Origin of the sequence: Bradyrhizobium sp. BRP56 (assembly GCF_020194035.1) — a bacterium.
GTDB classification, from domain to species: domain Bacteria; phylum Pseudomonadota; class Alphaproteobacteria; order Rhizobiales; family Xanthobacteraceae; genus Bradyrhizobium; species Bradyrhizobium australafricanum.
Genome location: NZ_JADYVV010000002.1, coordinates 277,190 through 334,331 on the forward strand (window position 1 = coordinate 277,190; position 57,142 = coordinate 334,331).

The 57,142-nt window shown below is 65.4% G+C and carries 49 protein-coding genes, 3 pseudogenes and 1 riboswitch (1 of these 53 only partly in view); of the genes and pseudogenes, 31 read left to right on the forward strand and 21 right to left on the reverse strand.

Annotated features, from left to right (window positions below):
* Together I6F38_RS03060 and I6F38_RS03065 are read left to right on the forward strand one after the other, a co-directional pair.
* Positions 1–565, forward strand: partial view of a lipoprotein-releasing ABC transporter permease subunit gene (locus tag I6F38_RS03060; RefSeq protein ID WP_028339647.1) — the final stretch only. It extends 716 nt beyond the left edge of the window; 565 of the gene's 1,281 nt are visible here — the last part of the coding sequence; the start codon falls outside the window, past its left edge; its stop codon occupies positions 563–565.
* A 9-nt stretch (positions 566–574) separates the two neighbouring features.
* Positions 575–1,273 (forward strand): ABC transporter ATP-binding protein, encoded by a 699-nt coding sequence (locus tag I6F38_RS03065; RefSeq protein WP_016840545.1) that lies wholly within the window; start codon positions 575–577, stop codon positions 1,271–1,273.
* Positions 1,274–1,384: 111 nt separating this feature from the next.
* Here I6F38_RS03065 and I6F38_RS03070 read toward each other — a convergent pair whose 3' ends face one another.
* Together I6F38_RS03070 and I6F38_RS03075 are read right to left on the reverse strand one after the other, a co-directional pair.
* Positions 1,385–1,657, reverse strand: a complete 273-nt coding sequence (locus tag I6F38_RS03070) for a DUF3551 domain-containing protein (RefSeq protein ID WP_225159005.1) — start codon at positions 1,655–1,657, stop codon at positions 1,385–1,387.
* 115 nt (positions 1,658–1,772) lie between these two features.
* Entirely contained in the window at positions 1,773–2,123 is a 351-nt protein-coding gene (locus tag I6F38_RS03075) for a DUF3551 domain-containing protein (protein ID WP_225159006.1), read from the reverse strand.
* A 237-nt stretch (positions 2,124–2,360) separates the two neighbouring features.
* Between I6F38_RS03075 and I6F38_RS03080 the strand changes: the two genes are divergently transcribed.
* From I6F38_RS03080 to fabZ, 14 genes are all read left to right on the forward strand, one after another.
* A complete protein-coding gene (locus I6F38_RS03080; protein ID WP_057016491.1) occupies positions 2,361–3,095 on the forward strand; it encodes an outer membrane beta-barrel protein in 735 nt (244 codons plus the stop codon).
* A gap of 185 nt (positions 3,096–3,280) precedes the next feature.
* Positions 3,281–3,493 carry a GDCCVxC domain-containing (seleno)protein gene (locus I6F38_RS03085; protein ID WP_225159007.1) on the forward strand — a complete coding sequence of 71 codons (213 nt, stop codon included), beginning with the start codon at positions 3,281–3,283 and terminating at the stop codon, positions 3,491–3,493.
* A 476-nt stretch (positions 3,494–3,969) separates the two neighbouring features.
* Positions 3,970–7,494 carry a DNA polymerase III subunit alpha gene (dnaE, locus tag I6F38_RS03090; RefSeq protein WP_225159008.1) on the forward strand — a complete coding sequence of 1,175 codons (3,525 nt, stop codon included), beginning with the start codon at positions 3,970–3,972 and terminating at the stop codon, positions 7,492–7,494.
* A 218-nt stretch (positions 7,495–7,712) separates the two neighbouring features.
* Complete coding sequence (locus I6F38_RS03095) at positions 7,713–8,705, forward strand: 30S ribosomal protein S2 (RefSeq protein ID WP_057016493.1); 993 nt, start codon at positions 7,713–7,715, stop codon at positions 8,703–8,705.
* Between the two features lie 127 nt (positions 8,706–8,832).
* Complete coding sequence (gene tsf / locus I6F38_RS03100; protein ID WP_225159009.1) at positions 8,833–9,756, forward strand: translation elongation factor Ts; 924 nt, start codon at positions 8,833–8,835, stop codon at positions 9,754–9,756.
* A gap of 71 nt (positions 9,757–9,827) precedes the next feature.
* Complete coding sequence (gene pyrH / locus I6F38_RS03105; protein WP_028334006.1) at positions 9,828–10,544, forward strand: UMP kinase; 717 nt, start codon at positions 9,828–9,830, stop codon at positions 10,542–10,544.
* A gap of 74 nt (positions 10,545–10,618) precedes the next feature.
* Positions 10,619–11,182, forward strand: coding sequence for a ribosome recycling factor (frr, locus tag I6F38_RS03110; RefSeq protein WP_028334007.1), 564 nt, complete (start codon positions 10,619–10,621; stop codon positions 11,180–11,182).
* 21 nt (positions 11,183–11,203) lie between these two features.
* Positions 11,204–11,962, forward strand: coding sequence for an isoprenyl transferase (locus tag I6F38_RS03115; protein WP_225159010.1), 759 nt, complete (start codon positions 11,204–11,206; stop codon positions 11,960–11,962).
* Entirely contained in the window at positions 11,959–12,807 is an 849-nt protein-coding gene (locus tag I6F38_RS03120; RefSeq protein ID WP_225159011.1) for a phosphatidate cytidylyltransferase, read from the forward strand. The genes I6F38_RS03115 and I6F38_RS03120 overlap by 4 nt, the downstream gene beginning before the upstream one ends.
* A 4-nt stretch (positions 12,808–12,811) precedes the next feature.
* Positions 12,812–14,038 carry a 1-deoxy-D-xylulose-5-phosphate reductoisomerase gene (dxr, locus tag I6F38_RS03125; RefSeq protein ID WP_225159012.1) on the forward strand — a complete coding sequence of 409 codons (1,227 nt, stop codon included), beginning with the start codon at positions 12,812–12,814 and terminating at the stop codon, positions 14,036–14,038.
* Between the two features lie 44 nt (positions 14,039–14,082).
* Positions 14,083–15,234, forward strand: a complete 1,152-nt coding sequence (gene rseP / locus I6F38_RS03130; protein WP_028339659.1) for an RIP metalloprotease RseP — start codon at positions 14,083–14,085, stop codon at positions 15,232–15,234.
* Between the two features lie 175 nt (positions 15,235–15,409).
* The gene (gene bamA / locus I6F38_RS03135) at positions 15,410–17,950 is read left to right on the forward strand and encodes an outer membrane protein assembly factor BamA (RefSeq protein ID WP_225159013.1); all 2,541 of its coding nucleotides are present in this window, start codon (positions 15,410–15,412) and stop codon (positions 17,948–17,950) included.
* A gap of 32 nt (positions 17,951–17,982) precedes the next feature.
* Entirely contained in the window at positions 17,983–19,044 is a 1,062-nt protein-coding gene (gene lpxD, locus I6F38_RS03140) for a UDP-3-O-(3-hydroxymyristoyl)glucosamine N-acyltransferase (protein ID WP_225159014.1), read from the forward strand.
* The gene (gene fabZ, locus I6F38_RS03145) at positions 19,044–19,502 is read left to right on the forward strand and encodes a 3-hydroxyacyl-ACP dehydratase FabZ (protein WP_016841580.1); all 459 of its coding nucleotides are present in this window, start codon (positions 19,044–19,046) and stop codon (positions 19,500–19,502) included. The genes lpxD and fabZ overlap by 1 nt, the downstream gene beginning before the upstream one ends.
* Before the next feature lie 12 nt (positions 19,503–19,514).
* On the opposite strand, the gene I6F38_RS03150 is transcribed toward fabZ, so the two are convergent.
* On the reverse strand, positions 19,515–19,838 hold the full coding sequence (locus I6F38_RS03150; RefSeq protein WP_076825388.1) for a KTSC domain-containing protein: 324 nt from the start codon (positions 19,836–19,838) through the stop codon (positions 19,515–19,517).
* Positions 19,839–19,985: 147 nt separating this feature from the next.
* Here I6F38_RS03150 and lpxA point away from each other — a divergent pair, with 147 nt between their 5' ends.
* From lpxA to I6F38_RS03175, 5 genes are all read left to right on the forward strand, one after another.
* Positions 19,986–20,780 carry an acyl-ACP--UDP-N-acetylglucosamine O-acyltransferase gene (gene lpxA / locus I6F38_RS03155; protein WP_225159015.1) on the forward strand — a complete coding sequence of 265 codons (795 nt, stop codon included), beginning with the start codon at positions 19,986–19,988 and terminating at the stop codon, positions 20,778–20,780.
* A gap of 19 nt (positions 20,781–20,799) precedes the next feature.
* Positions 20,800–21,657, forward strand: coding sequence for a UDP-2,3-diacylglucosamine diphosphatase LpxI (gene lpxI, locus I6F38_RS03160; RefSeq protein ID WP_038377445.1), 858 nt, complete (start codon positions 20,800–20,802; stop codon positions 21,655–21,657).
* On the forward strand, positions 21,657–22,835 hold the full coding sequence (lpxB, locus tag I6F38_RS03165; protein WP_225159016.1) for a lipid-A-disaccharide synthase: 1,179 nt from the start codon (positions 21,657–21,659) through the stop codon (positions 22,833–22,835). Before lpxI ends, lpxB begins: the two co-directional genes overlap by 1 nt.
* A gap of 114 nt (positions 22,836–22,949) precedes the next feature.
* Positions 22,950–23,609, forward strand: a complete 660-nt coding sequence (locus tag I6F38_RS03170) for an SRPBCC family protein (protein WP_225159017.1) — start codon at positions 22,950–22,952, stop codon at positions 23,607–23,609.
* A 93-nt stretch (positions 23,610–23,702) separates the two neighbouring features.
* Positions 23,703–24,071 carry a metalloregulator ArsR/SmtB family transcription factor gene (locus I6F38_RS03175; RefSeq protein ID WP_225159018.1) on the forward strand — a complete coding sequence of 123 codons (369 nt, stop codon included), beginning with the start codon at positions 23,703–23,705 and terminating at the stop codon, positions 24,069–24,071.
* A gap of 34 nt (positions 24,072–24,105) precedes the next feature.
* Here I6F38_RS03175 and gltA read toward each other — a convergent pair whose 3' ends face one another.
* Positions 24,106–25,407, reverse strand: coding sequence for a citrate synthase (gene gltA, locus I6F38_RS03180; RefSeq protein WP_092077397.1), 1,302 nt, complete (start codon positions 25,405–25,407; stop codon positions 24,106–24,108).
* Between the two features lie 160 nt (positions 25,408–25,567).
* A complete protein-coding gene (gene gltX / locus I6F38_RS03185) occupies positions 25,568–26,989 on the reverse strand; it encodes a glutamate--tRNA ligase (protein WP_225159019.1) in 1,422 nt (473 codons plus the stop codon).
* 189 nt (positions 26,990–27,178) lie between these two features.
* Between gltX and I6F38_RS03190 the strand changes: the two genes are divergently transcribed.
* The 3 genes from I6F38_RS03190 (at position 27,179) to I6F38_RS03200 (ending at position 29,941) form a co-directional block, all read left to right on the forward strand.
* On the forward strand, positions 27,179–28,858 hold the full coding sequence (locus tag I6F38_RS03190; protein WP_225159020.1) for a glutamine--tRNA ligase/YqeY domain fusion protein: 1,680 nt from the start codon (positions 27,179–27,181) through the stop codon (positions 28,856–28,858).
* A 45-nt stretch (positions 28,859–28,903) separates the two neighbouring features.
* On the forward strand, positions 28,904–29,290 hold the full coding sequence (locus I6F38_RS03195; RefSeq protein WP_225159021.1) for a nuclear transport factor 2 family protein: 387 nt from the start codon (positions 28,904–28,906) through the stop codon (positions 29,288–29,290).
* A gap of 288 nt (positions 29,291–29,578) precedes the next feature.
* Entirely contained in the window at positions 29,579–29,941 is a 363-nt protein-coding gene (locus I6F38_RS03200; protein ID WP_076825399.1) for an SPW repeat protein, read from the forward strand.
* 316 nt (positions 29,942–30,257) lie between these two features.
* Here I6F38_RS03200 and I6F38_RS03205 read toward each other — a convergent pair whose 3' ends face one another.
* A complete protein-coding gene (locus tag I6F38_RS03205) occupies positions 30,258–31,586 on the reverse strand; it encodes an MFS transporter (RefSeq protein WP_225159022.1) in 1,329 nt (442 codons plus the stop codon).
* Positions 31,587–32,018: 432 nt separating this feature from the next.
* Here I6F38_RS03205 and I6F38_RS03210 point away from each other — a divergent pair.
* Positions 32,019–34,303, forward strand: a pseudogene (locus I6F38_RS03210) (ComEC/Rec2 family competence protein).
* Here I6F38_RS03210 and I6F38_RS03215 read toward each other — a convergent pair.
* The 9 genes from I6F38_RS03215 to I6F38_RS03255 all read right to left on the reverse strand — a co-directional run bounded on the left by I6F38_RS03215 (position 34,300) and on the right by I6F38_RS03255 (position 42,426).
* On the reverse strand, positions 34,300–34,527 hold the full coding sequence (locus I6F38_RS03215) for a hypothetical protein (protein WP_092077331.1): 228 nt from the start codon (positions 34,525–34,527) through the stop codon (positions 34,300–34,302). The pseudogene I6F38_RS03210 and the gene I6F38_RS03215 sit on opposite strands and share 4 nt — an antisense overlap.
* Before the next feature lie 145 nt (positions 34,528–34,672).
* Positions 34,673–35,101 (reverse strand): hypothetical protein, encoded by a 429-nt coding sequence (locus I6F38_RS03220; protein ID WP_026192810.1) that lies wholly within the window; start codon positions 35,099–35,101, stop codon positions 34,673–34,675.
* A gap of 256 nt (positions 35,102–35,357) precedes the next feature.
* Entirely contained in the window at positions 35,358–36,062 is a 705-nt protein-coding gene (gene lexA, locus I6F38_RS03225; protein WP_016841600.1) for a transcriptional repressor LexA, read from the reverse strand.
* A gap of 243 nt (positions 36,063–36,305) precedes the next feature.
* The gene (gene glp, locus I6F38_RS03230; protein WP_225159023.1) at positions 36,306–37,517 is read right to left on the reverse strand and encodes a gephyrin-like molybdotransferase Glp; all 1,212 of its coding nucleotides are present in this window, start codon (positions 37,515–37,517) and stop codon (positions 36,306–36,308) included.
* 26 nt (positions 37,518–37,543) lie between these two features.
* The gene (locus I6F38_RS03235; RefSeq protein WP_225159024.1) at positions 37,544–38,170 is read right to left on the reverse strand and encodes an HAD family phosphatase; all 627 of its coding nucleotides are present in this window, start codon (positions 38,168–38,170) and stop codon (positions 37,544–37,546) included.
* Positions 38,171–38,602: 432 nt separating this feature from the next.
* Positions 38,603–38,749 (reverse strand): hypothetical protein, encoded by a 147-nt coding sequence (locus I6F38_RS03240; protein ID WP_225159025.1) that lies wholly within the window; start codon positions 38,747–38,749, stop codon positions 38,603–38,605.
* 117 nt (positions 38,750–38,866) lie between these two features.
* Positions 38,867–40,138 carry a serine hydroxymethyltransferase gene (glyA, locus tag I6F38_RS03245; protein ID WP_225159026.1) on the reverse strand — a complete coding sequence of 424 codons (1,272 nt, stop codon included), beginning with the start codon at positions 40,136–40,138 and terminating at the stop codon, positions 38,867–38,869.
* Positions 40,139–40,174: 36 nt separating this feature from the next.
* Positions 40,175–40,260, reverse strand: a riboswitch (ZMP/ZTP riboswitch).
* Positions 40,261–40,345: 85 nt separating this feature from the next.
* The gene (locus I6F38_RS03250; protein ID WP_038385131.1) at positions 40,346–41,008 is read right to left on the reverse strand and encodes a response regulator transcription factor; all 663 of its coding nucleotides are present in this window, start codon (positions 41,006–41,008) and stop codon (positions 40,346–40,348) included.
* Positions 41,005–42,426 (reverse strand): histidine kinase, encoded by a 1,422-nt coding sequence (locus I6F38_RS03255; protein ID WP_225159027.1) that lies wholly within the window; start codon positions 42,424–42,426, stop codon positions 41,005–41,007. The genes I6F38_RS03250 and I6F38_RS03255 overlap by 4 nt, the downstream gene beginning before the upstream one ends.
* Before the next feature lie 237 nt (positions 42,427–42,663).
* On the opposite strand from I6F38_RS03255, the gene I6F38_RS03260 reads away from it, so the two are divergent.
* The 3 genes from I6F38_RS03260 (at position 42,664) to I6F38_RS03270 (ending at position 45,211) form a co-directional block, all read left to right on the forward strand.
* Positions 42,664–43,599, forward strand: coding sequence for a DUF3280 domain-containing protein (locus I6F38_RS03260; protein WP_225159028.1), 936 nt, complete (start codon positions 42,664–42,666; stop codon positions 43,597–43,599).
* A 136-nt stretch (positions 43,600–43,735) separates the two neighbouring features.
* On the forward strand, positions 43,736–44,647 hold the full coding sequence (locus I6F38_RS03265) for an amino acid ABC transporter substrate-binding protein (RefSeq protein WP_225159029.1): 912 nt from the start codon (positions 43,736–43,738) through the stop codon (positions 44,645–44,647).
* Positions 44,648–45,061: 414 nt separating this feature from the next.
* Complete coding sequence (locus I6F38_RS03270) at positions 45,062–45,211, forward strand: hypothetical protein (protein WP_018271828.1); 150 nt, start codon at positions 45,062–45,064, stop codon at positions 45,209–45,211.
* A gap of 53 nt (positions 45,212–45,264) precedes the next feature.
* Here I6F38_RS03270 and I6F38_RS03275 read toward each other — a convergent pair.
* Positions 45,265–45,450: pseudogene (locus tag I6F38_RS03275) on the reverse strand (hypothetical protein); the annotation flags it as partial.
* A gap of 449 nt (positions 45,451–45,899) precedes the next feature.
* On the opposite strand from I6F38_RS03275, the gene I6F38_RS03280 reads away from it, so the two are divergent.
* Both I6F38_RS03280 and I6F38_RS03285 read left to right on the forward strand, forming a co-directional pair.
* Positions 45,900–47,093, forward strand: coding sequence for an NADH:flavin oxidoreductase/NADH oxidase (locus I6F38_RS03280; RefSeq protein WP_225159030.1), 1,194 nt, complete (start codon positions 45,900–45,902; stop codon positions 47,091–47,093).
* Positions 47,094–47,246: 153 nt separating this feature from the next.
* A complete protein-coding gene (locus tag I6F38_RS03285; RefSeq protein ID WP_225159031.1) occupies positions 47,247–48,605 on the forward strand; it encodes a S41 family peptidase in 1,359 nt (452 codons plus the stop codon).
* A 183-nt stretch (positions 48,606–48,788) separates the two neighbouring features.
* Here the strand turns inward: I6F38_RS03285 and I6F38_RS03290 are convergent.
* The 5 genes and pseudogenes from I6F38_RS03290 to I6F38_RS03310 all read right to left on the reverse strand — a co-directional run bounded on the left by I6F38_RS03290 (position 48,789) and on the right by I6F38_RS03310 (position 56,028).
* Positions 48,789–51,520: pseudogene (locus tag I6F38_RS03290) on the reverse strand (EAL domain-containing protein).
* Positions 51,521–51,677: 157 nt separating this feature from the next.
* Entirely contained in the window at positions 51,678–52,205 is a 528-nt protein-coding gene (gene moaC, locus I6F38_RS03295; protein ID WP_225159032.1) for a cyclic pyranopterin monophosphate synthase MoaC, read from the reverse strand.
* A 4-nt stretch (positions 52,206–52,209) separates the two neighbouring features.
* On the reverse strand, positions 52,210–53,031 hold the full coding sequence (trpC, locus tag I6F38_RS03300; RefSeq protein WP_225159033.1) for an indole-3-glycerol phosphate synthase TrpC: 822 nt from the start codon (positions 53,029–53,031) through the stop codon (positions 52,210–52,212).
* Positions 53,032–53,042: 11 nt separating this feature from the next.
* Positions 53,043–54,056 carry an anthranilate phosphoribosyltransferase gene (trpD, locus tag I6F38_RS03305; protein WP_028334043.1) on the reverse strand — a complete coding sequence of 338 codons (1,014 nt, stop codon included), beginning with the start codon at positions 54,054–54,056 and terminating at the stop codon, positions 53,043–53,045.
* A gap of 70 nt (positions 54,057–54,126) precedes the next feature.
* A complete protein-coding gene (locus I6F38_RS03310; RefSeq protein ID WP_225159034.1) occupies positions 54,127–56,028 on the reverse strand; it encodes a peptidylprolyl isomerase in 1,902 nt (633 codons plus the stop codon).
* A gap of 241 nt (positions 56,029–56,269) precedes the next feature.
* On the opposite strand from I6F38_RS03310, the gene tpiA reads away from it, so the two are divergent.
* The gene (tpiA, locus tag I6F38_RS03315; RefSeq protein WP_225159035.1) at positions 56,270–57,022 is read left to right on the forward strand and encodes a triose-phosphate isomerase; all 753 of its coding nucleotides are present in this window, start codon (positions 56,270–56,272) and stop codon (positions 57,020–57,022) included.
* Positions 57,023–57,142 lie beyond the last annotated feature (120 nt).

Sequence of the window (57,142 nt, forward strand, 5' to 3'; positions counted from 1 at the left end):
CACCACCAATCCGGACAAGATCGAAACCTATCGCAAGCTGGTGACCGAGGCGGCCGGCCGGCCGGTGTTCCTGGTCGACTGGCGGCAGCGCAATTCGACCTTCTTCAACGCCCTTCAGGTCGAACGCAACGTGATGTTCCTGATCCTGACCATGATCGTGCTGGTCGCGGCGCTCAACATCGTCTCGGGACTGATCATGCTGGTGAAGGACAAGGGCCAGGACATCGCGATCCTGCGGACCATGGGCGCCTCGCAGGGTTCGATCATGCGGATATTCCTGATCACCGGCGCATCGATCGGCGTCGTCGGCACGCTGGTCGGTCTGCTGGTCGGCTTGCTGATCTGCTTCAACATCGAAACCATCAGGCAATTCCTGTCGTGGCTCACCAACACGGAATTGTTCGATCCGACGCTGTATTTCCTGTCGAAGCTGCCTGCTGAAATCGATTTTGGCGAGACGCTCGCCGTCGTGATCATGGCGCTGACGCTGTCCTTCCTTGCGACGCTCTACCCGTCGTGGCGCGCCGCGCGCCTCGATCCGGTCGACGCGCTCCGGTACGAATAAGGAGCGCACATGGCGGAGGGGGCGGAAGACACACCGGTCGTCTATCTTCATGACATCAAGCGGGAATACCGGCAGGGCGAAGCGACGCTGACGGTCCTGAACGGCGCCAATCTCGCGCTGTGGCCCGGTCAATCGGTGGCGCTGGTGGCGCCGTCGGGATCCGGCAAGTCGACATTGCTGCACATCGCGGGCCTGCTGGAGACCCCTGATGACGGCGAAGTCTATGTCGCGGGCACGCCGACCTCGCAGATGTCCGACGTCGACCGCACCCAGATTCGCCGTTCCGATATCGGCTTCGTCTATCAATCGCACCGGCTGCTGCCGGAGTTCTCGGCGCTCGAGAACGTCATGCTGCCGCAGATGATTCGTGGCCTCAAACGCTCCGAAACCGTGAAACGGTCGACCGAGATTCTCTCCTATCTCGGGCTCGGCGATCGCATCACCCATCGTCCGGCCGAGCTCTCGGGTGGCGAGCAGCAGCGTGTCGCGATCGCGCGCGCGGTTGCCAACGCGCCCCGGGTGCTGTTCGCGGACGAGCCGACCGGCAATCTCGATCCCGGCACGGCCGACCACGTCTTCAACGCGCTGATGCAACTCGTGAAGGCGACCCGGGTCGCGATGCTGATCGCGACTCACAATCTGGATCTCGCCGCGCGAATGGATCGCCGGGTGTCGCTGTCGAACGGACAGGTTGTCGAGCTCGAATAGTGCGCCGTCGCGTGAACTGGCTAGCGGTGCGCGTGAAGAAGCCGCGCTAAGACGAGAGAATCCGGAGCCTTTTTCCGTGTCGCTTCGATCGGAACGAAATGCTTCTGGCTCTCAATAAGCGGGGCGAGGCCGTCTGCCGGATGCTCTCGGCTGCCTGTCGATCGGCGGCCCGGCATAATAGGGGTTGTTGATGCAGATCGCCGCGAGGCCGGACGCCGAAGCCTGGCACTGCGCGATCGACGTGTAGCCGCAGTCGGTATCCTCACCGCCCCATCGGTAATTGGTTTTGCAGACCGGCGAGGTCGAATCGTATTTCTGGGCGCTGGCGGGCGCGGCCGCCAAGGCCAGGAGTGCCGGCAAGAGTGCCAGAATCAGACTGCGCATCAGAAATCTCCTCGTCGGCGCCGGCAATGCTGATGCCGAGCGCGCGCGAATAGGCACCTGTGCGCAGCGCCGGATCAACTCACATTCCCGCGCCGGGGTTGCCGGACCGAGCGTATCAGTGGATGAACAGGTCGAAGAAATTGCCCTCACGGCGGTCCCGCGGGGACACGTGAAGATACGAGCGCGGGTCGTTGTCGCCGGCATAATAGGGGTTGGCGATGCAGTTCTGCCCGATGCCCGAAGCGGTGGCCAGGCACGCCTCATACGACGGATAGGAGCAGTTGCTCAGGCCGGGATAGCGGTCGCCTTGAATGCAGAACGGGTAACGCACGCCGACGGCATGCGCGGGCGCAGTCCCCAGCGTTGCGAATGCGACCACAGACGCCGCAGCAGCAAGAATCATCGTCCGCATCTGCATTCCCTTTGCTGCGAAGATTCGACCTTGGCGACGATCCAAATCGGACAAGCCGGTTCCGGTCAACGATCTTGCGCGCAGCTGCGCACGCAGATCCGAATTGTGAAGATTGTGCGGCAACTATGTGGCAAAAGCTCCAGGAAGTGCCCGTAATACAGTATTAACTTCAAATTTGAGCGAAGTCGTTTGGCCCTGCCTGTTGCCGCGAAGTTACAGCAATTCCGCCGGGGGCTGCTATGACGGTGTCTCGCGGCCTTGGGGGCCTGTAGAAAAAGTTGGAACGGGAAAATGAAAAAGATTTTGCTTGTCACCGCCAGCATGCTCGCGCTCAGCGCGACTGCTGCCTCCGCGGCTGACCTCGCGGCTCGCCCTTACACCAAGGCTCCGCCGCCCATGGTTGCCGCTGTTTATGATTGGACTGGCTTCTACATCGGTATCAACGGTGGTTGGGGCCAGAGCCACGACAACCGTTCGGTCGACGGCTTCGGCGGCGTCGGAAGCTACGACGCCAACGGCGGCACCGTCGGTGGCCAGATCGGCTACCGCTGGCAGGCTGGCGGCTGGGTGTTCGGTCTGGAAGCTCAGGGCAACTGGGCTGACTTCTCCGGCAGCACCGGCAACCTGGTCGTCCCGGGCGGCATCGTTCGCTCGAAGACCGATGCGTTCGGCCTGTTCACCGGTCAGATCGGCTACGCCTGGAACAACGTCCTGCTGTACGCCAAGGGCGGTGCTGCGGTCACCGATCGCAACTTCCAGTTCCTCAACGCGGCCGGCAATCTGGCGTCCGAGACCGGCTTCGACACCCGTTGGAGCCCGACGGTCGGCGTTGGCCTCGAATTCGCCTTCTCGCAGGGCTGGTCGCTCGGCGTCGAGTACAACCACATCTTCGAAGACACCCATGGCGCGACCTTCGTGACCCCGGCTGGTGTTGCCGTGACCGGCTTCCACACCGGTGGCGACACCGACATGGTCCTCGGCCGTCTGAACTACAAGTTCGGTGGCCCGGTCATCGCGAAGTACTGATCGCTCGCTTAATTCAAGCGGCATCGAAAACCCCGGGCTTCGGCCCGGGGTTTTTTGTTGGCCTGGCGGCGCCGCCCGTCGGCCAGGAGCACGGGACGGGCTTTGCCCGTCCGCTCCGGGATTCGGGTCAGGTTTGATTGGAGGAGGCCCTTCCAACCGAACGGTCATCACCGCATATTCGCGGCATGACGGACCTACAGCTGATCTCCCAACTGACGTGCCCATCCTGCGGCCATGTCTCCATCGAGACGATGCCGACCGACGCCTGCCGGTTCTTCTACGACTGCAAGGGGTGCGGCACTCGCCTGAAACCGAAAGCAGGAGATTGCTGCGTGTTTTGCTCATACGGAACGGTCCCGTGCCCGCCCAAGCAGGCGGGGGGATGTTGTGGTAGCTAGCTCCCCGGAGCCTCAAGACACGCTCGTCATCGGATCATTGATGGCGCCGAGACGTCGGCCGGCCGGGAATTAACCACGGAGGTCACTTCTCGAACCGGGTCGCCGGCGTTGCTTGACTCCTAGAACAAAAAAGGAACAATGTTCTGTATACGTTCCGGTTCAGGGAGAGCGGCCATGTTGAAGATTTTCGTGCAAGAAGCTGCAGCGCTGGCATCGATCACGCTGTTCGTCGGGATGATCGCGGTGTGGGCCCAGCTGATCACCCAATTCTGAAAATTCGCCCGCGGGGACCGGGGCATCGCCGGCGGCATGGTCTGCCCCTGGGGAAAAGCGGGAGGACTTGCCGCCACGCCGCGTTCGGCGTGGACTTGGCGGGGGTCAGGCCCCACCATGGGATTGCGAGTCGGGTCTGACACTTTCGAGTTCCGGCCCTGGCGCTCGCTCCATCCCTGACTCAAGAGATTCCGTAAGCAGCCATGCCGAATGCCGGATTCGTTCACCTTCACGTTCATTCCGCCTATTCGCTGCTGAAGGGCTCGATCAAGATCGCCAAGCTGGGCGAGCTCGCGAAGGCCGACCGCCAGCCGGCGCTGGCGCTGACTGATACCGACAACATGTTCGGCGCGCTGGAATTCTCGGACAAGATGGCCGGCTACGGCATCCAGCCGATCGTCGGCTGCGAGCTGGCGGTGGATTTCGGCGACGTCGATCCGAATACGCGGAGCATCCTTGCGACGACGGGCCCGGCGCGAATCGTGCTGCTGGCGGCGCGCGAGCGCGGCTACCGCAGCCTGATGCGGCTGAACTCGCGGGCGTTCCTGGAGACGCCGGTCAACCAGACCCCGCACATCAAGTTCGATTGGCTCACCGACGACGCCGAAGACCTGATTGCGCTGACCGGCGGCCCGGACGGGCCGATCGCGCTGGCGCTGCGAGCAGAACAGGCGGCGCTGGCGACCACCCGCTGCGAACGCCTGGCCGGCCTGTTCGGCGATCGCCTCTACATCGAATTGCAGCGCCACGGGGCCGACAAGGAACGCCGCACCGAGGGCGGCCTGATCGATCTCGCCTACAGCAAGGGCCTGCCGCTGGTCGCGACCAACGAGCCGTATTTCGCCAGCAATGACGACTACGAATCGCATGACGCGCTGCTCTGCATCGCCGGCGGCCATCTGATTGCCGAGACCAACCGCGAGCAACTGACCCCGGATCACCGCTTCAAGACCCGCGCGGAAATGGCGGTGCTGTTCGCCGACATCCCGGAGGCGCTGGCCTCGACGGTGGAGATCGCCGAGCGCTGCTCGTTCCGGCCGAAGACCCGCAAGCCGATCCTGCCGTTCTTTACGGTAGGCGCGGCCGCCAGCGCCGATGCCGCCGCCGACGAGGCCGCCGAGCTGAAGCGCCAGGCCGAGGAGGGGCTCGCGAATCGCCTGCGGGTGCACGGTCTCTCGCCGGGAATGACCGAAGAGGACTACAGCAAGCGGCTTGCCTTCGAGCTCGACGTCATCACCCGCATGAAATACGCGGGCTACTTCCTGATCGTCTCCGACTTCATCAAATGGGCGAAGGCGCAGGGCATTCCGGTCGGACCGGGCCGCGGCTCCGGCGCGGGCTCGCTGGTCGCCTGGGTGCTCACCATCACCGACCTCGATCCGATGCGGTTTGCGCTGCTGTTCGAGCGCTTCCTCAATCCTGAACGCGTCTCGATGCCGGACTTCGACATCGACTTCTGCCAGGACCGCCGCGGCGAGGTGATCCAGTACGTGCAGGAGCGCTACGGCCGCGACCAGGTGGCGCAGATCATCACCTTCGGTACGCTGCAGGCGCGCGGCGTGCTGCGCGACGTCGGGCGCGTGTTGCAGATGCCCTATGGGCAGGTGGATAAGCTGACCAAGCTGGTGCCGCAGAATCCCGCAGCGCCGGTGACGCTGGCGCAGGCGATCGAGGGCGAGCCCAAGCTGCAGGCGTTCCGCGACGAGGATCCGGTGGTGGCGCGTGCGTTCGATATCGCGCAGCGCCTCGAAGGCCTGACGCGCCATGCCTCGACGCATGCCGCCGGTATCGTGATCGGCGACCGGCCGCTGAGCGAGCTGGTGCCGCTCTACCGCGATCCGAAATCCGACATGCCGGTCACCCAATTCAACATGAAATGGGTCGAGCCGGCGGGCCTCGTGAAATTCGACTTCCTCGGCCTGAAGACGCTGACCGTGCTGGACGTCGCGGTGAAGCTGCTCAAGCAGCGCAACGTTCATGTCGATCTCGCGACGCTGCCGATCGACGATGAGCCGAGCTATCAGATGCTGGCGCGGGGCGATGTCGTCGGCGTGTTCCAGGTGGAAAGCCAGGGCATGCGGCGCGCGCTGATCGACATGCGGCCGGACCGCTTCGAGGACATCATCGCGCTGGTGGCGCTGTATCGCCCGGGCCCGATGGCGAACATCCCGACCTATTGCGCGCGCAAGCACGGCGACGAGGAATCGGAATATCTGCATCCGATCCTGGAGCCGATCCTGAAGGAGACCTTCGGCGTCATCATCTATCAGGAACAGGTGATGCAGATTGCGCAGCAGATGGCGGGCTACTCGCTCGGCCAGGCCGACCTGCTGCGCCGCGCGATGGGCAAGAAGATCCGCGCCGAGATGGACAAGCAGCGCGACATCTTCGTCGACGGTGCGATGAAGAACGGCGTGGCGAAGGGCCAGGCCGAGACGATCTTCGAGCTGCTCGCCAAGTTTGCCGACTACGGCTTCAACAAGAGCCACGCGGCCGCCTATGCGCTGGTGTCGTACCACACCGCCTATATGAAGGCGCATTACCCGGTCGAGTTTTTGGCGGCGTCGATGACGCTCGAACTCAACAACACCGACAAGCTCTCCGAATTTCGTTCCGAGGCGCAGCGGCTCGGCATCAAGGTCGAGGCGCCCAACATCAATCGCTCCGGCGCGACCTTCGAGGTCAGCGACAACACGATCTACTACGCGCTCGCCGCGCTGAAGGGCGTCGGCATCCAGGCGGTCGAGCAGATCATCGAGGAGCGCAACAAGAAGGGCGCCTTCACCTCGCTCGCCGATTTCGCCGCGCGGGTGAGCCCGCGCGCCGTCAACAAGCGGATCATCGAGAGCCTTGCGGCGGCCGGCGCCTTCGACACGCTGGAGCCGAACCGCGCGCGCGTCTTCGCCGGCGCCGATGCGATCCTCGCCGCCTGCCAGCGCAGCCATGAGGCGGCGACCTCGGGCCAGAACGACATGTTCGGCGGCGCGGCGGATGCGCCGAGCATCATGCTGCCGCAGATCGAGCCGTGGCTCCCCGCCGACCGGCTGCGGCGCGAATATGATGCGATCGGCTTCTTCCTGTCGGGCCATCCGCTCGACGACTACGCGACCGCGCTGAAGCGGCTGCGCGTGCAGTCCTGGGCGGAGTTCTCGCGCGCGGTGAAGACCGGCGCCACGGCGGGCAAGGTCGCGGCAACCGTGGTGTCGCGCATGGAACGGCGGACCAAGACCGGCAACAAGATGGGCATCATGGGCCTGTCGGACCCGACCGGCCATTTCGAAGCGGTGCTGTTCTCGGAGGGCCTTGCGCAATACCGCGACGTGCTCGAGCCGGGCGCGGCCGTGCTGTTGCAACTCGGCGCCGAATTGCAGGGCGAGGACGTGCGGGCGAGGGTGCTGCACGCCGAGCCGCTGGATCACGCCGCGGCCAAGACGCAGAAGGGCCTGCGCATCTTCGTCCGCGACACCAAGCCGCTGGAGTCGATCGCCCGCCGCCTCAACATGCCGGAAGCCGCGCCCGCCCCGGGCGGCGCCGCAAAGGCACCGGCCGTGAAGCCGGCCGCCGCGCCGCCACCGGCGGCGGGGGCCGATGGCGACGTCTCGCTGGTGATGATGCTGGACCTCGAAACCGAGGTGGAGATGAAGCTGCCCGGCCGCTACAAGGTCTCGCCGCAGATCGCCGGCGCGATCAAGGCGGTGGCGGGCGTGGTCGACGTGCAGACCCTGTAAACTGGGGACTCCGGGCGCCAAACAGGGCCGTTTCGGCACGATTTGGGCCCGGCCGGCCGGTGTAACCGGCCGTATTTCCTTGCTTCTGGCGCAAATCGCGCTATATAGCGCGCCATCTCACACGGAAACATGGCTCTCAAGGCCGTCCGGTGGCAACCGGGCCATTCAGGCGCGTTTGCTCACACGTTTCCGGAGGAACCAACCGGAGAATTATCACTATGTCGCTACCCGATTTTTCTATGCGTCAGTTGCTTGAAGCTGGCGTTCACTTTGGCCACCAGGCCCACCGCTGGAATCCGAAGATGCAGGATTACATCTTCGGCGCCCGCAACAACATCCACATCATCGACCTCGCGCAGACCGTGCCGATGCTGCACCGTGCCCTGCAGGCGGTCAGCGATACCGTCGCCAAGGGCGGCCGCATCCTGTTCGTCGGCACCAAGCGCTCGGCCCAGGACGGCGTTGCCGACGCTGCCAAGCGTTCGGCGCAGTACTTCGTCAACTCGCGCTGGCTCGGCGGCACGCTGACCAACTGGAAGACGATCTCGGCCTCGATCAAGCGTCTGCGTCATCTCGACGACGTGCTGTCGTCGGGCGAAGCCAACTCCTACACCAAGAAGGAGCGGCTGACGCTGCAGCGCGAGCGCGACAAGCTCGACCGTTCGCTCGGCGGCATCAAGGACATGGGCGGTCTTCCCGACATGATCTTCGTGATCGACACCAACAAGGAAGACATCGCGATCCAGGAAGCCCAGCGGCTCAACATCCCGGTCGCCGCGATCGTCGACACCAATTCGGACCCGAAGGGCATCACCTATGTGGTGCCGGGCAATGACGACGCCGGCCGCGCGATCTCGCTGTATTGCGATCTCGTGGCGCGCGCCGCCATCGATGGCATCTCGCGCGCTCAGGGCGATTCCGGAATCGACATCGGCGCGTCGGCGACGCCCGTGCAGGAAGACCTTCCGGCGGCTGCGCCGTCCGGCTTCCAGGGCCTTGCCGGCCCGCGCGGCACCGCCGACAACCTCAAGAAGCTCACTGGCGTGTCCGGTGCGATCGAGAAGAAGCTCAACGACCTCGGCATCTTCCACTACTGGCAGCTCGCCGAGCTCGACCACGACACCGCACACAAGATCGGCGAAGAAGTCGGTCTGCCGAGCCGTGCCGACGCCTGGGTCGCCCAGGCCAAGACGCTCGCCGAAGCGGAATAAAAGTTGCGCGGCGTGGCCGGGTCTCGCCCGGCCGCCGCTTCTATTCCACGAACAACGATCTCCCTGTCGCAGACAGCGGCGCCATCGGGCGCCGCAGTTTCTTTACAGGCAAGAAGGGCATTGAACGATGGCAACGATCACAGCAGCGATGGTCAAGGAGCTCCGCGAATCGACTGGCGCGGGCATGATGGATTGCAAGGCGGCGCTGACCGAGAACAACGGCGACATGCAGGAAGCGCAGGATTGGCTGCGCAAGAAGGGCCTCTCCAAGGCCGCCAAGAAGGCCGGCCGCGTCGCGGCCGAGGGCCTGATCGGCGCGCTGACCTCCGGCACCAAGGGCGTGCTGGTCGAGGTCAACTCGGAGACCGACTTCGTTGCGCGCAATGAGCAGTTCCAGGGCCTGGTCAAGATGATCGCCCAGGTCGCGCTGCACAACGGCGCTGACGTCGAGAAGATCAAGGCGGCCAAGGTCGGCGACGTCACCGTCGAGACCGCGATCTCCGACGCAATCGCGACCATCGGCGAGAACATGACGCTGCGCCGCGCCGCTTCGCTCGATGTGAGCAAGGGCGTGGTGTCGAGCTATGTCCACAACGCGGTCGTCGAAGGCGCCGGCAAGATCGGCGTGATCGTGGCGCTGGAGTCCACCGGCAAGACCGACGAGCTCGCGGTGCTCGGCCGCCAGCTCGCCATGCACGTGGCGGCGGCCAAGCCGCTGGCGCTCGACCCGGCCGGGCTCGATCCGGAGACCGTCAAGCGCGAGAAGGACGTGCTGGCCGACAAGTACCGCCAGCAGGGCAAGCCGGAGAACGTCATCGAGAAGATCGTCGATTCCGGCCTGAAGACCTACTACAAGGAGGTCTGCCTGCTCGATCAGGCCTTCATCCACGACAGCGGCAAGTCGGTTGCCCAGGCGGTGAAGGAAGCTGAGGGTAAGGTCGGCGGGCCGATCAAAATCGCTGGCTTTGTGAACTATGCTCTCGGTGAGGGAATCGAGAAGCAGGAAAGCGACTTCGCCGCCGAAGTCGCGGCCGCCAGCGGCAAGAAGTAACCGCTGACACCAAGGCGTCCGGCGCTCTGCGCCGGAGGCCTGCCTGCGCGGGATAAGAAAGCGATCGCATCATGGCTGAGCCGATCTATCGTCGCGTGGTGATCAAGCTGTCCGGCGAATATCTGGCCGGCTCCCACGGGTTCGGTATCGATCAACCGACGGTCGATCGTATCGCCGACGACCTGATCGCAGCCCGCAAGCTCGGTATCGAGGTCGCCGTCGTGATCGGCGGCGGCAACATCGTCCGCGGCGTCGAGGTGTCCTCGCGCGGCGTCTCCCGGCCGACCGGCGACACCATGGGCATGCTTGCCACCATGATGAACTGCCTCGCGCTGGAGGCGGCGATCGAGCGCAAGGGAACCCCGGCGCGGACCTTGTCGGCATTCGTGATGCCGGAGATTTCCGAGCTGTTCACCCGTAGTGCAACGCACAAATATCTCGCCGAGGGACGCATCGTCCTGCTCGGCGGTGGAACCGGCAACCCGTTCTTCACGACCGACACCACTGCTGTGCTCCGCGCGGCCGAAATCGGTGCGCAGGCGGTGCTGAAGGCCACCAATGTCGACGGCGTCTACAGCGCCGATCCGAAGAAGGACCCCAAAGCCAAGCGCTTCGACCGCCTGACCCATTCGCAGGCGATCGAGGGCGGTTACAAGGTCATGGACGCGACCGCTTTCGCACTTGCCCGCGAGACGTCGCTGCCTATCATCGTGTTCTCTATCGCGGAGCCCGGTTCGATCGGTGCGATTCTGCGCGGTACCGGACACGGCACCGTCGTCGCCGGCTGATTGCCGCGCCTCCGGGTCCAGATTTTGGACCCGAGGGCGTCGACAGCCGGTTTCTAGTGAAAGGGAGAAACGTCATGGCCGCAGCTGGTTTTGACATCAACGACGTGAAGCGCCGCATGCAGGGCGCCACGCAATCGCTCAAGCACGAGCTCGGCGGCCTGCGCACCGGCCGTGCCGCGGCCTCCATGTTGGAGCCGGTCCAGGTCGAGGCTTACGGCTCGCATATGCCGCTCAACCAGGTTGCCACCATCAGCGTGCCCGAGCCGCGCCTGCTCTCGGTGCAGGTCTGGGACAAGACGATGGTCAAGGCCGTGGAGAAGGCAATCGTCGACTCCAACCTCGGCCTGTCGCCGGCGACCGAAGGACAGGTGCTGCGCTTGCGGATTCCCGAACTCAACGAGGAGCGCCGCAAGGAACTCGTCAAGGTCGCGCACAAATACGCGGAAGCGGCCAAGGTCGCGGTACGCCACGTGCGCCGCGACGGCCTCGACGTGATCAAGAAGCTCGAGAAGAATCACGAGATCTCCGAGGACGATCAAGAGCGCCTGTCGAACGAGGTGCAGAAGGCGACCGACGGCGTGATCGCCGAAGTCGATCAGCTGCTTGCCGCCAAGGAAAAGGAAATCCTGACGGTCTGAAGGCGCTACGGGAACGAGCCGATGTCGAACGCCGCCGCCCCAGCAACTGACGGACCGGATCGCTCCGGCAGTCCGTTGCATGTGGCCATCATCATGGACGGCAACGGGCGCTGGGCCGCTTCGCGCGGCCTGCCGCGCGTCGAGGGCCATCGCCGCGGCGTCGAAGCGCTGCGCCGCGTGGTGCGTGCGGCCCATGAACTCGGCATCGTCTATCTCACCATTTTTTCTTTCAGCTCGGAAAACTGGTCGCGGCCCGCGAGCGAGATCGGCGATCTGTTCGGCCTGTTGCGCCGCTTCATCCGCAACGATCTGGCGACGCTGCATCGTGACGGGGTGCGGGTGCGCGTGATCGGCGAGCGTGACGGGCTTGACGCCGACATCTGCGCGCTGCTCAACGAGGCAGAGGAGCTGACGAAGAACAACGTCAAGCTCAGCCTTGTGGTCGCCTTCAACTATGGTTCGCGGGCGGAGATCGCCGCCGCGGCGCGGCGCCTCGCGCGCGAGGTCGCCGAAGGCAAGCGCGACGCCAACTCCATCGATGCCGACACGCTCGGGCAATATCTCGATGCGCCCGACATTCCGGATCCGGATCTGATTATCCGCACCAGCGGCGAGCAGCGTCTGTCCAACTTCCTGATGTGGCAGGCCGCCTATAGCGAACTCGTGTTCGTGCCGATTCACTGGCCGGATTTCGACAAGGCGGCGCTCGAAGGCGCGATTGCGGAATACGGCAAGCGCGAGCGCCGGTTCGGCGGGCTCGCTGCGAAAACCGGATCGTGACCGAGGGCGAGGCCGCGCCGGCGGCAGCAAACGAGCGGGGGTCGCGCAATCTCGCGATGCGCGTGATTGCGGCGCTGGTGCTGGCGCCGGTTGCGATCGCGCTGGCCTATATGGGTGGCGTCGCCTGGTCGCTCCTCGTGACATTGGCGGCGGCCGGATTGTTCGCGGAATGGCTTGGTGTCACCGGACTCGGACGCGAACTCCGTGTCGTGGTGCCCGGCGTGGTCGCGTTGCTGCTCGCCGGACTGTGCCTGATGGCCGGCCGTATCGATGCGGCCCTGATCGTACTCGCCGCCGGTGCGGTTGTTGTGGCGCTGACGTCCGGCGCGCGGCGCAACTGGGCCATTGCCGGATTGCTCTATGCGGCAGGGGCCGAGATCGCATCGGTCCTGCTGCGCCTCGACACGGCGAAGGGCTTTGCCGCGCTGATGTTCGTGTTGCTGATCGTGTGGGTCACCGATATCGGCGGCTACTTCGCGGGCCGCAGCATCGGCGGGCCGAAGCTCTGGGTGCGGGTCAGCCCGAAGAAGACGTGGGCGGGCGCGGTTGGCGGCTTCGTGGCGAGCCTGCTGGTCGCTGCCGGCTTTGCCGCCTTTGAGATCGGCTCGACCGGTCCGCTCTTGATGCTCGGCGCCGTGTTGTCGGTGGTCTCGCAACTTGGCGATCTCTTCGAATCCGCGGTGAAGCGGCGGTTCGGCGTAAAGGATTCGAGTCACATCATTCCCGGTCATGGCGGCCTCCTGGACCGCCTGGACGGATTTGTCGCGGCCGTCATTGTGGCGGCGATTTTCGGCTTTCTCCGTGGTGGCGCCGATGGCGTCGGGCGCGGTCTTATGGTTTGGTGATGAGATGAGCGCAGTTCCGTTGCGTAACAACAAGGCAGCGGCGGCATCCGCCCTGCGGACCGTAACCGTCCTCGGTGCTACCGGCTCGATCGGCGACAGCACCATGGATCTGCTGCGCGGCGCGCGCGACCGCTACCGGGTCGAGGCGCTGACCGCGAACAGCAATGTCGAGGGCCTCGCCAAGCTGGCCAAGGAATTCGGCGCGCGGTTCGCCGCCATTGCCGATCCGGCGAAGCTTTCGGAACTGAAGGACGCGCTGGCCGGAACCCGGACCGAATGCGGGGCCGGGGAGAGCGCGATTATCGAAGCGGCCGCGCGGCCGGCCGATTGGGTGATGGCGGCGGTCAGCGGCGCGGCCGGGCTGAAGCCCGCGCTTGCCGCGGTCGATCGTGGCGCCACCGTCGCGCTGGCCAACAAGGAATGTTTGGTCTGCGCCGGCGATATCTTCATGGAGCGGGCCAGGAAGGCCGGCGCCTGCATCCTGCCGGCGGACTCCGAGCACAATGCGCTGTTCCAGGCGCTGGCTTCCGGCAATCGCGAGGAACTGACGCGGGTGATCATCACCGCGTCCGGCGGCCCGTTCCGTACCTGGGCGCCCGCCGACATCGAGCAGGCGACGCTGGAACAGGCGCTGAAGCATCCCAATTGGAGCATGGGGCAGAAGATCACGATCGATTCCGCGTCGATGATGAACAAGGGTCTCGAGGTGATCGAGGCGTCCTATCTGTTCGCGCTGACGCCCGATGAAATCGACGTGCTGGTGCACCCGCAGTCGATTATCCACGGCATGGTCGAGTTCTCCGATCGCTCGGTGGTCGCCCAGCTCGGCACGCCCGATATGCGGATCCCGATCGCGCATTGCCTCGGCTGGCCCGACCGCGTCGTCGGCCCGTCCGCCAAGCTCGACCTCGCCAAGATCGGACAGCTCACCTTCGAGGCGCCGGATTTTGAGCGCTTCCCGGGGCTGCGGCTGGCCTACGAGGCGCTGAGGATGGGGCACGGCGCGACGACGGTCTACAACGCCGCGAACGAGATCGCGGTCGCCGCGTTTATCGCCGGCAAGATCAAGTTCGGCGCGATCGCCCGGCTGGTCGAGGCGACGATGAACGATTGGATCAAGTCAGGGAATCAGCCACCACTGCACTCGGCGGATGATGCGATTTCCGTTGACCATATCGCGCGAAATAAAGCTGCCGCCCTATTGCCTCAAATTGCCTTAAAGGCAACCTAGAGGGTTGGGGACGGAGCCTTTGGCTCTTGTCGAGGGAAAATCGAATGCCCGAGTATTTTATTCATAGTATCAATGCGTTGAGTCATGGGCTTCTCGGTACCATCGTTCCCTTCCTCTTCGTCCTGACCATCGTCGTCTTCTTCCATGAGCTCGGCCACTTCCTGGTCGCGCGCTGGGCCGGCGTGAAGGTGTTGACGTTCTCGCTGGGCTTCGGTCCGGAGCTCGCCGGCTTCAACGACCGGCATGGCACGCGCTGGAAGATCTCGGCGATTCCGCTCGGCGGCTACGTCAAATTCTTCGGCGACGACAGCGAGGCTTCGACGCCGTCCACCGAGACGCTCGCCGCCATGACGGCGGAAGAGCGTGAAGGCAGCTTCCATCACAAATCGGTCGGAAAGCGCACCGCCATCGTTGCGGCCGGCCCGGTGGCGAACTTCATTCTCGGCGCCCTGATTTTCGCGGGCATGGCGCTCTACTACGGCAAGCCGAGCACGATTGCCCGGGTCGACGGCCTGGTGGCCGAAAGCGTCGCCGCGAATGCAGGCTTCAAGGTCGGCGATGTCGTCGTGGATATCGACGGCAGCGCGATCCAGAGCTTCGCCGACATGCAGCGGATTGTAGCTTCGAATGCAGGTTCAGAGCTTGGGTTCAAGGTGAAGCGCGATGGCGCGATCGTCGCGCTCAAGGCGACGCCGGCGCTCAGGGAGGTCAAGGATCCCTTCGGCAATGCCCACCGAATCGGCGTGCTCGGAATCGAGCACAAGGCTCAGGTCGGCGAAGCGACCAGCGCCTCGGTCGGCGTGCTGGAGGCCCTGAAGATCGGCGTCGAGCAGGTTTGGTACATCATTTCCAGCACGTTCAAGTTCCTGGGCTCGCTGTTCGTTGGAACCGGCAATCCGGCCGAGGTGAGCGGCGTCATTGGAATCGCGAAGCTGTCGGGGCAGGCCGCGAGCGCCGGGTTCCAGTTCGTGATCAATCTTTGCGCCATCCTGTCGGTCTCGATCGGCCTGCTGAATCTGTTTCCGATCCCGCTTTTGGATGGCGGACACCTGCTTTTCTACAGCGCGGAGGCGCTGCGGGGACGCCCGCTGTCGGAGCGGACGCAGGAGGTGGGTTTCCGAATCGGGCTGGGTCTGGTCCTGATGCTGATGGTGTTTGCGACGTATAACGACATCCTCAGGATCGCCGGGTCCTGAAACGGGCTTTTTTGTGGCGTTGCCAATGGGCAACGTCTTGGAACGAAAATGGAAATGTTCAGCTCTAGTAAGTTTGCCCCCTTGGCAAATTTGGTTACAAGCTGAGCGGCAGGTTGGGAATCTGTCGGGTCGTTGGGGAACGATCTGGCATCGTTAAGATAAGGGCGCATTGCGCATGATGTTTGGAATGCGAGTGAGGGGGGGGCTGTTCGCCGCCTTGGTCATGTTCGCCGCGCCGGTGGTTGCCACCTTGGCGACCGTAGCTGTGTCTGTGCCTGCGTCGGCGCAGACCGTCGATTCGATCACGGTGGAGGGGAACCGCCGTGTCGAGCTTGAAACCATCCGCTCCTACTTCCATCCCGGACCGGGCGGTCGGCTGGCCCAGGCCCAGATCGACGACGGTCTGAAGGCGCTGATCGAGACCGGCCTGTTTCAGGACGTCCATATCGACCAGCGGGGCGGGCGCCTCGTCGTGGTCGTGGTCGAGAACCCGGTGATCGGCCGCGTTGCCTTCGAGGGCAACAAGAAGATCAAGGACGAACAGCTCACCGCTGAAGTTCAGTCCAAGCCGCGCGGCACGTTCTCGCGCCCGATGGTCCAGTCGGACGCCCTGCGCATCGCCGAAATCTACCGTCGGTCCGGCCGCTACGACGTGCGGGTCAATCCGCAGATCATCGAGCAGCCGAACAATCGCGTCGACCTGATCTTCGAGGTCAATGAAGGCGTGAAGACCGGCGTCCGGTCGATCGAGTTCATCGGCAACAGCGCCTATTCGGCGTCCCGCCTGCGCGACGTCATCAAGACCCGCGAATCGAACATCCTGAGCTTCCTCGGCGGCAACGACGTCTACGATCCCGACCGGGTCGAGGCCGATCGCGACCTGCTGCGTCGCTTCTATCTCAAGAACGGCTATGCCGACGTCCAGGTCGTGGCCGCGCTGACCGAATACGATCCCGACAAGAAGGGCTTTTTGGTTACCTTCAAGATCGAGGAAGGCCAGCAGTACCGCGTCGCGTCCGTCAACTATACGTCGTCGATCGCAACGCTCGACCCGAACGCGCTGCGCACCTACTCGCGCGTCAACGTCGGCTCGCTCTACAACGCCGAGGCGCTGGAGAAGTCGGTCGAGGAGATGCAGATCGAGGCATCGCGCCGCGGCTACGCATTCGCGGTGGTCCGGCCGCGCGGCGATCGCAACTTCGACAATCACACGGTGTCGATCACCTTCGCGATCGACGAAGGTCCGCGCACCTATATCGAGCGCATCAACATCCGCGGCAACAGCCGTACCCGCGACTACGTGATCCGCCGCGAGTTCGATATCTCGGAAGGCGACGCCTACAACCGTGCGCTGGTCGACCGTGCCGAGCGCCGGCTGAAGAACCTCGACTTCTTCAAGACGGTGAAGATCACCACCGAGCCGGGCTCCTCCAGCGATCGCGTCATCCTGATCGTCGATCTCGAGGAGAAATCGACCGGCGACTTCTCGGTGTCGGGCGGCTACTCGACCACCGACGGCGCGCTGGCCGAAGTCAGCGTCTCCGAGCGCAACCTGCTCGGCCGCGGCCTGTACGCGAAGGCGTCGGTGACCTACGGCCAGTATGCCCGTGGCTACTCGCTGTCGTTCGTCGAGCCCTATCTGCTCGACTACCGCGTCGCGCTCGGCCTCGACCTCTATCAGCGCCAGCAGCTGTCCAACAGCTACATCGCGTACGGCACCAAGACGCTGGGCTTCAGCCCGCGGCTCGGCTTCAGCCTGCGGGAAGATCTCTCGCTGCAGCTGCGCTACTCGATCTACCAGCAGGAAATCACCCTGCCGTCGACGCTGAACAACTGTAACAACGTGCCGACCCTGCCGGATGGAACGCCCAACCCCGCGTTCAATCCGAGCCCGGCCTATGCGAACCTGAACGGGATCAGCTTGGTGTCGACCAATGGTCTCGGCTGCTTCTTTGACGGCGAAGCCTCGTTGCCGGTCCGCAAGGAGCTGGCGGGCGGCAAGACCCTCACGTCGGCGCTGGGTTACACGCTCAACTACAACACGCTCGACAACAACAAGAACCCGACCGACGGTCTGATCGTCGACTTCAAGCAGGACTTCGCCGGTGTTGGCGGTGACGTCAGCTACATCAAGACCGCGATCGACGCGAAGTACTACACCCCGCTGGTCTCCGACATCGTCGGCGTGATCCACGCCCAGGGCGGCATCCTGAACAAGCTCGGGACCTCGGACCTGCGCATGCTCGATCACTTCCAGATGGGCCCGAACCTGGTCCGCGGCTTTGCGCCGAACGGTATCGGTCCGCGTGACATCAACCCGTACGGCACCATGGACGCCATCGGCGGCACCAAGTACTGGGGCGTGTCGGCGGAACTGCAGATGCCGTTCTGGTTCCTGCCGAAGGAAGTCGGGCTCAAGGGCGCGGTCTATGCCGACGCCGGCGGCCTGTACGACTACCAGGGCCCGACCTCGTGGGCGGCGACCGGCGAAGTCAACGTGCCTGGCTGTGTCAGGCCGACGAACAATCCGCCGTCTCCGGGTACGTGCCTTGGCCTGAGTTACGACGACAGCAAGGTTGTCCGTACCTCGGTCGGTGTCGGCCTGATCTGGCAGTCACCGTTCGGCCCGCTGCGCTTCGACTACGCGGTGCCGCTGACCAAGGGTGCGTTTGACCGCACGCAAGAATTCCGGTTTGGCGGCGGTACGACGTTCTAAGACCGATTGCCAACCGGACTGCGACGGATGGAATGGCGCAGCCGATCTTCTACAAGAGTCCTCCTTCGTCATCGCTGGCTGAAATAGCCGCGCTGACGAAGGCGCAACTGGTCGACCCCGAAAGGGGCGCGCTTCAGATCAGGGGGCTGGCCTCGCTCGACGAGGCCGGTCCGATGCATCTCGCCTTTTTCGACAATCTGAAATACGCCGACCAGCTTGCCGCGACCAAGGCCGGGGCGTGTCTGGTCAGCCCGCGCTTCGAGGCGCAGGTGCCGAAGGGCACTGCCGTGCTGCGGGCGGCGAAGCCGTTCCAGGCGTTCGTCGAGCTCGCCCGCGAATGGCACGCCGATGCCCTGCGGCCGCAATCCTGGTTCGACACCGAGGGCATCGCGCCGTCGGCGATCATCGATCCCACCGCGCGCCTCGAGGACGGCGTCATCGTCGATCCGCTGGTCGTGATCGGCCCGCGGGTCGAGATCGGCTCGGGCACCATCATCGGCGCCGGCGCGGTGATCGGGGCCGACGTCAAGATCGGCCGCGACTGCAATGTCGGCGCCAAGACCACCATTCAGTTCGCGCTGATCGGCAACAACGTCCTGATCCATCCCGGCTGCAATATCGGCCAGGACGGCTACGGCTTCATCTTCTTCGGGCCGGCCGGCCATGTGAAGGTGCCGCAGACCGGCCGCGTGGTGATCCAGAACAACGTCGAGGTCGGCGCCGCCTCGACCATCGACCGCGGTTCCCTGCGCGACACCGTGATCGGCGAGGGCACCAAAATCGACAATCAGGTCCAGATCGGCCACAATGTGACGATCGGCCGGCACTGCCTGCTGGCGGCCCAGATCGGGCTCGCCGGCAGCCTGACCATCGGCGACAATGTCGCGCTCGGCGCCAAGGTGGGCATCAACAACCACCTCAAGATCGGCGACGGCGCCCAGGTGACGGCGATGAGCGCGGTCAAGGACGACATCCCGGCCAACGGTCGGTGGGGCGGGCATTTCGCCAAGCCGACCAAGCAGTGGTTCAGGGAAATTATCGCAGTGGAGCGTCTGGTGCGCGACAACGAAGCCAAAGGTGAGGGGCAGGAGTGATGGAGGAGGCACCGGTCAAATTCGAGTTGGTGGATATCAACGATATCCTAAAGACGCTCCCGCATCGCTTTCCGATGTTGCTGATCGACCGGGTGATCAAGATCCGCACCGACTACAGCGGCATCGGCATCAAGAACGTCACCTTCAACGAGCCGCCGTTCCAGGGCCACTTCCCGGACCGCCCGGTCTACCCCGGTGTGATGATGATCGAGGCGATGGCCCAGACCGCCGGCGTCATCGGCATCAAGTCGGTCGAGGGCACCGAGAAGCCGCGCGCGGTGTATTTCCTCACCATCGACAAGTGCAAGTTCAGGAAGCCGGTGATGCCCGGCGACACCATCGAGTATCACATGCGCTCGCTCGGTCGGCGCAAGACGATGTGGTGGTTTCACGGTGATGCCAAGGTCAACGGCCAGGTCGTCGCCGAGGCCGATGTCGGTGCGATGCTGACGGATTAGTCCGCGCCGGGCTCACGACGTTGTGCAGGTGTAGCGGCCGTCCGCGCCCGCGATCCGCAGGACGCGATTGAGGAAGATGCCCATCGACGGTGCGTTCATCAGCGCGTCGTAGGTTTCGGCAGGGACGCCGCAATAGTGCTGGTAGCTGCCTCTGACCGCCACCAGCAGCGCGCGCTGATCCGTGCTGTAGCAGACCCGCTGGACGATCGTGCTGCGGTTGATGTCGCGGCATTCGAAGCTCGAGAGGTCGACCGCCGTGCTGTTGCCGAGATCGACCGTCTCCGGGCCGATTGGCGCAGAGAGCAGGCTGAGGATCAGCGCGGCGGCCCGGACCATGGTTCGGTTGCGACCTTCTCTTGCAACAGGCCGTCATCATACGTCACTGGACAGGGCGGGCAAAGTCGCGCTAACGACCGCCCCAATCGACAGCCTGGCGCCTCGATAGCACCTTGGCGCCATTAACGAATTCCGGACCGAAATTTCATGAGCATGATCGACCCGACCGCGCGGATTGCCGATGGCGCTGTGATCGGGGCCGGCACCGAGATCGGTCCGTACTGCATCATCGGCCCCAATGTCGTGCTCGGTGAGAACTGCAAGCTGATCGCGCATGTCACGATCAGCGGGCATACCAGGATCGGCGCCGGCTGCATCATATCGCCATTCGCAGCGCTCGGCGGGCCGCCGCAGGATCTCAGCTATCGCGGCGAGCCGACCCGCCTCGAAGTCGGCGAAGCCTGCACCATCCGCGAGGGCGTGACGATGAATGTCGGCACGGTCAAGGGCGGTGGGCTCACCCGCGTCGGCGATCGCGGCTTCTTCATGAACAACAGCCATGTCGGCCATGACTGCATGGTCGGCAATGGCGTGATCTTCGCGACGTCGGCGACGCTCGGCGGCCACTGCGAGATCGGCGACTTCGTCTATATCGGCGGGCTGTCGGCTGTGCACCAGTTCACCCGCGTCGGCTCGCAGGTGATGATCGGTGGCGTCTGCGGCGTTCGCGGCGACATCATCCCGTTCGGCCTCGCCAACGGTCAGTACGCGGTTCTGGAAGGACTCAACATCATCGGCATGCGGCGCCGCCAGTTCACCAAGGCGCGGCTGGCGACGGTGCGCGCGTTCTATCAAAAGCTGTTCCACGGCCCCGGCATCTTCGCCGAGCGGCTGGCCTCGGTGCAGCCGCTGGCGGGCGAGGATCCTGCGATTGCGGAAATCCTGGCCTTCATCGAGGGCGGCAAGCTGCGCCCGCTCTGCCTTCCCGCCGATACCAATTGAGCAGGGGATGGCCGCCAGCATGACGTCAGCGGCTCCCTCGCTTTCCTCGCCGGTCGGCGTCATCGCCGGCGGCGGCGCCATGCCGTTCGCGGTCGCCGACTCCCTGGTTGCGCGCGGCATCACGCCAGTGCTGTTCGCGCTGCGCGGCGCCTGCGATCCGGCGCGCGCGCAGCGGTTTCGTCACCGCTGGATCTCGGTCGGCCAGCTCGGGCGGGCGACCCGGCTGTTCCGCGACGAAGGCTGCCGCGATCTGATCTTCATCGGCACCCTGGTGCGGCCCGCGCTGTCGGAGATCCGGCTCGACTGGGGCACGCTGCGCCTGCTCGGCCACGTCGTGCGCGCATTTCGCGGCGGCGACGATCATTTGCTGTCGAGCGTTGGCCGCATCCTCGAGCAGCAGGGCTTCCGCATGGTCGGGATCAAGGATGTCGCGCCCGATCTGTTGATGCCGGAGGGCGCCGTGACGCGCGCGGCGCCCGACAGCACGGCGCTCGCCGACATCGCGCGCGGACGCGGCGTGCTTGACGCGCTCGGCCCGTTCGACATCGGTCAGGCGGCCGTGGTGATCGACGGTCATGTGGTAGCGGTCGAGGATATCGAGGGTACCGACGGGCTGCTCGCGCGCGTCGCGCGGCTGCGCGCCGAGGGTCGCATTCGCGCCAAGGCCGGCCGCGGCGTGCTGGTGAAGGCTCCGAAGAGCCGGCAGGATCTGCGCTTCGATCTGCCGACGATCGGCCCGCGGACGGTCGAGGGCGCGGCAGCAGCGGGTATCGCCGGCATCGCCGTGATTGCCGGCAACACGCTGGCCGCCGAGCCGCAGGCCCTGGTCGAGGCCGCCGACGCCAGGGGGCTGTTTGTCATCGGGCTGGCGGGCTGATGCAGGTGCGCAGCCCCAGCACCGCTCGCAAGATCTTCCTCATCGCGACCGAGGAATCCGGCGACCGCCTCGGCGCGGCGCTGATGCAGGTGCTGCGCCAGCGGCTCGGCGATGCCGTGCAGTTTTCCGGCGTCGGCGGCCGGGCGATGACTGCTCAGGGTATCGCCCCGCTGTTTCCGATCGAAGAGCTCTCGATCATGGGCTTTGCCGCCGTCGTGAAGCAATTGCCGAAAATCCTGCGATTGATCCGGCGCACCGCCAATGCCGCGCTCGCCGACGCGCCTGACATGCTCGTCATCATCGACAGCCCCGATTTCACCCACCGCGTCGCCCGTCGTGTCCGCGCCCGCAATCCGAACATTCCGATCGTCGACTACGTGTCGCCGTCGGTCTGGGCCTGGCGGCCGGGCAGGGCGCGCGCGATGCGGGGGTATGTCGACCACGTGCTCGCGCTGCTGCCGTTCGAGCCGGAGGAATATCGCAAGCTGCAGGGACCGCCGTGCAGCTATGTCGGCCACCCCCTGACCGAGCAGCTCGCCACGCTGCGCCCGAACGAGGACGAGCAGAAGCGGCGCGATGCGCAGCCTCCGGTACTGCTGGTATTGCCCGGAAGCCGGCGCAGCGAGATCAGGCATCATCTGGCGCTGTTCGGCACGGCGCTGGGCCAGCTCAGCAAACAAACGCCGTTCGAGCTCGTGCTCCCCACCATGCCGCATCTCGAGGCGATGGTGCGCGAAGGCGTCGCGTCGTGGCCGGTGGTGCCGCGGCTCGCGATCGGCGAGACAGAAAAGCGCGCCGCGTTCCGCGTCGCCCGCGCTGCGCTCGCGAAGTCGGGCACGGTGACACTGGAGCTCGCGCTGTCAGGGATTCCCATGGTGACGGCCTATCGCGTCGGCGCCGCCGAGGCGTTCATCCTGCGCCGGGCGATCCGGGTGTCGTCGGTGATCCTCGCCAATCTCGTGATCGGCAGCGATATCATTCCCGAGTTCCTGCAGGAGGACTGCACGCCGGACAAGCTCGCAGCGGCGCTGGGTGACGTGCTTGCGGATACACCCGATCGTCTGCGGCAGCTCGTGGGATTCGCGACGATGGACGGGAAGATGTCCACCGGCGACCAGCCGCCGAGCGTACGCGCCGCCGACATCGTGCTGGCGGAGATGGGGCGCCGTTCGACTTAGCCAATCGATGGTGTCCTCGCTCTGTAGCGACATCCCGCCGCGACGATCCCGCTTGCGCTGAATATTTAGACCGTACTAATATTAGCGATATCTAATATAGATACAGAGCCTGCCATGAAGATCGACCCGGTCGCCTATGTCGGAGCCGTCGTTCGCGAAGTCGCCTTCCGGGAACGCGACGGCAAGCCGGCGCGGGCGGTGATCGCGACCCGCAGCTACGACACCGACATTGCCGATCTCTGGGATGTGCTGACCAACCCCGAACGCATTCCGCGCTGGTTCCTGCCGATCTCGGGCGACCTGAGGCTTGGCGGCCGCTATCAGTTCCAGGGCCACGCGGGCGGCGAGATCACGACGTGTGAGCCGCCGCGACGGCTTGCCGTCACTTGGGAGTCCATGGGCACGGTCAGCTGGGTTAGCGTCACGCTGGCCGAGAATGGCCCGGACGCCACGCGCCTGGAATTGGAACACCTCTCGGTGATCGAGGGCGACTTCTGGGACCGCTACGGGGCCGGTGCGGTAGGCGTCGGCTGGGATCTCGCGCTGCTCGGGCTCGCGCTCTATCTGGCCATGCCGCCCGGCGAGGAATTCGACCGCGCCGCCGCGTCCGCCTGGCCAGCCACCGACGACGGCAAGGAATTCATCCGCCACGCCAGCGAGGACTGGTGCAGGGCCTCGATCGCGGCGGGCACGGAGGAGGCTGCGGCGCGCAGATCGGCCGCAAACACCACGGCGGCCTATTGCGGCGAGCCGGAGCCGGGGAGCGGAGGCTAGAGCATGATCCGGAAAAGTGTGAAGCGGTTTTCCCTCGCGACAAACGCGAAGCGTTTGCGCGGAGATCATGCTCAAACAAAGAGCTAAAGCGGGATGACGATGCAGTCTCATCGCGCTTTAGCGACCTTGCACGCCTTCGACATCCTCGGCGATCCCGTCCGCCGGCGCATCCTGGAACTGCTTGCGACCGGCGAGCACAGTTCGGGCGACGTCGTTGCGGTCGTGCAGCGCGAGTTCGGCATCACCCAGTCGGCGGTGTCGCAGCAATTGCGGATCTTGCGGGACGCCGGTTTCGCGTCGGTGCGCGCCGAGGGCACGCGCCGCATCTATGCGGTCGAGCCGGTGCGGCTGCGCGAGGTCGACGACTGGCTCGACCGGTTCAGGGCGTTCTGGCTGCCGCGCCTTGACGCGATCGCGACCGAAGTCGCGCGGGGCAAACGAAAACGGCGCCATCAGGAATGATGGCGCCGTCCCGGATTCTCTTCAGCGATGCAGCTTACTTGCGCTTGTCGATCTGCACATAGTCGCGGCGTGCGACGCCGGTGTAGAGCTGGCGCGGACGGCCGATCTTCTGCTGCGGGTCCTCGATCATCTCGCTCCACTGGCTGATCCAGCCGACGGTGCGGGCGACCGCGAACAGCACGGTGAACATCGAGACCGGGAAGCCCATCGCCTTCAGCGTGATGCCCGAATAGAAGTCGACGTTCGGGTAGAGCTTGCGATCGATGAAGTAGGGATCGCTGAGCGCGATCTTCTCGAGCTCCATCGCGACCTTGAGCATCGGATCGTCGCCGTGGCCGGTCTCCTTCAGCACCGCGTGACACATCTTCTGCATGATCTTGGCGCGCGGATCGTAGTTCTTGTAGACGCGGTGGCCGAAGCCCATCAGGCGAACTTCGCTGTTCTTGTCCTTCACCTTGGCGATGAAGTCCGGAATGTTTTCGACCTTGCCGATGTCGTAGAGCATGTTGAGCGCGGCCTCGTTGGCGCCGCCATGCGCCGGGCCCCACAGGCAGGCGATGCCGGCCGCGATGCAGGCGAACGGGTTGGCGCCCGAGGAGCCGGCGATGCGCACCGTCGAGGTCGAGGCGTTCTGCTCGTGGTCGGCGTGCAGGATGAAGATCTTGTCGAGCGCGTCGGCGAGCACCGGGTTGATCTTGTAGTCCTCGCAGGGCACCGCGAAGCACATGTTGAGGAAGTTCTCGGCAAACGAGAGCGAGTTCTTCGGATAGATGAAGGGCTGACCGACGGTGTACTTGTAGGCCATCGCCGCCAGCGTCGGCACCTTCGCGATCATGCGCATCGAGGCGATCATGCGCTGACGCGGATCGTTGATGTCGGTGGAGTCGTGATAGAACGCGGCCAGTGCGCCGACGGCGGCGACCATGATCGCCATCGGATGAGCGTCGCGGCGGAAGCCCTGGAAGAACCGCGCCATCTGCTCATGCACCATCGTGTGATGGATCACGCGATGGTCGAAGTCCTTCTTCTGCGCCGGGGTCGGAAGATCCCCGTACAGCAGCAGGTAGCAGGTCTCGAGGAAGTCGCCGTGCTCGGCGAGCTGCTCGATCGGATAGCCGCGGTATTCGAGCACGCCGGCGTCGCCGTCGATGTAGGTGATCTTCGACTGGCAGCTGCCGGTCGAGGTGAAGCCGGGGTCGTAGGTGAACACCCCGGCCTGGCCGTAGAGCTTGGCGATGTCGATGACATCAGGCCCAACCGTGCCGCTCAGGATCGGGAAATCGTAGTTCTTGTTGCCGATGGTGAGTGTGGCTGTCTTGCTGGATTTTGCGTCCATCGTGATATCCCCGATGAATTCGTTGCGAAAACCGACCTTGCCCAGTCGCTAAATTGCGGCCCATGGCGGGGCGGAACGGCTTGTGGAGAAAGCGTCCAGAATTGGGTAGCTCATTGCCATGTGCGCTGCAAGATGGACCCTGGAGGGGGTCCATGCAGGATCACGCCGCCTGATCGGCGAGACGGGCAAGGCACTCCTGGCGTCCCAGGACGGCCAGCACGTCGAATATGCCCGGCGACGTCGTGCGTCCCGTCAGTGCTACCCGCAGCGGCTGGGCGACGGCGCCGAGTTTCAGGTTGTTCTGCTCGGCGAAATTCCGCATCGCGGTCTCGGTGGTTTCCGCCGTCCAGTCGTTGACGGCTTCCAGCGCGGTGCGCAGGCGGCCGATCAACGCGCGCGTTTCCGGCGTCAGCAGCGCCACCGCTTTCGGATCGAGCGCGAGCGGACGATCGGCGAAGATGAAGTAGGCGCCCGCGATCAGCTCGATCAGCGTCTTGGCGCGCTCCTTCAGGCTCGGCATCGCTCGCAGCAATTGCGCGCGGGTGGTGTCGTTGAGCTTGGCCTTCAGCGCGGCGCCCTCGGGAACATAATCCAGCACGCTCTCGAACTGGGTCACGAGGGATTGATCGTCGCTCTGCCGGATATAGTGGCCGTTGAGGTTCTCCAGCTTGGCGAAATCGAACCGTGCCGCAGAGCGGCCGATGCCCGAGAGGTCGAACGCGTCGATCATCTCCTGGGTCGAGAAGATCTCCTGATCGCCATGGCTCCAGCCGAGCCGGACGAGGTAGTTGCGCAAGGCGGCCGGCAGGTAGCCGAGCGCGCGGTAGGCGTCGACGCCGAGCGCGCCATGGCGCTTCGACAGTTTCGAGCCGTCGGGACCGTGGATCAGCGGAATGTGGGACATGCTCGGCAGTTCCCACTCCAGCGCGTCGTAGATCTGCTTCTGACGCGCGGCGTTGATCAGGTGGTCGTCGCCACGGATGATGTGAGTGACGCCCATATCGTGGTCGTCGACCACGACCGCGAGCATGTAGGTCGGGGTGCCGTCGCCGCGCAGCAGGACGAGGTCGTCGAGGTTCTCGTTCTGCCAGACCACGCGGCCCTGCACCTGGTCCTCGATCACGGTTTCGCCGGTCTGCGGCGCCTTGAGGCGGATGGTCGGCTTGATGCCGTCGGGCGCCGTGGCCGGATCGCGGTCGCGCCACATGCCGTCATAGAGGCGGGTGCGGCCCTCGGCGCGCGCCCTCTCGCGCATCGCGGTGAGCTCTTCCGGCGAGGCATAGCAGTAATAGGCGCGCCCGGCGGCGAGCAGGCTCTCGGCGACCTCGCGATGGCGGGCGGCGCGGCTGAACTGGTAGATGACCTCGCCGTCCCAATCGAGCTCGAGCCACTTCAGGCCGTCCAGGATGGCGTCGATCGCCTCCTTGGTCGAGCGTTCACGGTCGGTGTCCTCGATCCGGAGCAGCATCTTGCCGCCGAGCTTCCTGGCATAGAGCCAGTTGAACAGCGCGGTGCGGGCACCTCCGATATGGAGGAAGCCGGTCGGTGAGGGGGCGAAGCGGGTAACGACGGGTTTGGTCATGATCGAGCGAGACGTATGCTGAGACGGCGGTGGTGTATATCAGGAACCGGACATAACTAAACCCCCGGCTGACCTTTTGCCCACCAAACCAGGCCTCAAACCAGGCTTGAAACCAGGCTTGAAACCAGGCTTGGCCGGACGGCACGAATTTGGCAGAAGGTTGAGCTGACTCCTCCAGGGAACCCTTTGATGACGACTGACACGACGGCAGAGGCAGGGCGCGACTTCATCCGCGACATCGTCCAGGCCGATCTCTCCTCCCACAAGCACAACCGGATCGTGACCCGTTTCCCGCCGGAGCCGAACGGCTACCTGCATATCGGCCACGCCAAGTCGATCGCCCTGAATTTCGGCATCGCGCAGGAGTTCGGCGGCCAGTGCAATTTGCGCTTCGACGACACCAATCCGACCAAGGAGGAGCAGGAGTACATCGACTCCATCCAGGCCGACGTCCATTGGCTCGGCTACGACTGGGGAGCCAACCTGTTCTTTGCGTCGGACTATTTCGAGCGCCTGTACGATTGGGCCGAGGGCCTGATCAAGGCCGGCTATGCCTATGTCGACGATCAGTCGCAGGAGGAGATCCGCACTTCCCGCGGCACGCTGACCGAGCCCGGCAAGAACTCGCCGTTCCGCGACCGCTCGGTCGAGGAGAACCTCGACCTGTTCCGCCGCATGAAGGCCGGAGAGTTCTCGAACGGCGCCCGCGTGCTGCGCGCCAAGATCGACATGGCCGCCGGCAACATCAACCTGCGCGATCCGGTGCTCTACCGCATTCTGCACGCCCATCATCCGCGTACCGGCGACAAGTGGTCGATCTATCCGAGCTACGACTACGCGCACGGCCAGTCGGACGCGATCGAGGGCATCACCCATTCGATCTGCACGCTGGAGTTCGAGGATCACCGCCCGCTCTATGAGTGGCTGCTCGACAAGCTGCCGGTGCCTTCGAAGCCGCGCCAGTACGAAATGGCACGGCTCAACCTGACCTATACGCTGCTGTCCAAGCGCGTGCTGACCCAGCTCGTCCGTGACGGCCACGTCTCGGGCTGGGACGATCCGCGCATGCCGACCATTGCCGGCTTGAAGCGGCGCGGCGTGCCGCCGGCCGCGGTGCGCGAATTCATCAAGCGCATCGGCGTCGCCAAGGCCAACAGTGTGGTCGATGTCGGGATGCTCGAATTCTGCATCCGCGAGGAGTTGAACCGCACGGCGCTGCGCCGCATGGCAGTGCTGCGGCCGCTCAAGGTGGTGATCGAGAATTATCCGGAAGGGCAGGTCGAGGAGATCGAGGCGATCAACCATCCCGACAATCCGGAAGCCGGCACCCGCAAGATCGCGTTCGGACGCGAGCTCTATATCGAGCGCGACGACTTCATGGAGAATCCGCCGAAGAAATTCTACCGCCTCTCGCCCGGCAACGAGGTGCGGCTGCGCTACGCCTACTTCATCAAGTGCACCGGCGTGGTGAAGAACGACGCCGGCGAGATCGTCGAACTCCGCGCGACCTACGATCCCTTGACCAAGGGCGGCAATGCGCCCGACGGCCGCAAGGTCAAGGCGACGATGCACTGGTTGCCGGCAGCGCAGTCGAAGCCGGCGGAGATCCGTATCTACAACCAGCTGTTCGCCAATCCGAGCCCGAACGCGGCCGATTTCGCCGCCGACCTCAATCCGCAGTCGCTCGAAGTGCTGAAGGATGCGCGCGTCGAGCCGGCGATCGCCGAGAGCAATTCGTCCGACCCGATGCAGTTCGAGCGGCAGGGCTATTTCGTGCGCGACGCGGATTCGAAGCCGGACCGGCTGGTGTTCAACCGCACCATCGGCCTGCGCGACACCTTCGCCAAGGAAGTCGGCGGCAAGGGCTAGCCGAGAGGAAGCGCGTCCCGCGCGGACAAGCGGACGGGGGGATCGATGCCTGACGAATCCGACGAGATCGCCTCCGCCATCATCGCCAGATGGTCGGCGGGTTTCAGCAGGCTCGATGCGAATGCGTTAAGCGCGCTCTATTCGAAGAGCGCGTTCTTCTTCGGCTCGAACCCGACGCTGTATCGCGGCCGCGACGGCGTCAAAGCCTACTTTGACGGTCTGCCGCGCTGGCACGCGCCGCGCGTTCAGTTCAGCGATGTCAGGGCAGAACGGGCTAACGCCGATCTCGTCAACATGGCGGGCATCGCGTCATTCTTCCTCGACGGCGATGCGCCCTCGCTCGCCGTCAAGATCACCTGGGTGATCGCGCGCGAGGACGGCGACTGGAAGATCGTCTGCCACCACGTCTCGTCGCAGACGCCGCTGATCTAGGCTTAGCGCTGGAGCGTGACACAAAAAGTCGAGGGCCGGCGGGCCCTCGTAGTCAGGGAGGGTGCGCGGGGCCGGGCGCCTCGCGGCTGCACCCAACTCGCAGGCTATCTGGATCGCGCTGCATTGCGAGGAGGGACCAAGGTCGTAGGCTGCGGAGCGCGGCTTCTGGGCGCCCGGACGGCAGCATGGTCGTCGGCTTGCGGATCAGCAGCGGCAACACATCGCAGGTCGGACAGATGCTTTTTTGTCCGCGCCGCACCATATCTTCGGAAGAAGGAGGTGAGGATCATGCGCATTCAACACTGGCAGGATGCTGCCAGCCTGTTGGTAGGCGCCTGGCTGGTCGCATCGCCGTTTGCACTGGGCTTCTCCGGTGCAGCTCTCTGGATCTCCATCGCGCTCGGATTGGGCGTCGTGCTGTTCGCCCTGGAGGCATTCATCATTCCGTCCTATCTGGAGGAATGGGGCGAGATGCTGATGGGGTTGGCTCTGGTGGTCGCACCCTGGACGTTTGGCTACCAGCAGGGATCGGTCACGACGAGCAGCGTGCTCGCCGGCGTCGTGGTGATCGTGCTCGCGTGCTGGGAGCTGACGATGGATCGTGATTTCGCCACCTGGTGGCACGATCGCTGGCATCACCGAGCTGGCTGAGAGGAAGCGGACTGAGACGTTGGCCTGACCGCCAACCAAAGGCGGCCGGAGCGGGGATTGGCGTGGCGCGGGATCCCCTCTGCCGCCCGATGCAGGTTCAACAGAGACATCACGCTAGAGACGGCGGGTACGGGACGATTCAGAAGCGTCGTCCCGCACTCGCTGGACGGCGGCCATGGCGCCTGCAGGGTGAGAGCGTTTTCGGGCGACGTGGATACCGGTTCGCGTAAGGAAAACGCGTCAAAACAGGATTCCTGGGCCCCGTTCCGATCCCATCGGAACGGGGCTCTAGTCGCCCGTCAGCAAGGTGACTCCGTCACGATGCGGCTTTCGCCTCGATCTGCTCCCAAATTCTGGTCTTGCGTGTCTCGGGCATGATGAAAACGGCGATCACGAAGCACACCGCGGGAACGACAATCGGGTAGATCAGCGCGTAGCCGATGCTGCCGGTCGCCGCGAAGGCGGCTGACGTGATGAAGGGCACCAATCCGCCGCCCCAACCATTGCCGATATGATACGGCACCGAGACCGAGGTGTACCTGATCCTGGCCGGGAAAAACTCCGCCAGGAACGCGCCGACCGGCCCGTACACCATCCCGACGTAGCAGACGAGGATGAAGATGATGAAGACGGCGACCGGATAGTTGATGTGTCCCGGCTGTGTGACCATGCCGAGCCACAGATACAGCGGGTAGTAGGTGATCGCAGCAAGCAGCATTCCTCCGAGGATCACGGACTTGCGCCCGATCTGATCCGACAGCCAACCAAAGAAGATCAGGCTCGGCGTTGCGATCAACAATGCGGCTCCCACGATGTAGGCCGAGGTAACCGCATCGACCTTGGAGACCTGCTGCAGGAAGTACAGTGCCCAGAATTGACCACTGTACCAGACCACGCCCTGTCCAATCAGGACGACGATCGCGATCAGGATGTACTTGATGTTGGCGCTGAGGAAAGCTTCCCGCCAGGGATTCCTGGTCATCTGTCCGCGCGCCTTGATCTCCTGGAAAATCGGCGTCTCCTGGAGCTGCAGGCGGATGTAGATGGCGATGGCCACCAGCAGGAACGAGACCAGGAACGGCACGCGCCACGCCCATTCGTCAAAGGCCTGATTGCCGGCCCAGGTTCGGGTCAGAACGATCACGGCCAGCGACACCACGATTCCGAGCGTCGGCGAGGTTTGTAGCCAGCCCGTGTAGTAGCCGCGGTGGTCATCCGGAACATGCTCGGCGACGTAGGTGATGGCGCCGCCATATTCGCCGCCCAGGCAGAGACCCTGGATCATCCGCAAGCCGAACAGAACGAATGCGGCCGTCAGGCCGATCGATTCATAGGTTGGGATGAGTCCGATCGCGCCCGTTCCCAGGCCCATTCCGCTCAACGTAACAAGGAATGTATATTTGCGGCCGACCCGATCGCCCATCCATCCGAACAGGAAGGCCCCCAGCGGGCGGATCAGGAATCCCGCAGTGAACAGCGCGATCGTGCTCAGCAGGGCTGCGACGGGGTGGGACTGCTCAAAGAACTTGACCGACAGAACCGCGGCCAGGCTGCCAAAAATATAAAAGTCGTACCATTCAATGATGTTTCCCACTGACGCAGCGACAATCACGCGGCGAAAATCGCTTGGTACTTGAATTGCCATGTGCTGCTCCTCTCAAAAGCAAACGCTACTCCTCGCGTTTTTCAGCGATCCATCCGCTCGCGGAGTGCGCGTGGTGCGCGGCGTTACAGGCGAGATTTGCGCGTTCGTCCGCAACGCCTGATCTCAGGGGAGTTGTGGCCACCTGAGAGGAGCTCCAGCGGCCTTCAAGTGCCGCGAGCCGTCACTGCCTCATCCCCGTCTCTTTGGGAGTGGAGGCATCGGAACAGTCTATTCCTAATGTGATCGGTATCTTAGTGAGACTTTCGGCTCGATCGATTTGACGCAGGCGGCAGCCGTGGCCCGGCGCGAGCTAGGCAAGGCGCAGGACGATCCAGGTACCCGGGCGTTGCCGGTCCGTATTCTGCATCCGTTCCGCTAGTCGGGTGACGGGGCCATCCGCTAGCCTGCCGCCCGGCAGGGATCGCAAGCGGAATGGCGGAGCAGGGCACGACGCCGGGCGGCAAACGCGGCTACGCGGGGACGTGGCCGCCGCGCACGGCTGCGCCGGTCGGCGGCTTTCTCCCGGCGCGCGCCGGCATCTGGAAGCCTCTCGTCGAGACATTGCGGCAATGGGCGCGCGCCGAGGCCGGCGCTGGCCGCCTGTTGCCCTGGGTGCCGGTGGCGTTCGGCACCGGCATCGCGTTCTATTTCGCGGCCGAGCACGAGCCGGTGCTGTCGGTCGCGGCCACCGTCGCAATCCTGCTCTGCCTGCTGGCGCTGCTGCGGCGGCGGCGCAGCGTGTTTCCCGTCATCGTGATGCTGGCCGCGGTCGCCGCGGGCTTTGCGACGGCGACCTGGAAGACGGCGCGCGTTGCTCACACGGTGCTGGCGCGGCCGATGTTCTCGGTGGCGCTGACCGGCTTCGTCGAGACGCGCGACATCCGCGAGAAGACCGATCGTTTCGTGCTGCGCGTGGTTTCGATGGAGAGCCCGCGCGACACGACGAAGCTCGATCGGGTCCGGCTCTCGGTGAAGAAGGGCACCGCGCCCGATGTGGGCAGCTTCGTTGAGTTGAAGGCGCGGCTGATGCCGTCGCTCGGGCCACAGCGCCCGGGCTCCTATGATTTCGGCCGGGACCTCTATTTCCAGGGCATCGGCGCCTCCGGCTTCGTGATGGGCGCGGTCAAGACCAGGGAGCCGCCTGCGACCGGCGGCTTTGCGCTGCGCTACGCCGCCTTCATGCAGGGCCTGCGCGACGCCATCGACGCGCGGATCCGCACCACGCTCGACGGCGACCAGCGCGCGATCGCAACCGCCTTGCTCACCGGCCGGCGCGACGCGATCTCGACGCCGGTCAACGATGCGATGTTCATCTCGGGGCTCGGCCACGTGCTGTCGATCTCCGGCTACCACATGGCCGTGGTCGCCGGCGTCGTGTTCTTCGCGGTGCGCGCGCTGCTCGCGCTGTTTCCGGCGCTGACGGCGGCGCATCCGATCAAGAAATGGGCAGCGGCGGCCGCGCTGGTCGCCGCGGCGTTCCATCTGTTGCTGTCGGGCGCGGAGGTCGCGACGCAGCGGTCGTTCTTCATGACCGCCGTGGTGCTGCTCGCCGTGATCGTCGACCGCCGCGCGATCACCTTCCGGACGCTGGCGGTGGCGGCGCTGATCGTGCTCGCGATCGCGCCGGAGGCGCTGGTGCATCCCAGTTTCCAGATGTCCTTCGCCGCGACGCTCGGGCTGGTGGCGCTGGTGCAGATCGGACTGCCGAACCTGCTGGCGTCGCCCGACCATTCGGCGACGCGCGCGTCGCGCTGTGGGGCGGGCGCGAGCTCACGATGCTGATGCTGGCCTCGCTGGTGGCGGGGCTGGCGACGACGCCCTATGCCGCATTCCATTTCCACCGCGTGACGCCCTACGGGCTGCTCGCCAACCTCGCGGCGATGCCGGTGGTCTCGGCGGTCGTGATGCCGGCCGGCCTGCTGGGGCTCGTCGCCATGCCGTTCGGCTTCGACGGCGTGTTCTGGGCGATCATGGGTCTTGGCATCGACTGGATGATCCTGGTGACGCAATGGGTCGCCGCACTCCCGGGCGCGGTCGGCCGCATGGCGGCGTTCGGCATCGGGCCGCTGATCGCAGCGAGCGCCGGCATCATCCTGCTCGGGCTGCTGCGCACGCCGCTGCGCTGGTCAGGCGCGGTGCTGCTGCTGGTGGCCTCGGTCGGGGCGCTCAGGGTGCCGCAGCCGGACGTGCTGATCTCGGGCGACGGCCGCAACGTCGCGGTGCGTGGCGGTGATGGACGGCTGCATCTGATGCACAGCGCCAAGGATGCATTTTTGGTCAAGGAGTGGCTGGCGGCGGACGCCGACGCGCGCACCGCCACCGATGCGTCGCTTGGCGAGGGCGTCTCGTGCGATGCCGGCGGCTGCGTGACCCAAGGACCCGGCGGCGCCTTCGTCGCGCTGGCGACCCGGCCGGAGGCGCTGGCGGACGACTGCGAGCGCGCAGGCCTGATCGTGACGACGCGGCCGGCGCCGCAGGGCTGCGCGGCATCGGTGATCGATGCCGAGCGGCTGCGCCGCCACGGCGCGCTGGTGCTGCGACGGAGCAGGGACGGCTACGCCGTCGATGCGGTCAAGCCCGGCGGGATCGACCGGCCGTGGTCGCCGGCGGTTCCCGGCGACGGCGAGAGCGAGACGACGCTGCGCGCGCCCGCCGTCGCGCCGCGGCCCGCGGTGGATGCGACGCCGGCCGAGACCGATCTGCAGGGCGATGATTAGCCGTGGTCCGGCGACGGCGCGCTCGGCAGCTCGAACAGGCCGAGATGGTATTCGTCGGAGTCGGGGCCGGCGTCGGGCTTCTTGACGAGGGTGAAGGAAGCCTCGGGAAATTGCTCCCAGACTTTCAGGTCGTCGGCCGTTACCGTCAGCCAACCGAACCGGAACATGTAGCGGCCCGGTTCCGTGACGCGTCCAGCCTTTTGCCATGTGACCTTATCGACCACCGCGCACGTCCTCCGTGCCTGATGATGCGCCAAGGTGCCGGCCGACGCAAATCTCCTTCTGCGCCCCGGAAGCGGGAGTCCGGGGTCGCCCGAAATTGCTTAGGTCATCCGCCGCCGAACAGCTCATTCCGCGGCGACGATGCGCTCAACCCAAAAACAGCGTTGCGAATGCGGAGGGCCGCCGCTCCACAACCTTCGGCTTCTGCTCGACCGGCGGATGCAGCGCCGGCAATTGCAGCACGCTAACGCGCTGTCCCTCGACCAGCTGAGTCACCAGCACATGGCTGCCGTCGGGGAATTCGACCGCGTCATGATGCCGATCAGGCACGTCGGGCTCGACTTCGTTGAACACGCCGACGCGATAGTTCAGCGTCTTGGTCCAGATCCAGCGGCTGTCGTAGCGAACGTTCTCGGCGAAAGCGAGCTCGGTGCCCGGCAGCATGCAGACCGCGACAGTGGGGTCATTCTCCGAAGCAAAGCCGCGGGTCGACGTGCCGCGGAACGTCGTCGTGATCAGCGTCTCTCCGACAATGGCGGGGCGCGATGCCACGGCGTGCAGACTATAGTCACACATCGGATGGCTCCTCATTTCGAGGTAGCGACCCGTGCCTCTCCTTGAGGCATTAGGGCCTCTACCAGAGTGGACGATAGCGAACGAGCGTCTGCTCGTTTCTGGGCGATTGTACGACTGGTCCGAGATCGCTCCGATCACAAACACGCGACGCTGCGCGAGAGGTATCGGAGCGCATCGGGCAGGCCGTACGCTACACTATCATGCAAGGAACGATCCGACGTGTTGCTCGTTCCCGGCCGCCGCAAGTATTTGCAATTCAGTATTTGCGATAAAGGCCGATCAGCTTGCCCTGGATGCGGACCCGGTTCGGCGGCAGGATGCGCACTTCATAGGCGGTGTTGGCCGGCTCGAGCGCGATCGATGCGCCGCGGCGGCGAAAGCGCTTCAGGGTGGCTTCCTCCTCATCGATCAGCGCCACCACGATGTCGCCGGTATTGGCGACGTCGTTGCGCTGGATCAGCGCCATGTCGCCGTCGAGGATGCCGGCATCGACCATCGAGTCGCCGCGCACCTCGAGCGCATAGTGCTCGCCGGCACCGAGCATGTCGGGCGGCACGCTGATGGTGTGGCTGCGGGTCTGCAGCGCCTCGATCGGCGTACCGGCGGCGATCCGGCCCATCACGGGGACCGCGACCGGACGGTTGCCGTCATCCTCGGCAATCGGCGGCGTGCTGGCGCGCCGGCCGAGGGTGCCTTCGATGACGCTGGGCGTGAAGCCGCGGCGGCCGTTGCCGCCGCCGGCCGAGAGTTCGGGCAGCTTGATGACCTCGATGGCGCGGGCGCGGTTCGGCAGGCGGCGGATGAAGCCGCGCTCCTCCAGCGCAGTGATCAGGCGGTGGATACCGGACTTCGAGCGCAGGTCGAGCGCATCCTTCATCTCGTCGAAGGAGGGCGGTACGCCGGCCTCTTTCAGACGTTCATTGATGAAACGCAGTAGTTCGTACTGTTTGCGCGTGAGCATCTCGAGTATTCCCCCGGTTGATAGCGTCGTTCGATTCCGAGACTCTTCTGGTGGGGCCTGCAGGCCGGGCCTGACCTCAGGAGCATGTGCTCAATGCACCTGCTTCCATGCAGCTTCCCGATTGTAGACACCAGTACTCGAAACAAATCATGAACGGACACTATATGTTCGATATGTGTTCCGCAACCACTTAATTTCCGGTGAACGTGTCGGGCAACGCACAATCGGCGGGGCGCGAAAACCCTATTCGGGCAGTGTCAGAATCTCGCATTCGCTGCCCTTGACGGCAGCTGCCGCAAACGGCGGACGCACGAGAAGTGCCCGTGCCGCAGCGAGATTCCCGAGCAGCGACGAGTCCTGCTGCGTCACCGGCGTTGCGATCAGCGTGCCGTCCTCGCGCGCTTCGAGCCGCGCACGCAGATAGTCCTCGCGCTGGTCGTTGGCGGCGAGGTCGCGGCCGAGCAGGGCGCTCGCGCGGCGATGATGAATCACTTTCCGGCCGCTCAGCGCCCGAATCAACGGCACCAGGAACAGGAAGGCGCAGACATAGGACGACACCGGATTGCCGGGCAGACCGATCACCCGCATCGCGCCGAGCCGGCCATGCATCATCGGCTTGCCGGGCCGCATCGCAATCCGCCAGAACGCCATCTCGACGCCCTCGGCTTCCAGCGACCGCTTGACGAGATCGTGGTCGCCGACCGAGGCGCCGCCTGTCGTGATCAGGACATCGGCGCCGGCCTCGCGTGCCCGGCGGATGCCCGCCGTGGTCGCCTCTACCGTGTCGGCGGCAACGCCGAGGTCGACGGTCTCGGCCCCTTCGGCGCGCGCCAGCGCCCGCAGCGCGTAGCCGTTGGAATAGACGATCTGGCCGGGACCGGGCTGCGAGCCCGGCATCACCAGCTCGTCGCCGGTCGCCAGCACCGCGACCTTCGGGCGGCGCCGCACCGCAAGTTCCGGATAGTTCATGGCGGCCGCCAGCGACAGCGCGCGGTCGGACAGGCGGCTGCCGCCGGCGAGCAGCACCTCGCCCTCACGGAAGTCGACCCCGGCCGGGCGGATGTGCCGCCCGACGCTGGCGGCCTCCGTGATCGTGATGTGGTCGCCGTCGACGGCGGTGTCCTCCTGGATGATCACCGCGTCGGCGCCATTGGGAATCACGCCGCCGGTGAAGATCCGCACCGCCTCGCCGGCGCCGACCGTCCGCTCGAACGGCCGGCCGGCGGCGACTTCGCCGATCACCTTGAGCCGGGCCTTTAGATCAGCCGCATCGGCGGCGCGCACCGCATAGCCGTCCATCGCCGACATCGGCTGCGGCGGCTGGGTGCGGAGCGCCGCGAGGTCGTGCGCAAGCGTGCGGTGGTAGGCGGCATCGAGCGCGACCATCTCCTCCGGCAGCGGTTCGGCGCCGGCGAGGACGGCGGACAGGGCATCGGCAACCGGCATCAGGGCCACGCTCAGAGCTCCTCAATTCCTAATGTTCAAATTCCAAGTGCGGTCAAAGCCCTTGCCACGTCATCCGTCGACGTCACGTGGATAGCATGAAGGCCGCGCGCCCGCGCACCTTCGATATTAGCGGCCAGGTCGTCGAAGAACAGGATCCGCGACGCCGGCACGCCGATGGCTTTTACCACATGATCGTAGGCCTCGGCGTCCGGTTTGCGGAAGCCGATGCTCGAGGACAGGAAGACGTTGCGGAAATGGCTGAGCAGCTCGGCATGGGTGACCGAGAAATGCGCGACATGGGCCGGATTGGTGTTGGAGAAGGCGTAGAGCAGCATCCGCTCGGCGGCCGCCGCGAGCAGCGGGGCGATGCCCGGCATCTCGCCGGTGAAGATCGCGTTCCAGCCTTCGAGGAACTGGGCGTCCGTGATGTTGATGCCGAGCGTCCGGCGCAGATTCTCGAAGAATGCCGCGTCGTCGATCCGGCCGATCTCGTGATGCTTGAAACTGTCGTCGACGACAAAGCGCGTGGCGAGCTCGGCGGGCGCACACCCGGCATGCTGCGCCCAGTGCGCCATCACCTTGTCAAAGTTGATGTCGAGCACGACGCGGCCGATATCGAACAGCAGCACGTCGACGGAGTTGGGAGTGAATTGCGAGGTCATTGCGTGAAACCGTGTACGAGAATTGCTGGCAGGCGGCAATGTCCTCGATTTCAGTGACCGGTGTGTGGATTGTACGTGGCGTTGCATTCATCGCGATACCGTTCCCGCGCACAACACCGTCGTCGCGGCGAAGGCCGGGACCCATAACCACCGCATTTGATCAGGAACGGGATCGTGGCCCCAGCGTCGCGCAACAATTGAGATTTGGGGTAATGGGTCCCGGCCTTCGCCGGGACGACGGCGGGTGTCGTCGCTTGTGCGTCAAACATCCGCATTCTCGCGACATGATCTGTCCGAGCTTTGCTCTTCGTTTCACCCTATATTTTTGCTGCGGGGCTTGCCCCGTCGGGGCAACTCAGTGGCACGCGCGTGAGCTTTAGGCACCAAGCAGCTTGATGCCCGCCGGCGGTTGATGCCCGCCGGGCGTAGCTCTCACAGCCTGGACAGCGCCAGGCCGAGGTAACCGATCAGCGCACCGGTGCTGAGAATGATGACGACGAGCGCCTGTTCCGAGCGGGCTTGCAAGGTTTTCCGGGTCACGGCGTTGGACGCTCCGTCTTTCGAGATCATGCGGTCCAACGAACAGCATCAATTTCCGTTCCGGTCCTTTTCGGGAACCTTCACGACGTCCCCATGTAGGCCGCACATCCGGCCGAGTGACGCGACGGACGCGGAACAGGAACGCGGCTCGGCCGCCTATGAGGGCGGCCCGATCCCAGGAACGGGGAAAGCGCGGCACATCTCGACGCTGTTCGACCTCAGTCGCTTGACGACCGCTGCATCTCCCTTCGACCGGAGGGATTCCGCAATGAGTTCGGCGATCAGGCGCATTTCGGGCTCGCCCATGCCGCGCGTGGTCGCCGCCGGCGTCCCGAGGCGGATGCCGCTCGGCCTGAGCGGCGGCCGCGGATCGTCGGGAATGATCTGCTTGTTTGCGGTGATCCCGACGGCGTCGAGGATGTTCTCGGCCGCGCCGCCGTCCAGGCCGACGCTGGCCACCGTATCCACAACCATCATGTGATTGTCGGTTCCGCCGGTGATCAACGTCATGCCGCGTTCCATCAACGCTTCGGCCAGGACCTTCGCGTTGCGCATGACCAGTCTTGCATAGGCCTGAAAATCGGACGTCGATGCCTTCTTCAGCGTGACCGCGGTTCCGGCCACAACGTTCATGTGCGGACCTCCCTGCAGTCCCGGAAACACCGACGCGTCGATCTTGCCGGCGAACTCCCGGCGACAGAGAACGATGCCGCCGCGCGGTCCGCGAAGCGTCTTGTGCGATGTCGTCGTCATCACGTCGAAACCCGCATCGAGCGGATTGCGCAAGGCGTTGCCGGCGATCAGGCCGCCGTAATGGCTGACGTCCGCCATGGTCAGCGCACCCACCTCATCGGCAATGCTCGTGAAGGACGCATAATCCAGATCGCGCGGATAAGAGCTGTAGCCGCACAGCACCAGCTTCGGACGGACGTGCCGGGCCATGGCGCGGAGCTCATCGAAATCGATGGCGCCGCCGTTTGACGGCTGCGTCTTGTAGCGGGCGAAGTTGAAGAGCCGCCCCATGTGCGACACCGGCGCGCCATGGGTGAGATGGCCGCCGTGTGACAGGTCCATCGCCAATATCGTATCGCCGGGCTGCAGCAGGCCGAGATACACGGCCTGGTTCATTGGCGACCCGGACAGAGGCTGAACGTTGGCATGTTCGGCGCGGAACAGCGCGCAAGCGCGCTGTCGGGCAAGGTTCTCTACCTGGTCGGTAAATTCCTGGCCGCCATAATAGCGGCGTCCCGGATAGCCCTCGGAATACTTGTTGGTGAACACCGATCCCAGCAGCTCGAGCACCTCGGGATAGGTGTAGTTCTCCGACGGAATCAGCTCGACGCCGTCTTGCTGGCGGCGCTCTTCGCCCTCGAGCGCAAGGGCAACTTCCGAATCGTTGAGATGGAGTTCGTTGCGGAATAACGGCATGGTCCGGGCTCCCTAAGACGCTGGATCATCAGCTGAACGGGTTGCCCAGGCGAACGGCGTTGGAACCCTTCGCGCTTCACCGTGGTCAATTCCACGTAAGCTCGCCAGTCGCGCGAGGGGCGAATGAGCCTGCGAAGCTCATCGCGAGCAGAGGCTATCCAATCTCAGGCGGGCTCGCAAGGGTTGGTCGCTGCCGCTGACGCGGGCTCAGCGTTCGCCGAGATCGAGCTGCGTCAGGATGCCTTGCCGCAGCGCGAGGCGGACCAACTCGATATCGGTGCCGACGCCGAGCTTGTCCTTGATCAGGGAATGCAGGTTCGCGACCGTCTTGGGACTGAGGTGCAGCGCCTCGGCGATCTCCTCGGTGGTGTTTTCCGCGAGCAGCATGCGCAGCACCTCGAATTCCCGCGCGGTCAGGAGGTCGGCCGCCTTGGTCTCGCCGGCAAGGTGGCTGAGCGCGAGCTCGTGGTCGATATCCGGGCTGATCGCGATCTTGCCCGACAGCGCATCCATCACGGCGTGCACCAGAGTCTCCGGCGGGCTGGTCTTGGTGACATAGCCGCTCGCGCCGGCGCGGATCGCCTGCACGGCAAACGCGGCGTTCTGGTGCATGGTGAACACCAGGATTTTTGCGCGCCTGTCCCACTGCCGGAGGCGGCGGATGGCCTCGATGCCGCCGATGCCGGGCATCGACAGGTCCATGATGACGAGGTCGGGCCCGGTCTCCTTGTAGAGGCGGTAGGCCTCGACGCCGTCGGAGGCTTCGGCGACGACGCAGAGGCCCGGCTGCTTCTGCAGCATCGCCCTGTAGCCCTCCCGGACGACGGCGTGGTCGTCGACCAGCATGATGGTTCGCGCCGCATGGCTCATGCCGCGTGCTCCACCGGTGCGGCCTCTCGGATGGCGGCGACGGGAACGATGACGCGGAGCGAGGAGCCGCTGGGCTGTCCGGTCTCGAAGCTGAGCCGCCCGCCCAGCGCGGCGACCCGTTCGCGCATGCCGAGCAGGCCGAGGCCGGACCTGAGCTGGGAATCGCCTTGCGGATCGCCGGGCTGGCCGTCATCGTCGATCGCGAGCACGATCGCGCTGTCGCCGCCGCCAGGCGGCGCCTCGCGCATCTCAAGCCGCAGCATGACGCGCGTGGCGCCGGCATGCTTGGCGGCGTTGGTGAGCGCCTCCTGCACGATGCGGTAGAGATTGGCGGTGACGGAGGCGGCAAGGCGCTCGAACGATCCCGATATGGTGATCTCGAACCGCGGCTGTCCGCGGCTGCGGCCGTTCCAGCCGGCGACCAGGCCCTCGAGGCTGGCCGCAAGTCCGAGTTCGTCGACATCGGGCGGGCGGAGCCGGAAGAGGGCGCCGCGCAACGTCTCCATCATGTCGGTCGCGGTCCGCGCGATGCCGTCGCATTCGGCGAGCAAAGGCGGGCAATCCGCGGCCGCGGTCTGGCGCGCCGAGGCGGCGAGCGCACGGATTGCGGCCAGCGACTGCCCGAACTCGTCATGCAGCTCACGCGCGAGGTGCCGGCGCTCCTCGTCCTGCACCAGGATCAGTTTCTGCGTCAGCGCGTTGCGGTCGGAGAGCGCGGCGGCGAGGCGCTCGGCGAGCTGGTTGAAGACGTCGCCGATCGCGGACAGTTCGGCGAGATCGAACGGCGGCAGGCGCGCGGCGAGGTCGCCCGCAGCGATCCGCTCGAGCCCGTCGCGGATCTGCCGCGTCGGACGCAGCGCCCGCGCCAACGCCGCATAGACCAGGGCGCAGAGCAGCGGCAGCGCGATCATGAACACCGCCATCAGCCGGCCGGCATCGTGCCAGGCCTCGGCGGTCGGCACCGCCGGATCAATCCAGGCCACCGCTTCGCCGACGGCAATGCCGCGCGAAACCACCTGCCGCACCGCCTCGCGGCCGGGATCGAACAGGCGGCGATAGAGCGCCGCGAAGGCCAGCGGCGGCGCGGCCGTGTCAGTCTGCGCGCCGCCGCAGAAGCGTTGGCTGATCTCGCCGCTATTGCTGCGAAAGGCGAGGCACAGTCCCGGCGTCATGACCGTCGCGGCAACGCTGTCGAGATCTGGAAAGTCGGAACGCGCATTGTTCAGCCACTGGATCTTGCTCTGCTGCAGCTCCAGCGTCTTGGCGGCGACATCGGCAACCGCCGCGATCCGCCCGCGCACCGAGCGGTCGGCCTCGATCAGGAAATAGCCCGAGATGACGGCAAAGCAGAGCGTCGAGACGATCGCCACGCGCAACGTCAACCGCAGTTTCAGATCGCTTCCGGACCAATTCCACATTGGCGTATCCTCAAGATCGAAGGCGGGCTTCGGCGCGCGATCGCGGGCAGGGCCGCCACGCACATTAAACGGCAGAAGGGAGGCGCCGAGAAGCGCTGCCATAGCCGTTCTTCGGGCGCGGACCATCGTCGTGAAATTTTCCCGGCACCGGGCGGGAGGCACTCCGCTGCGGCGCGGCGGCCAGTTGGCCCAGGATGCGACCGACCCGCTCGCGCCAGCACCCGAAAGGCCCAGACCATGCGACAATCCCGTCTTGTCTTGCACGCCCTCGCGTTGACCGGCCTTCTGGCCGGACCTTGTCAGCTGAGCGCCGAAACGGGCACGGTGCCAGCATCTCAGCTTGGCGTCAGCATCGATGATTTCAGCTATGTCGACACCTCGGGCGAGGTGATCGATCAGACTGCCGCGCACCAGAAGCGGCTCGACGCGTTCATGCGAGCGCTGCGCGCCGACGTCGCCGCGGAGCCGCGCTATCGCCTGGTGCCAGCAGCGGCGCCCGCAGGCGAGGCCCGGATCAAGGTGGTCGGCGGCGTGCAGAAGATGAGCACACTGGTGCAGTGGGCCAAGGTGGCGGTCGTCGATGTCGAAGCGAGCCGCGTGCTGTACGAAAAGCTCTACACGTTTCGCGGCGACAATGACGAGGCATGGGACCATGCGCGGATGTTCGTGTCGCGCGAGGTGCGCAGCGTCCTCGCGGCCGTGCCGCCGCCGGCACAGGCCGCCATGGCCGCGCCGATCGGGCTTGCGGTGTTCGAATTCGAGCTTGAGGACACCTCCGCGGCGCCGGCATCCGGCCTTGCCGACGCCGATGCAGCCTACCTCGCCGATGTGACCAAGGGCGTGCGCGACCGGCTTGCGCAGTCGGGCCGCTACCGCCTGGTCGATACCGGCGGCGCGACCGCCGAGCCCGTCAAGGCACGTGCGCTGCGCGACTGCGATGGCTGCGAGGCCGCGATTGCACAGCAGCTCGGCGCCGATCAATCGCTGATCGGCGTGATCAGGCGGGTCAGCCGGACCGAATACACGATCGGCTTCCAGCTGCGCGACGCCCGCAGCGGCGCGGTCGTCTCACGCGGCGACAGCGGCCTGCGGATGGGCGCCGATTATTCCTGGACCCGTGGCGCGGTCCGCCTGGTCGGCGATCGCCTGCTCGAGGGTGGGGCGCAGCGCTAGGGATGCTTCGCGGCTGCGGCTGCAACTCTGGCAGGCGGACCATAGCAAAGTGCGATAGCTGCTAGACACACCGTCATCTGGCTCCGGGCTCATGCGTGCGCTATCACCGCCGCCTGATCACCGCAAGGAGCCGCCGATGCGTTTGCCCGCCATCCTCTTCGCTCTCACGCTCGCCGCAAGCCCCGCGGCGGCCGAGGAGCTGTCGGGCACGCTGCAGAAGATCAAGGAGACGAAGAAGGTCACGCTCGGCTTTCAGGAGGCTTCCGTTCCCTTCAGCTATCTCGACGACAATCAGCGGCCGATCGGCTTTGCGCTCGACATCTGCCTGAAGATCGTCGATGCCGTGAAGAAGGAGCTCGGCGTATCTGACATCGCCGTCGACTACCTCCCGGTGACCTCGTCGAACCGCATTCCGTTGATGGTCAACGGCACGATCGACTTGCATTGTTCGGCGACCACCAACAGCGCGGACCGTCAGAAGCAGGTGACCTTCACCAACACGCACTTCCTCAGCGCGACACGCTTTGCCGCCAAGAAATCCGCAGGGATCAACACGATCGACGATCTCAAGGGGAAGTCGGTCACCGCCGTTGCGGGCTCGGTGAACCTCACGCAGCTCATCAAGGTCAACACCGAACGCAAGCTCGGCATCAACGTTCTTCCGGCCAAGGACCAGGCCGAGGCGTTCCTGATGCTGGAGACCGATCGCGCCCAGGCCTACGCGCTCGACGACGTCCAGCTCGCCGTTGCCATCGCGCGGTCGAAGCAGCCTTCGCTCTACATGATCAGCGAGGAGGCGTTCTCGAAGGCCGAGCCGTTCGGCATCATGCTGCGCAGGGAGGACACCCCGTTCAAGGCGCTCGCCGACCGCGCCACGGCGGAGCTCTACAAGAGCCCCGAGATCGAGGTGATGTACAGGAAGTGGCTGGAAGCGCCGACCCCGCCGAAAGACATCAATTACAACGTCCCGATGTCGCCGGCGTTGCGCCACGCGTTCGCCAATCCGAGCTCGAGCTTCGATCCCGATGTGTACGAGGTCGGCAAGTAGCGTCATTTGCGGGCGCGCCCGCGCAAATCGGTCGTGATTCTCGGAGATCGTTCGCTCATCCCGCGACCAACAACAGTCCGCGTGCAGCTCCAATGATTTGCGGCCCCAGCGTGACGGCTGGGGCCGCAGGAGGTGGTGTGTGCCTCTGGGGCAATGAATCAGAGGACAGCCACTGAACCGCACATCGATGACAATGTTCCAACCGGCTGCGGCCGGCCGTGCCATGCTGCCATGCAGACTGAGAAGCTTGCAGACCGCGCCAGGACCGTACCATCATGACGTCGGCCGGTCCGAATCGAATGCGGGCCTGGTGGACGTCCCCAGCGTCGGCCTTCGGCCCCAAAGGGTGCCGGGGTCACATTTCTGCTTGCAGCTGATTTTTTTCGCTATGCCGATTGTTCTGCGGAGCCGACATTGAACCACGACGCATTGGCCAAGCTCACCGTCACCATCATTGTCCTGGTCGCGTTGCTGGTATGGCGCGTTGCTGACCAGAAGAAATCGATTGAATGCGGCGCAAATTGCCCAACCGATCTCTCCGCGAGCCGGAAGGCCGCTCAATAATATCTGAGCGACTCGATCCCGGTTCACGGCCACCTGGTCAGCATGGCGCGCAGCTAGCGCTTTGCGGGTGGGCCGCTCTTGTTGCCTGGTTGTCCCTTGATGTTCGACGGATCCTGTTCCTGGACATGCAGGTTCTGCGAGTTCGAACCGACCGTGCCCTGCTTGGCGGGCGGCCCGCTCTTGTTGCCCGGCGCGCCGGCGATCCCGGTTCCGGAACTTTGAGCGCTCGGAGACGTCGTGGCATTTGGGGAACCGGCGGCCGTGTCGGGGCGTCCCGGAGGCGTTGCGGCCGCGCCGGGCCTGTCCTGATCGCCGACATAGCCGGATTCACCGGAGTTGCGGGTCTTGGCACCCTTGTCGGCCTCGTTTTGCAGGTTCTGGGCAACCGCGTGTTGCGCCAGTATCGGGCCGGTTGCCATGGCACCGGCGATGAGCAGTGCGATTGTGCGGGTCCTCATGAGTGTCCCTCCTCGGGTTACCGGGGACAACACGCATCGCGATCATCATTTCCTGTGCGCGCGAAAAATCGCCGTGAGGGAACAGGCATCGCGAACCTGGCGCGATCCGTTCGAGTGGCCAATTGCGACCGCCCGCGCGCCTCTATCGGCCATCGCACGGTGCGTATATCGTCCGCGCCAAACACAAGATCGGTCCCGCACGCTGGGTAACGACGCATAATGAGGAAGCGATGTCCGACATGCTGCTGTTTTCGCCAATGACCATCCGCGGCGTCACGCTGAAGAACCGCATCGTGGTGCCGCCGATGCACCAATATTCCGCCGAGAAGGGCTTCCCGACCGACTGGCATCTGATGAATGCCGGCAAGTTCGCCGCCGGCGGCGCCGGTCTCGTGATCGTCGAATCGACCAAGGTCGAGCGGCGCGGCTGCGGCACAATCGGCGATCTCGGCATCTGGGACGACAAGTTCATCGCGCCGCTCAGCCGCCTCGTCGGCTTCATCAAGCAGCAGAACGCGGTCGCCGGCATCCAGCTCGGCCATTCCGGCCGCAAGGCGCGCGCGAGCCGGCCCTGGGAGGGCGATCGCCCGCTCGAACGCACCGCCGAGATCGACGACTGGGATGCCTGGACGCCGGTGGCGCCGAGCGCGATCGCCCATAGCGAGCGATGGCCAGTGCCGCGCGCGCTGGATACGCATGAGGTGAAGGACCTCGTCGCAGCCTGGGGGCAGGCGGCACGACGCGCCCATGCGGCAGGGTTCGAGGTGTTGGAACTGCACGGCGCCCATGGCTATCTCGTGCACGAATTCCTCTCCTGGCGCTCCAACCAGCGCAGCGACGAATATGGCGGCTCGGAAGCCAACCGGATGCGCTTCCTGATCGAGGTCACCGAGGCGGTGCGGGCGCACTGGCCGGATCACAAGCCGCTGTTCGTGCGGCTGTCGGTCGAGGACAATGCCGGCTGGGGCCCGGAGCAGAGCGCGCGGCTCGCCAGGATCCTGAAAGCGAAGGGCGTCGATGTGATCGACTGCTCATCGGGCGGAATCAGCGAGATGGCGCCGATCCTGGGCAAGGAGATCAAATACAACTATCAGGTGCCGCTCGCGGAATATGTCCGCGCCCATGCCGATATCATGACCATGGCGGTCGGCCTGATCATCCACGGGGACCAGGCCGAACAAATCCTGCGTGATAAACAAGCAGATTTGATCGCGGTCGGCCGGGAAATCCTCAATAACCCGAACTGGCCGATGGACGCCGCGCTCAAGCTCGGCGTCGAGGGGCCGTTCCGCAATGTTCCTCCGCAGTTCGGCTATTGGCTGGGCACGCGGGCCAAGCGCGGATTCGGCACCCAGCCGTCGACCTGGCAGAACGGGTTGCTGGAGACTGGGCCAAAGGCCGACGAAAGGCTGACAGGGGGCTGACAAGAGGCCGATCCGGGCACCGTGACAGGACCGTAATGGTCCGGTGACAAGGCGGCCTTGATCCGACCAAAAAGCCGTTGTGTGGTGCCCCGCGTCGGGGTGGGGCCGAATGTTGCGAAACGTTGCCGGCCGTTAGCGAAGGGATCACGGATAATGCGCAAACATGTTGGCTTCTTGCTCGGGACGGTCGCGGGCGCGTGTCTCACCCTGCTCGTGGCCTCGCCGCAGGGCGCGCATCTGTTCGCCGTCGCCAACGCCGCCGCGCATTCCGACAACAGCAGCACCTATTCGCAGCTCAATCTGTTCGGCGAGGTGTTCGAGAAGGTCAAGACCGACTACGTCGAGAAGCCCGAGGACTCCAAGCTCGTCGAGGGCGCGATCAACGGCATGATCTCCTCGCTCGACCCGCACTCCCGCTACATGAACGAGAAGGGCTGGGCGGAGATGCAGGAGACCACGCATGGCGAGTTCGGCGGGCTCGGCATCGAGGTCACCATGGAGGACGGCTTCGTCAAGGTGGTGGCGCCGATCGACGACACGCCGGCCTCGCGCGCCGGCATCATGTCGGGCGACGTGATCACGTCGATCGACGATGACCAGATCCAGGGCATGACGCTCGATCAGGCCGTCAACAAGATGAAGGGCGCGCCCAACAGCTCGATCCGGCTGAAGATCATCCGCAAGGACGCCGACAAGCCGATCGAGATCTCGATTACGCGCGAGATCATCCGCGTCCGTCCGGTCAAGTATCACGTCGAGGGCGGCGACATCGGCTATATCAGGATCACCTCGTTCAACGAGCAGACCACCGAGGGTCTGCGCAAGGCGATCGGCGATATCCAGAAGCAGATCCCGCAGGACAAACTCGCCGGCTACGTCGTCGACCTCCGCAACAATCCCGGCGGCCTGCTCGACCAGGCGGTCTCGGTGACCTCGACCTTGATGCAGCGCGGCGAGGTGGTCTCGACCCGCGGCCGCAATCCCGAGGAAACCCAGCGCTTCACCGCGCATGGCGGCGACATGACCAAGGGCAAGCCGCTCGTCGTCTTGATCAATGGCGGCTCGGCCTCGGCCTCCGAGATCGTCGCCGGCGCCCTGCACGACCACAAGCGCGCGACCCTGATCGGAACCCGCTCGTTCGGCAAGGGCTCGGTGCAGACCATCATTCCGCTCGGCACCGGCAATGGCGCGCTGGCGCTGACCACGGCGCGCTATTTCACCCCGTCGGGCCATTCGATCCAGGCACTCGGCATCAAGCCCGACATCGAGGTGCTGCAGGACGTGCCGGACGAGTTCAAGACCCGCTCGGAGATCAAGGGCGAGGCTTCGATGCGCGGCCATCTCTCCGCCGAGGGCGCCGAGCAGACCGGCTCGCAGTCCTACGTCCCGCCGGACGAGAAGAACGACAAGGCGCTGGCCGCGGCGTTCAACCAGCTGCGCGGCGTCACCGTCAACGCCGACGCCAAGAACGCCGACACCAAGGCCGCGCAGAAGCGCCCGGTGCCGAACTAGAACCTGTAGCCCGGATGGCTCTATCCGGGCTACGCAGCAAAATATCGAAAACAACCCCATGCAAAGGAGCCCGTGGTGGCTGGCGCTCGACCGGGCAACTTGACACGTCGGGCAATTACAGGGTATTTTTCCAAAATTCCGAAATCGTGCAGGCGCCACTCGGGCTCCGACTTTCGAGCAGCCTTACGCCGCGCCGGCGATCGGCTTGCGTCGCCGCGCCGTGCTCGCGCCCGCAGCGGGGCCGCGGCGGTGCCCGGCCAGCAGCTCGCGGATCTGGGCGGCGGGCTTCGGCGGGCTGAACAGATAGCCCTGCATTTCCGAGCAGCCGAGCTCGCGCAGCAATTGCTGCTGCTGCGCGGTCTCGACGCCTTCAGCCGTCGTCGTCATGCTGCGCTCGGCGGCGATGTTGACGACGGCCTCGACGATGCCGGCCGAGCCTTGCGGATCGGCGATGTCGGTGACGAAGCAGCGGTCGATCTTGATCTTGTCGAACGGGAACCGCTTCAAATAGCTCAGCGACGAATAGCCGGTGCCGAAATCATCGAGCGCGATCCTGATCCCGATGGCGCGCAGCTGGTGCAGCGCGGCCAGCGCCGTCTCGTCGTCGCGGATCAGCACCGCCTCGGTGATCTCGAGCTCGAGCCGGCTCGCTGACAGCCCCGACGATGCAAGCGCCGCGATCACCTTGAGCGCCAGCGTGCCGCTGCGGAACTGCACCGGCGAGACGTTGACGGCGAGCCTGACGTGGTCGGGCCAGTTCACGGCTTCCTTGCAGGCCGTCATCAGCACCACTCGCCGAGCTGGTTGATCAGGCCGGTCTCTTCCGCAATCGGCACGAATTCGGCCGGCGAGATCATGCCGCGCTGTGGATGACGCCAGCGCACCAGCGCCTCGCAGCCGGTGATCTCGTCGCTGCGCAGGTCGACGCAGGGCTGGTAATGCACTTCGAGCCCGCTGCCGGCGGCGATCGTCTGCCGCAACTCCATCTCGAGCTCGCGGCGGGCGCGGGCGTCGGCATCCATCGCCGGCTCGAAGAAGCGGAAGACGCGCCGGCCGGCCGACTTCGCCGCATACATCGCAAGATCGGCGTTCTTCATGATCTGGTCGAGATCGGTGCCGTCCTTCGGCGCCAGCGCGATGCCGATGCTGGCGTCGGTCGTGACCTGGTGGCCGAGGTATTGATAGGGCGCGCGGATCACCTCGTAGATGCGCGCGACGAGGTCGGCGACCTCGGCCTCGCTCTTCACCCCCGTCTGCACGATCGCGAACTCGTCGCCGCCGAGGCGGGCGACGAAATCGCCGTCGCCGATCACGCCGCTCAGCGTCCGCGCCACGGACTTGAGAAGCTCGTCGCCGACCATATGGCCGAGCGAGTCGTTGACGCCCTTGAATTCGTCGATGTCGATATAGAGCACCGCAAGCTGGCTGTCGGGCGTGACATGCGGCAGCTCGCGCCTGATCTCCTCGTGGAACAGCGCGCGGTTCGGCAGGTCGGTGAGCGCATCGTAGTGGGCAAGATGCGTGATGCGCTCCTCGGCGCGGCGGCGCTCGGTGACGTCCTCATGGGTCGCCAGCCAGCCGCCGTCGGCCAGCGGCTCGTTGACGACCTGGATCGAGCGTCCGTCGGGCGTCGTGATCACCATGGTATTGCGGATGCCGACGTCGCGCAGCACGAGATTGACGTAGCGCTCGACGTCGCCCTGGAACGAGCCGGTCCGGTGACGATGGACGATGACGTCGCGGAAGCTGCAGCCGGGCTTGATGATGTCGGCCGACAATCCGTACATCTCGATATAGCGCCTGTTGCAGATCACCAGGCACTGCGCGGCATCGAACAGCAACAGGCCCTGCGTCATGTTGTTGACGGCGGTGTCGAGCCGCAGCTTCTCCAGCGTCAGGCGCTGCTGCTGGGCGCGATGCTGCTGCACCAGCTTGCGCACCACCAGCGTCAGCAGGATCGCGATCGCCAGCACCGAGATGCTGGTCACCGCGATCAGGATGCCGATCTGCTCGCGCCAGTTGGCGAGCGCCGCCTCCGTGGTGCTCGTCGCGACGACGACGATCGGGAATTTGGTCAGTGCCCGCGACGACACCAGGCGGTCCTTGCCGTCGACCGGGCTGGCGAGCCGCGTCGTGCTCTGCGGCAGCTCGAACACCTGCTGCTGATTGACCGGACCGTTGCGGAAATTCCTCCCGATCAGCTCCTCGACATGGGGATAGCGCGCCAGCAGCGTGCCGTCGCGATGATGCATCGAGATCGCGGCGCCGTCGCCGAGCGCCACGGTGGAGAAGAACTTCTCGAAGGCCGCCGGCTCGATGCCGCGGCCGACCACGCCGAGGAATTCGCCATGCGGACCGGTGACCTTGCGGACGATAACGGTGGTCCAGTTTCCAGTGATGCGGCTGACCACCGGCGCGACCTGCATGTCCGGTGAATAGGGGCTCGACTTGAAGATCTGGAAGTAGGGGCGGTCGGCAATGCTGGCCTGCGGTAGCGGCCAGGCACCCGAGCTGTTGATCAGAACGCCGTCGGTGTCGAACACATTGAGGCTGCCGACATTGGACAGCGCGTCCATCTTGGATTTGAGCATCGCATGGATGTCGGCGGCCGACATCCGGCGCTTGTAATTCTCCGGCGTCGCGATTGAATTGTCGCGCATGAACGCGATCAGGTCGCGCTGGACGACTTCGAGATCGTCGAGCTGCTGGTCGAAATGCCGCGCCAGCAGCAGCACGGTGTTCTCGAGCTCACGCTCGCTGTTATGCAGGGCGCGATCGCGGAAATTCTCCGCCATCAGCGTAGCGCCGATCGCGATCGCGGCCATCAGCACGGCGCCGCCGAGGATCAGCCAGCGGATCGGACCGCTGCCGATCACCGAGGTGATGTTGAACGTGGCGCTGCCGTTTGGAGTCATTTGCCGCAATCGCTTCCAGGTGCTTCACCCGGAAGTAGGTCTCGTGCACCCCCGGCCCGCGAAAGTAGTATCCAATCGAAATGGAGCGCGGGTTAGCGAGATTGGTTAATGAAATCTTGCGGGTATTTGCGACAGGCCGTCGCGTGCGTACCGGCGATCACGCGCCGGCGCGATAGTGCCCGGACTTGCCGCCGATCTTCTCGACGAGGTGGATGCCCTCGATGCGGATGCCGCGGTCGACCGCCTTGACCATGTCATAGATCGTCAGGCATGCGACCGAGACCGCGGTCAGCGCCTCCATTTCGACGCCGGTCGGCCCCGTCACCTTGACGCTGGCGCGGACGATGCAGCCAGGCAGCTTGCGGTCGGGTGTGATGTCGATCGTAACCTTGGTCAGCGCCAGTGGATGGCAGAGCGGGATCAATTCCGAGGTTCGCTTCGCCGCCATGATGCCGGCGATGCGCGCCGTCGCAAGCACGTCGCCCTTCTTGGCCTGGCCGGTTTCGATCAGCGCCAGCGTCGCCTTGCTCATCACGACGCGGGCTTCGGCGACGGCGGTCCGCTCGGTCGCGGGCTTGGCCGAGACGTCGACCATCCGCGCCTCGCCCTTGGCGTCGATATGGGTGAGGGCGGTGCCGGAGCCGGACGGCCCGGCCTTGGTCTTGCCCTTGCTGTTCCGCGCCATTGCGTCAGCGCGTTGCGGTGGCGCGCGGCGCGGCCTGCCGCGTCAGCAAGGCGCGGGTCGCCGCGGTGACGTCCTGCTGCCGCATCAGGCTTTCACCGACCAGGAAGGTCGACATCCCGACCCGTTCGAGCCGGGCGAGATCGTCAGGCGTGAAGATGCCGCTCTCGCCGACCATCAGACGGTCGGGCGGGATCAGTGGCGCCAGCGCCTCGCTGGTCGCGAGCGTGGTCTCGAAAGTGCGCAGATTGCGGTTGTTGACGCCGATCATCGGCGAGCGAAGTTTCAGGGCACGGTCAAGCTCGGCATGATCGTGGATCTCGACCAGCACGTCCATGCCGTAGCCGAGCGCGGCGTCCTCGATCTCCCCGGCCGCCGTGTCGTCGAGCGCGGCCATGATGATCAGGATGCAGTCGGCGCCATGGGCGCGCGCTTCCGCGACCTGATAGGTGTCGAACATGAAATCCTTGCGCAACACCGGCAGGCTGGTCGCCGCGCGGGCCGCAACCATGAAGTCGAGATGGCCCTGGAACGAGGGCGCGTCGGTCAACACCGACAGGCAAGCCGCGCCGCCGGCCTCATAGGCTTTCGCGAGCACAGGCGGATCGAAGTCGGCCCGGATCAAGCCCTTCGAGGGCGAGGCCTTCTTCACTTCCGCGATCAGCGCGTAGTCGCCGCGCGCATGCTTGTCCTTGAGGGCGCGGACGAAGCCGCGCGGGGCCGAGGCCGATTTGGCCTGCGCCTCGACCTCGGCGAGCGGATGGGTGCGCTTCGCGGCGGCGATCTCCTCGCGCTTGTAGGCCTCGATCTTGGTCAGGATGTCGGACATGTTTCGCGCTCTCAGCCGTTGGAAACCGCGACCAGATGCTTCAGCCGCGCGGCGGCAGCACCGCTGTCGAGCGACTGAGCGCCGATCGCGACGCCTTCCTTGAGGTCCTTGGCGCGGCCGGCCACGATCAGCGCGGCAGCGGCGTTGAGCAAGGCGACGTCGCGATAGGCGCTCGGCTTGCCCTGCAGCACGCTGGAGAGCGCGATCGCATTGGCATCGGCGTCACCGCCCTTCAGCGCCTCGCCGCCGACGCGGCCAAGGCCGGCATCCTCGGGCGTCACCTCTGATGTCCTGATCTCGCCGTTCTCGAGCGTCGCAACGAAGGTCGGGCCGGTGAGGGTGATCTCGTCGAGGCCATCGGAGCCGTGCACGACCCAGACCTTGTCGGAGCCGAGGTTCTTCAGCACCTGGGCCAGCGGCTGCACCCATTGCCGTGAGAACACGCCGACCATCTGCCGCTTGACGCCGGCCGGGTTCGATAGCGGGCCGAGCAGGTTGAAGATGGTGCGGGTGGCGAGTTCGACCCGGGTCGGACCGACATTCTTCATCGCCGGATGATGCGCGGGCGCGAACATGAAGCCGATGCCGGCTTCCTTGACGCAGCGCCCGACCTGTTCGGGCGTCAAATCGAGCTTGACGCCGAGCGAGGCCAGCACGTCGGCGGCGCCCGAGCGCGACGACAATGCGCGGTTGCCGTGCTTCGCCACGGGCACGCCGGCGCCGGCCACGATGAAGGCCGCGCAGGTCGAGACGTTGACCGAGCCGGAGCCGTCGCCGCCGGTGCCGACGATATCGACGGCCTCCGCCGGCGCCGTGACCGGCAGCATCTTGCCGCGCATCGCGGTGACGGCGCCGGTGATCTCCTCGACGGTCTCGCCGCGCACCCGCAGCGCCATCAATAGCCCGCCCATCTGCGAGGGCGTGGCTTCGCCCGACATCATGCTGTCGAAGGCGGACGCCGCCTCTTCACGCGTCAGCGTGGCGCCGGTGGCGACTTTTCCGATGATCGATTTCAGGTCGTCCATTCGCTGGCTCAGGGTCTGTTGTTGGAGCTTGATCGCCGCGCAGCGCGTCGTCGCGATGTCCCGATCATGCTCAATTATTTGCGCCTGTCACCTGTGCGAAGGCTGCCTGGTTGATGGTCACACCGATATCGGACTCGATCTTTGTGACATATTGCGCGACCTGCTCGTCGCTGAGCGACCGCCGCAGCGCCTCGGTGAGCTGCTTGGCCGCGTCGGACGCGAAGTCCACCGGCGGCACCGTCACGTTGGTGACGCGGAAGACCACCCACTGGCTGCCGCCGGCGACGGAGGTCTGTCCGTCACCGTCCTTGGCGGTCCGGAATGCCGCCGCAATCACGCCGGCCGGCACGGCAGGCAGCGAGGCCTCGCGGTTGAAATTCGCCGCGGTTTCGACCTTGACGCCGGCGGCGGCGGCTTCGTCGGCGAGCTTGGCGCCGCTGTCGAGCTTCTGGACGATCTCGGTCGCCTTGGCACGCAGCTTGGTGGAGATCTGGTCTTCGCGCCACTTGGCCTCGACCTGATCGCGAACCTCATCGAGGCTGCGCTCGCGCGACGGCGTGATGCCGAGCACGTCGTACCAGACATAGCCGCCGTTGAACTGGATCGGATCGTTGTCGACGCCGACGTCGCTGCTGAAGGCCTGCGACACTACGTCGAGACCGCGCGGGATGTTGGTCGCGACCTGGCCGTTCGGCAGCCGCCCGGAGCGATCGACCGCGTCGATGGTAATCGGCGTCAGCTTCAGCTTCTGTGCGGCTTCGACGACGCTGGCGCCGCCGCCGCGCTCGTCTTCCATCTTGTCGCGCAGGTCGGCGACCTTGGTGCGGGCGCGCTCGGAGGCGATCTCGTTCTTCACCTGCTGGGCGAGGCTCTCATAGCTCGGGGTCGCGCCGGGCTCGACCTTGCCGACCTTGACCAGCGCGACGCCGAAGCGGCCCTGCACCGGCTGGCTGACTTCGCCTGCGGGCAGGGAGAAGGCGGCATCGGCGACGGCCGGATCGAGGATCGCCGACTTCGCGACCAGGCCGAGATTGACGTCGGCCAGATTGAGGTTGCGCTCCTTGGCGATGTCGTCAAACGACGCGCCCGACGCAATCCGCCCGCGCGCGGCCTGCGCCTCGCCGGCGTCCGGAAACACGATCTGCGAGACCTCGCGCTTCTCCGGCGTGCTGAGCCGGTCCTTGCGCTCCTCGAAGATCTTCCTGGCGTCCTCGTCCGACACCGTTTCCCACTTGCCGATCTCCTCGGGCGTGATGGCGACGAAGGAGATCTTGCGGTATTCGGGCGCGCGGAACTGGGCTTTGTGGTCCTCGAAATAGGCGGCGAGCGCCTCGGGCGAGGGCGGATCGATGGTGCCGGCCTGCGCGGCGCCGAGCGTGATGTAGTCGATCGAACGCTGCTCGTTCTGGAACCGGGTCAGCGCCTCGACCAGAGATTTCGGCGGCTCGATCCCGGACGAAATGGTGCCGGCGATCTGCCGCCTGAGGCCAACGCGGCGCTGCTCGGCGATGTAGCGACCTTCGGTATAGCCATAGTTGCGGATCACGGCCTGGAAACGCTGCGGGTCGAACTGGTTGTTGAGGCCCTTGAAGTTCGGATCGTTGTAGATCGCGCGCAGCACCTCGGCGTCGGACACGTTGAGGCCCATGCGGCGCGCTTCCTCGTCCATCGCGGCTTCCGCAAGCGTCTGCTGCAGCACCTGGCGGTCGATGCCGAAGGCGCGCGCCTGGTCCGGCGTCAGCGGGCGGCCGAACTGACGGCCAAGCTGCTGCAGGCGGTCGGTATAGATCTGGCGGAACTGCTCGGCCGAAATCTCGGTCCCGCCCACCTTGGCGAAGGTCGACTGGCCAAACCCCTTGAAAATGTCGGCAATGCCCCAAATTCCGAAACTGACGATCAAAACGCCCATCACCACGGCCATAATCGTCTTGCCGAGCCAGTTTGATGAGGCTTTCCGCATTCCTCGAAGCATGGGTCCAACTTGTTTTACAGGAGGGGAACCGGGTCGTGCCCAATGGGGAGCCGAAAGTCGAGGCTTTTGTCCCGCAGCAGGGCGTCACCGGGTTGAAAACCCATCATAAAGTGGCCGAAGCGCCCCCGCAACCTTGGCCGCGCGGGCGGAAGCGTCGCACGGTGTGCGCGAAGCCGCGCTCTGGAAGTCGCCGCCCGGCTCTGGTAGCGCAAGGACACGCTTGAACGATGGGAAATCCGACATGACCGACGCCATCCGGCCGCTGATCGCCGGCAACTGGAAAATGAACGGCCTGAAATCCTCTTTTGCCGAGTTCGACGCGATGCTGGCCGGCGCCGGCGATGTCGCCGGGAAGGCTGATCTCCTGGTCTGTCCGCCCGCGACATTGGTCGGGGCGTTCGCCGACAAGGCGCGCGGCTCGAAGGTCGCGGTCGGCGCCCAGGATTGCCATCCCAAGGCATCGGGCGCCCACACCGGCGATCTCTCGGCGGAGATGTTCAAGGATCTCGGCGCGGTCGCGATCATCGTCGGCCATTCCGAGCGGCGCGCCGACCACGGCGAGACCGATGCCTTGATTCGGCAGAAGGCGGAGGCCGTGTGGCGCGCCGGGTTGACCGCGATCGTCTGCATCGGCGAGACGCGCGAGCAGCGCGACGCCGGCAAGACGCTCGATGTCTGCGGCACCCAGCTTGCGGGCTCGCTGCCCGACGGCACGACCGCGGCCAATCTGGTGGTGGCCTATGAGCCGGTCTGGGCGATTGGCACCGGCCTGACCCCGACCGCCAAGGATGTCGAGGAAGTTCACAGGTTTATCCGAGGTCAGCTCACCGATCGCTTCAAGGGCGAGGGAAACAGGATCAGGATCCTCTATGGCGGCTCGGTCAAGCCGTCGAACGCGGCCGAGCTGATGGCCGTCGCCAATGTCAACGGCGCACTGGTCGGCGGCGCCAGCCTGAAGGCGTCGGACTTTTTGGCGATCGCTGCGGGGTGTTAGGCGGCGCCGCCGCGGATTGGGTGCGCTCACCGTCACCCTGAGGTGCGAGCGGAGCGAGCCTCGAAGGGTCGACGGCCCGGCCCGTGGCCGTTCATCCTTCGAGACGCCGCTTCGCGGCTC

Bases quoted from the DNA above. Each gene is read 5' to 3' on its own strand.
- gltA (WP_092077397.1), bottom strand. From the start codon at position 25,407: ATGGACGCAAAATCCAGCAAGACAGCCACACTCACCATCGGCAACAAG.
- frr (WP_028334007.1), top strand. From the start codon at position 10,619: ATGGCCGCAGCTGGTTTTGACATCAACGACGTGAAGCGCCGCATGCAG.
- I6F38_RS03070 (WP_225159005.1), bottom strand. From the start codon at position 1,657: ATGCGCAGTCTGATTCTGGCACTCTTGCCGGCACTCCTGGCCTTGGCG.
- gltX (WP_225159019.1), bottom strand. From the start codon at position 26,989: ATGACCAAACCCGTCGTTACCCGCTTCGCCCCCTCACCGACCGGCTTC.
- pyrH (WP_028334006.1), top strand. From the start codon at position 9,828: ATGGCTGAGCCGATCTATCGTCGCGTGGTGATCAAGCTGTCCGGCGAA.
- I6F38_RS03115 (WP_225159010.1), top strand. From the start codon at position 11,204: ATGTCGAACGCCGCCGCCCCAGCAACTGACGGACCGGATCGCTCCGGC.
- I6F38_RS03080 (WP_057016491.1), top strand. From the start codon at position 2,361: ATGAAAAAGATTTTGCTTGTCACCGCCAGCATGCTCGCGCTCAGCGCG.
- moaC (WP_225159032.1), bottom strand. From the start codon at position 52,205: ATGGCGCGGAACAGCAAGGGCAAGACCAAGGCCGGGCCGTCCGGCTCC.
- dxr (WP_225159012.1), top strand. From the start codon at position 12,812: ATGAGCGCAGTTCCGTTGCGTAACAACAAGGCAGCGGCGGCATCCGCC.
- I6F38_RS03205 (WP_225159022.1), bottom strand. From the start codon at position 31,586: ATGGCAATTCAAGTACCAAGCGATTTTCGCCGCGTGATTGTCGCTGCG.
- I6F38_RS03280 (WP_225159030.1), top strand. From the start codon at position 45,900: ATGTCCGACATGCTGCTGTTTTCGCCAATGACCATCCGCGGCGTCACG.
- trpC (WP_225159033.1), bottom strand. From the start codon at position 53,031: ATGTCCGACATCCTGACCAAGATCGAGGCCTACAAGCGCGAGGAGATC.
- lpxD (WP_225159014.1), top strand. From the start codon at position 17,983: ATGGCGCAGCCGATCTTCTACAAGAGTCCTCCTTCGTCATCGCTGGCT.
- bamA (WP_225159013.1), top strand. From the start codon at position 15,410: ATGATGTTTGGAATGCGAGTGAGGGGGGGGCTGTTCGCCGCCTTGGTC.
- I6F38_RS03085 (WP_225159007.1), top strand. From the start codon at position 3,281: ATGACGGACCTACAGCTGATCTCCCAACTGACGTGCCCATCCTGCGGC.
- I6F38_RS03170 (WP_225159017.1), top strand. From the start codon at position 22,950: ATGAAGATCGACCCGGTCGCCTATGTCGGAGCCGTCGTTCGCGAAGTC.
- I6F38_RS03260 (WP_225159028.1), top strand. From the start codon at position 42,664: ATGCGACAATCCCGTCTTGTCTTGCACGCCCTCGCGTTGACCGGCCTT.
- I6F38_RS03195 (WP_225159021.1), top strand. From the start codon at position 28,904: ATGCCTGACGAATCCGACGAGATCGCCTCCGCCATCATCGCCAGATGG.
- trpD (WP_028334043.1), bottom strand. From the start codon at position 54,056: ATGGACGACCTGAAATCGATCATCGGAAAAGTCGCCACCGGCGCCACG.
- fabZ (WP_016841580.1), top strand. From the start codon at position 19,044: ATGGAGGAGGCACCGGTCAAATTCGAGTTGGTGGATATCAACGATATC.
- I6F38_RS03065 (WP_016840545.1), top strand. From the start codon at position 575: ATGGCGGAGGGGGCGGAAGACACACCGGTCGTCTATCTTCATGACATC.
- I6F38_RS03150 (WP_076825388.1), bottom strand. From the start codon at position 19,838: ATGGTCCGGGCCGCCGCGCTGATCCTCAGCCTGCTCTCTGCGCCAATC.
- I6F38_RS03255 (WP_225159027.1), bottom strand. From the start codon at position 42,426: ATGTGGAATTGGTCCGGAAGCGATCTGAAACTGCGGTTGACGTTGCGC.
- tpiA (WP_225159035.1), top strand. From the start codon at position 56,270: ATGACCGACGCCATCCGGCCGCTGATCGCCGGCAACTGGAAAATGAAC.
- lpxI (WP_038377445.1), top strand. From the start codon at position 20,800: ATGACGTCAGCGGCTCCCTCGCTTTCCTCGCCGGTCGGCGTCATCGCC.
- I6F38_RS03250 (WP_038385131.1), bottom strand. From the start codon at position 41,008: ATGAGCCATGCGGCGCGAACCATCATGCTGGTCGACGACCACGCCGTC.
- I6F38_RS03220 (WP_026192810.1), bottom strand. From the start codon at position 35,101: ATGTGTGACTATAGTCTGCACGCCGTGGCATCGCGCCCCGCCATTGTC.
- I6F38_RS03265 (WP_225159029.1), top strand. From the start codon at position 43,736: ATGCGTTTGCCCGCCATCCTCTTCGCTCTCACGCTCGCCGCAAGCCCC.
- glyA (WP_225159026.1), bottom strand. From the start codon at position 40,138: ATGCCGTTATTCCGCAACGAACTCCATCTCAACGATTCGGAAGTTGCC.
- I6F38_RS03200 (WP_076825399.1), top strand. From the start codon at position 29,579: ATGCGCATTCAACACTGGCAGGATGCTGCCAGCCTGTTGGTAGGCGCC.
- lpxA (WP_225159015.1), top strand. From the start codon at position 19,986: ATGAGCATGATCGACCCGACCGCGCGGATTGCCGATGGCGCTGTGATC.
- tsf (WP_225159009.1), top strand. From the start codon at position 8,833: ATGGCAACGATCACAGCAGCGATGGTCAAGGAGCTCCGCGAATCGACT.
- I6F38_RS03285 (WP_225159031.1), top strand. From the start codon at position 47,247: ATGCGCAAACATGTTGGCTTCTTGCTCGGGACGGTCGCGGGCGCGTGT.
- I6F38_RS03175 (WP_225159018.1), top strand. From the start codon at position 23,703: ATGACGATGCAGTCTCATCGCGCTTTAGCGACCTTGCACGCCTTCGAC.
- I6F38_RS03190 (WP_225159020.1), top strand. From the start codon at position 27,179: ATGACGACTGACACGACGGCAGAGGCAGGGCGCGACTTCATCCGCGAC.
- lexA (WP_016841600.1), bottom strand. From the start codon at position 36,062: ATGCTCACGCGCAAACAGTACGAACTACTGCGTTTCATCAATGAACGT.
- rseP (WP_028339659.1), top strand. From the start codon at position 14,083: ATGCCCGAGTATTTTATTCATAGTATCAATGCGTTGAGTCATGGGCTT.
- I6F38_RS03235 (WP_225159024.1), bottom strand. From the start codon at position 38,170: ATGACCTCGCAATTCACTCCCAACTCCGTCGACGTGCTGCTGTTCGAT.
- I6F38_RS03095 (WP_057016493.1), top strand. From the start codon at position 7,713: ATGTCGCTACCCGATTTTTCTATGCGTCAGTTGCTTGAAGCTGGCGTT.
- lpxB (WP_225159016.1), top strand. From the start codon at position 21,657: ATGCAGGTGCGCAGCCCCAGCACCGCTCGCAAGATCTTCCTCATCGCG.
- I6F38_RS03310 (WP_225159034.1), bottom strand. From the start codon at position 56,028: ATGCTTCGAGGAATGCGGAAAGCCTCATCAAACTGGCTCGGCAAGACG.
- dnaE (WP_225159008.1), top strand. From the start codon at position 3,970: ATGCCGAATGCCGGATTCGTTCACCTTCACGTTCATTCCGCCTATTCG.